The organism is Niallia sp. FSL W8-0177 (assembly GCF_038006285.1).
Lineage (GTDB): Bacteria > Bacillota > Bacilli > Bacillales > Cytobacillaceae > Niallia > Niallia circulans_A.
In genome coordinates, this window is record NZ_JBBOUX010000001.1 from 2,479,870 (window position 1) to 2,535,942 (window position 56,073).

The 56,073-nt window shown below is 33.9% G+C and carries 70 protein-coding genes and 3 pseudogenes (2 of these 73 cut by a window edge); 21 read left to right on the forward strand and 52 right to left on the reverse strand.

Annotated features, from left to right (window positions below; all coding sequences use genetic code 11):
- Window positions 1-80, reverse strand: the beginning of a protein-coding gene (locus tag NST77_RS12275) for a helix-hairpin-helix domain-containing protein (protein ID WP_123257995.1). Its footprint begins 556 nt before the window's first position; only the first 80 of its 636 coding nucleotides appear in the window; its start codon is at window positions 78-80; the stop codon falls past the left edge of the window.
- Between the two features lie 88 nt (window positions 81-168).
- Between NST77_RS12275 and comER the strand changes: the two genes are divergently transcribed.
- Entirely contained in the window at window positions 169-1,002 is an 834-nt protein-coding gene (comER, locus tag NST77_RS12280; protein WP_123257996.1) for a late competence protein ComER, read from the forward strand.
- Between the two features lie 235 nt (window positions 1,003-1,237).
- Here comER and NST77_RS12285 read toward each other — a convergent pair whose 3' ends face one another.
- From NST77_RS12285 to NST77_RS12320, 8 genes are read right to left on the reverse strand one after another with little or no spacing between them, the layout of a single operon-like run.
- On the reverse strand, window positions 1,238-1,984 hold the full coding sequence (locus NST77_RS12285; RefSeq protein ID WP_123260839.1) for a class I SAM-dependent DNA methyltransferase: 747 nt from the start codon (window positions 1,982-1,984) through the stop codon (window positions 1,238-1,240).
- On the reverse strand, window positions 1,981-2,337 hold the full coding sequence (rsfS, locus tag NST77_RS12290; protein WP_095334273.1) for a ribosome silencing factor: 357 nt from the start codon (window positions 2,335-2,337) through the stop codon (window positions 1,981-1,983). Before rsfS ends, NST77_RS12285 begins: the two co-directional genes overlap by 4 nt.
- Window positions 2,338-2,907, reverse strand: a complete 570-nt coding sequence (gene yqeK / locus NST77_RS12295) for a bis(5'-nucleosyl)-tetraphosphatase (symmetrical) YqeK (RefSeq protein ID WP_095334274.1) — start codon at window positions 2,905-2,907, stop codon at window positions 2,338-2,340. It lies immediately after the preceding gene.
- Window positions 2,897-3,466 (reverse strand): nicotinate-nucleotide adenylyltransferase, encoded by a 570-nt coding sequence (locus NST77_RS12300; protein ID WP_095334276.1) that lies wholly within the window; start codon window positions 3,464-3,466, stop codon window positions 2,897-2,899. The genes yqeK and NST77_RS12300 overlap by 11 nt, the downstream gene beginning before the upstream one ends.
- Before the next feature lie 22 nt (window positions 3,467-3,488).
- The gene (yhbY, locus tag NST77_RS12305) at window positions 3,489-3,782 is read right to left on the reverse strand and encodes a ribosome assembly RNA-binding protein YhbY (RefSeq protein ID WP_016202941.1); all 294 of its coding nucleotides are present in this window, start codon (window positions 3,780-3,782) and stop codon (window positions 3,489-3,491) included.
- Window positions 3,776-4,612 carry a shikimate dehydrogenase gene (aroE, locus tag NST77_RS12310; protein ID WP_095334278.1) on the reverse strand — a complete coding sequence of 279 codons (837 nt, stop codon included), beginning with the start codon at window positions 4,610-4,612 and terminating at the stop codon, window positions 3,776-3,778. The genes yhbY and aroE overlap by 7 nt, the downstream gene beginning before the upstream one ends.
- Window positions 4,613-4,655: 43 nt before the next feature.
- Window positions 4,656-5,759: a ribosome biogenesis GTPase YqeH gene (yqeH, locus tag NST77_RS12315; protein ID WP_095334280.1), complete on the reverse strand. Its 1,104-nt coding sequence runs from the start codon at window positions 5,757-5,759 to the stop codon at window positions 4,656-4,658.
- Window positions 5,760-5,762: 3 nt separating this feature from the next.
- Window positions 5,763-6,296 carry a YqeG family HAD IIIA-type phosphatase gene (locus tag NST77_RS12320; RefSeq protein WP_328588029.1) on the reverse strand — a complete coding sequence of 178 codons (534 nt, stop codon included), beginning with the start codon at window positions 6,294-6,296 and terminating at the stop codon, window positions 5,763-5,765.
- A 569-nt stretch (window positions 6,297-6,865) separates the two neighbouring features.
- On the opposite strand from NST77_RS12320, the gene NST77_RS12325 reads away from it, so the two are divergent.
- Window positions 6,866-7,006: a sporulation histidine kinase inhibitor Sda gene (locus tag NST77_RS12325; protein WP_016202937.1), complete on the forward strand. Its 141-nt coding sequence runs from the start codon at window positions 6,866-6,868 to the stop codon at window positions 7,004-7,006.
- Between the two features lie 68 nt (window positions 7,007-7,074).
- On the opposite strand, the gene NST77_RS12330 is transcribed toward NST77_RS12325, so the two are convergent.
- Window positions 7,075-7,881 (reverse strand): phosphatidylserine decarboxylase, encoded by an 807-nt coding sequence (locus NST77_RS12330; RefSeq protein WP_095334283.1) that lies wholly within the window; start codon window positions 7,879-7,881, stop codon window positions 7,075-7,077.
- Window positions 7,882-8,008: 127 nt separating this feature from the next.
- On the opposite strand from NST77_RS12330, the gene pssA reads away from it, so the two are divergent.
- Window positions 8,009-8,548: a CDP-diacylglycerol--serine O-phosphatidyltransferase gene (gene pssA / locus NST77_RS12335; RefSeq protein ID WP_095334284.1), complete on the forward strand. Its 540-nt coding sequence runs from the start codon at window positions 8,009-8,011 to the stop codon at window positions 8,546-8,548.
- A gap of 143 nt (window positions 8,549-8,691) precedes the next feature.
- Here the strand turns inward: pssA and NST77_RS12340 are convergent, their stop codons facing one another.
- From NST77_RS12340 to NST77_RS12355, 4 genes are all read right to left on the reverse strand, one after another.
- Window positions 8,692-10,473 carry a M3 family oligoendopeptidase gene (locus tag NST77_RS12340; RefSeq protein ID WP_095334285.1) on the reverse strand — a complete coding sequence of 594 codons (1,782 nt, stop codon included), beginning with the start codon at window positions 10,471-10,473 and terminating at the stop codon, window positions 8,692-8,694.
- A 221-nt stretch (window positions 10,474-10,694) separates the two neighbouring features.
- Window positions 10,695-10,907, reverse strand: coding sequence for a sporulation protein YjcZ (locus tag NST77_RS12345; protein ID WP_095334286.1), 213 nt, complete (start codon window positions 10,905-10,907; stop codon window positions 10,695-10,697).
- 106 nt (window positions 10,908-11,013) lie between these two features.
- Window positions 11,014-11,781, reverse strand: coding sequence for an N-acetylmuramoyl-L-alanine amidase (locus NST77_RS12350; RefSeq protein WP_171509811.1), 768 nt, complete (start codon window positions 11,779-11,781; stop codon window positions 11,014-11,016).
- A gap of 161 nt (window positions 11,782-11,942) precedes the next feature.
- A complete protein-coding gene (locus NST77_RS12355; protein WP_341123018.1) occupies window positions 11,943-12,398 on the reverse strand; it encodes a hypothetical protein in 456 nt (151 codons plus the stop codon).
- A 310-nt stretch (window positions 12,399-12,708) separates the two neighbouring features.
- Here NST77_RS12355 and NST77_RS12360 point away from each other — a divergent pair, with 310 nt between their 5' ends.
- On the forward strand, window positions 12,709-13,029 hold the full coding sequence (locus NST77_RS12360) for a hypothetical protein (RefSeq protein WP_095334289.1): 321 nt from the start codon (window positions 12,709-12,711) through the stop codon (window positions 13,027-13,029).
- 139 nt (window positions 13,030-13,168) lie between these two features.
- Here the strand turns inward: NST77_RS12360 and NST77_RS12365 are convergent.
- Together NST77_RS12365 and NST77_RS12370 are read right to left on the reverse strand one after the other, a co-directional pair.
- Window positions 13,169-13,561: pseudogene (locus tag NST77_RS12365) on the reverse strand (sigma-70 family RNA polymerase sigma factor); the annotation flags it as partial.
- A gap of 17 nt (window positions 13,562-13,578) precedes the next feature.
- On the reverse strand, window positions 13,579-15,078 hold the full coding sequence (locus NST77_RS12370; RefSeq protein WP_341123019.1) for a recombinase family protein: 1,500 nt from the start codon (window positions 15,076-15,078) through the stop codon (window positions 13,579-13,581).
- A gap of 392 nt (window positions 15,079-15,470) precedes the next feature.
- On the opposite strand from NST77_RS12370, the gene NST77_RS12375 reads away from it, so the two are divergent.
- Together NST77_RS12375 and NST77_RS12380 are read left to right on the forward strand one after the other, a co-directional pair.
- Window positions 15,471-15,899 (forward strand): CBO0543 family protein, encoded by a 429-nt coding sequence (locus tag NST77_RS12375; protein WP_303985480.1) that lies wholly within the window; start codon window positions 15,471-15,473, stop codon window positions 15,897-15,899.
- A gap of 286 nt (window positions 15,900-16,185) precedes the next feature.
- Entirely contained in the window at window positions 16,186-16,605 is a 420-nt protein-coding gene (locus NST77_RS12380; protein WP_341123020.1) for a hypothetical protein, read from the forward strand.
- 315 nt (window positions 16,606-16,920) lie between these two features.
- Here NST77_RS12380 and NST77_RS12385 read toward each other — a convergent pair whose 3' ends face one another.
- Complete coding sequence (locus NST77_RS12385; protein ID WP_341123021.1) at window positions 16,921-17,919, reverse strand: DUF3231 family protein; 999 nt, start codon at window positions 17,917-17,919, stop codon at window positions 16,921-16,923.
- 252 nt (window positions 17,920-18,171) lie between these two features.
- Complete coding sequence (locus NST77_RS12390; protein ID WP_341123022.1) at window positions 18,172-19,407, reverse strand: IS110 family transposase; 1,236 nt, start codon at window positions 19,405-19,407, stop codon at window positions 18,172-18,174.
- A gap of 677 nt (window positions 19,408-20,084) precedes the next feature.
- Between NST77_RS12390 and NST77_RS12395 the strand changes: the two genes are divergently transcribed.
- Window positions 20,085-20,648 (forward strand): DUF5067 domain-containing protein, encoded by a 564-nt coding sequence (locus tag NST77_RS12395; protein ID WP_341123023.1) that lies wholly within the window; start codon window positions 20,085-20,087, stop codon window positions 20,646-20,648.
- A 46-nt stretch (window positions 20,649-20,694) separates the two neighbouring features.
- On the opposite strand, the gene NST77_RS12400 is transcribed toward NST77_RS12395, so the two are convergent.
- The 3 genes from NST77_RS12400 to istA all read right to left on the reverse strand — a co-directional run bounded on the left by NST77_RS12400 (window position 20,695) and on the right by istA (window position 23,400).
- Window positions 20,695-20,955: a YolD-like family protein gene (locus NST77_RS12400; protein ID WP_341123024.1), complete on the reverse strand. Its 261-nt coding sequence runs from the start codon at window positions 20,953-20,955 to the stop codon at window positions 20,695-20,697.
- Window positions 20,956-21,178: 223 nt separating this feature from the next.
- Entirely contained in the window at window positions 21,179-21,898 is a 720-nt protein-coding gene (istB, locus tag NST77_RS12405) for an IS21-like element helper ATPase IstB (RefSeq protein WP_341122867.1), read from the reverse strand.
- Window positions 21,895-23,400, reverse strand: coding sequence for an IS21 family transposase (istA, locus tag NST77_RS12410; protein WP_171509407.1), 1,506 nt, complete (start codon window positions 23,398-23,400; stop codon window positions 21,895-21,897). Before istA ends, istB begins: the two co-directional genes overlap by 4 nt.
- Window positions 23,401-23,732: 332 nt before the next feature.
- Between istA and NST77_RS12415 the strand changes: the two genes are divergently transcribed.
- From NST77_RS12415 to NST77_RS12425, 3 genes are read left to right on the forward strand one after another with little or no spacing between them, the layout of a single operon-like run.
- On the forward strand, window positions 23,733-23,858 hold the full coding sequence (locus NST77_RS12415) for a hypothetical protein (protein ID WP_341123025.1): 126 nt from the start codon (window positions 23,733-23,735) through the stop codon (window positions 23,856-23,858).
- Window positions 23,830-24,033, forward strand: a complete 204-nt coding sequence (locus tag NST77_RS12420; protein ID WP_235973410.1) for a YolD-like family protein — start codon at window positions 23,830-23,832, stop codon at window positions 24,031-24,033. The genes NST77_RS12415 and NST77_RS12420 overlap by 29 nt, the downstream gene beginning before the upstream one ends.
- Before the next feature lie 34 nt (window positions 24,034-24,067).
- Window positions 24,068-24,430, forward strand: a complete 363-nt coding sequence (locus NST77_RS12425) for a hypothetical protein (RefSeq protein WP_172860251.1) — start codon at window positions 24,068-24,070, stop codon at window positions 24,428-24,430.
- 475 nt (window positions 24,431-24,905) lie between these two features.
- Here the strand turns inward: NST77_RS12425 and NST77_RS12430 are convergent, their stop codons facing one another.
- Together NST77_RS12430 and NST77_RS12435 are read right to left on the reverse strand one after the other, a co-directional pair.
- Window positions 24,906-25,037 carry a hypothetical protein gene (locus NST77_RS12430; protein WP_341123027.1) on the reverse strand — a complete coding sequence of 44 codons (132 nt, stop codon included), beginning with the start codon at window positions 25,035-25,037 and terminating at the stop codon, window positions 24,906-24,908.
- A 6-nt stretch (window positions 25,038-25,043) separates the two neighbouring features.
- Complete coding sequence (locus NST77_RS12435; protein WP_172859970.1) at window positions 25,044-25,847, reverse strand: SMI1/KNR4 family protein; 804 nt, start codon at window positions 25,845-25,847, stop codon at window positions 25,044-25,046.
- 104 nt (window positions 25,848-25,951) lie between these two features.
- On the opposite strand from NST77_RS12435, the gene NST77_RS12440 reads away from it, so the two are divergent.
- Complete coding sequence (locus NST77_RS12440; RefSeq protein WP_123260829.1) at window positions 25,952-26,725, forward strand: HNH endonuclease; 774 nt, start codon at window positions 25,952-25,954, stop codon at window positions 26,723-26,725.
- A gap of 244 nt (window positions 26,726-26,969) precedes the next feature.
- On the opposite strand, the pseudogene NST77_RS12445 reads toward NST77_RS12440, so the two are convergent.
- The 11 genes and pseudogenes from NST77_RS12445 to NST77_RS12495 all read right to left on the reverse strand — a co-directional run bounded on the left by NST77_RS12445 (window position 26,970) and on the right by NST77_RS12495 (window position 32,482).
- Window positions 26,970-28,318: pseudogene (locus NST77_RS12445) on the reverse strand (IS1182 family transposase).
- Between the two features lie 128 nt (window positions 28,319-28,446).
- Entirely contained in the window at window positions 28,447-28,980 is a 534-nt protein-coding gene (locus NST77_RS12450; RefSeq protein ID WP_172859969.1) for a hypothetical protein, read from the reverse strand.
- Between the two features lie 126 nt (window positions 28,981-29,106).
- Window positions 29,107-29,907, reverse strand: a complete 801-nt coding sequence (locus tag NST77_RS12455; RefSeq protein WP_172859968.1) for a hypothetical protein — start codon at window positions 29,905-29,907, stop codon at window positions 29,107-29,109.
- A gap of 59 nt (window positions 29,908-29,966) precedes the next feature.
- Window positions 29,967-30,200, reverse strand: coding sequence for a hypothetical protein (locus tag NST77_RS12460; RefSeq protein ID WP_095334328.1), 234 nt, complete (start codon window positions 30,198-30,200; stop codon window positions 29,967-29,969).
- A 132-nt stretch (window positions 30,201-30,332) separates the two neighbouring features.
- Window positions 30,333-30,470, reverse strand: coding sequence for a hypothetical protein (locus NST77_RS12465; RefSeq protein ID WP_341123029.1), 138 nt, complete (start codon window positions 30,468-30,470; stop codon window positions 30,333-30,335).
- A gap of 103 nt (window positions 30,471-30,573) precedes the next feature.
- A complete protein-coding gene (locus NST77_RS12470) occupies window positions 30,574-30,783 on the reverse strand; it encodes a hypothetical protein (protein WP_235973334.1) in 210 nt (69 codons plus the stop codon).
- 6 nt (window positions 30,784-30,789) lie between these two features.
- A complete protein-coding gene (locus NST77_RS12475) occupies window positions 30,790-30,975 on the reverse strand; it encodes a hypothetical protein (RefSeq protein WP_172859971.1) in 186 nt (61 codons plus the stop codon).
- A gap of 92 nt (window positions 30,976-31,067) precedes the next feature.
- A complete protein-coding gene (locus tag NST77_RS12480; protein ID WP_341123030.1) occupies window positions 31,068-31,430 on the reverse strand; it encodes a hypothetical protein in 363 nt (120 codons plus the stop codon).
- 123 nt (window positions 31,431-31,553) lie between these two features.
- On the reverse strand, window positions 31,554-31,754 hold the full coding sequence (locus NST77_RS12485; RefSeq protein WP_123258020.1) for an XtrA/YqaO family protein: 201 nt from the start codon (window positions 31,752-31,754) through the stop codon (window positions 31,554-31,556).
- 83 nt (window positions 31,755-31,837) lie between these two features.
- Complete coding sequence (locus NST77_RS12490; protein ID WP_341123031.1) at window positions 31,838-32,038, reverse strand: hypothetical protein; 201 nt, start codon at window positions 32,036-32,038, stop codon at window positions 31,838-31,840.
- Window positions 32,039-32,299: 261 nt separating this feature from the next.
- Window positions 32,300-32,482 carry a hypothetical protein gene (locus tag NST77_RS12495; protein WP_141231373.1) on the reverse strand — a complete coding sequence of 61 codons (183 nt, stop codon included), beginning with the start codon at window positions 32,480-32,482 and terminating at the stop codon, window positions 32,300-32,302.
- 272 nt (window positions 32,483-32,754) lie between these two features.
- On the opposite strand from NST77_RS12495, the gene NST77_RS12500 reads away from it, so the two are divergent.
- Entirely contained in the window at window positions 32,755-33,294 is a 540-nt protein-coding gene (locus tag NST77_RS12500) for a hypothetical protein (RefSeq protein ID WP_341123032.1), read from the forward strand.
- Between the two features lie 537 nt (window positions 33,295-33,831).
- On the opposite strand, the gene NST77_RS12505 is transcribed toward NST77_RS12500, so the two are convergent.
- On the reverse strand, window positions 33,832-34,635 hold the full coding sequence (locus tag NST77_RS12505; RefSeq protein WP_341123033.1) for a helix-turn-helix transcriptional regulator: 804 nt from the start codon (window positions 34,633-34,635) through the stop codon (window positions 33,832-33,834).
- Between the two features lie 133 nt (window positions 34,636-34,768).
- Between NST77_RS12505 and NST77_RS12510 the strand changes: the two genes are divergently transcribed.
- The 3 genes from NST77_RS12510 to NST77_RS12520 are packed head-to-tail and all read left to right on the forward strand — an operon-like array spanning window position 34,769 to window position 37,847.
- Window positions 34,769-35,929 (forward strand): Gfo/Idh/MocA family protein, encoded by a 1,161-nt coding sequence (locus NST77_RS12510; RefSeq protein ID WP_095334335.1) that lies wholly within the window; start codon window positions 34,769-34,771, stop codon window positions 35,927-35,929.
- A gap of 25 nt (window positions 35,930-35,954) precedes the next feature.
- Window positions 35,955-36,692: a ThuA domain-containing protein gene (locus NST77_RS12515; RefSeq protein WP_163188141.1), complete on the forward strand. Its 738-nt coding sequence runs from the start codon at window positions 35,955-35,957 to the stop codon at window positions 36,690-36,692.
- A 51-nt stretch (window positions 36,693-36,743) separates the two neighbouring features.
- A complete protein-coding gene (locus NST77_RS12520; RefSeq protein ID WP_123258023.1) occupies window positions 36,744-37,847 on the forward strand; it encodes a Gfo/Idh/MocA family protein in 1,104 nt (367 codons plus the stop codon).
- A gap of 126 nt (window positions 37,848-37,973) precedes the next feature.
- Here the strand turns inward: NST77_RS12520 and NST77_RS12525 are convergent, their stop codons facing one another.
- Window positions 37,974-38,171, reverse strand: a complete 198-nt coding sequence (locus NST77_RS12525) for a hypothetical protein (protein WP_095334337.1) — start codon at window positions 38,169-38,171, stop codon at window positions 37,974-37,976.
- 60 nt (window positions 38,172-38,231) lie between these two features.
- The gene (locus tag NST77_RS12530; RefSeq protein WP_341123035.1) at window positions 38,232-38,762 is read right to left on the reverse strand and encodes a MerR family transcriptional regulator; all 531 of its coding nucleotides are present in this window, start codon (window positions 38,760-38,762) and stop codon (window positions 38,232-38,234) included.
- 470 nt (window positions 38,763-39,232) lie between these two features.
- Here NST77_RS12530 and NST77_RS12535 point away from each other — a divergent pair, with 470 nt between their 5' ends.
- Window positions 39,233-39,487 carry a hypothetical protein gene (locus tag NST77_RS12535; RefSeq protein ID WP_095322344.1) on the forward strand — a complete coding sequence of 85 codons (255 nt, stop codon included), beginning with the start codon at window positions 39,233-39,235 and terminating at the stop codon, window positions 39,485-39,487.
- A gap of 217 nt (window positions 39,488-39,704) precedes the next feature.
- On the opposite strand, the gene NST77_RS12540 is transcribed toward NST77_RS12535, so the two are convergent.
- Both NST77_RS12540 and NST77_RS12545 read right to left on the reverse strand, forming a co-directional pair.
- Window positions 39,705-39,872 carry a hypothetical protein gene (locus NST77_RS12540; protein WP_164464127.1) on the reverse strand — a complete coding sequence of 56 codons (168 nt, stop codon included), beginning with the start codon at window positions 39,870-39,872 and terminating at the stop codon, window positions 39,705-39,707.
- A gap of 585 nt (window positions 39,873-40,457) precedes the next feature.
- On the reverse strand, window positions 40,458-40,646 hold the full coding sequence (locus tag NST77_RS12545) for a hypothetical protein (protein WP_123258024.1): 189 nt from the start codon (window positions 40,644-40,646) through the stop codon (window positions 40,458-40,460).
- A 483-nt stretch (window positions 40,647-41,129) separates the two neighbouring features.
- On the opposite strand from NST77_RS12545, the gene NST77_RS12550 reads away from it, so the two are divergent.
- From NST77_RS12550 to NST77_RS12560, 3 genes are read left to right on the forward strand one after another with little or no spacing between them, the layout of a single operon-like run.
- A complete protein-coding gene (locus NST77_RS12550; protein ID WP_095258117.1) occupies window positions 41,130-41,270 on the forward strand; it encodes a YrzI family small protein in 141 nt (46 codons plus the stop codon).
- 26 nt (window positions 41,271-41,296) lie between these two features.
- Window positions 41,297-41,449 carry a YrzI family small protein gene (locus NST77_RS12555; RefSeq protein WP_095258116.1) on the forward strand — a complete coding sequence of 51 codons (153 nt, stop codon included), beginning with the start codon at window positions 41,297-41,299 and terminating at the stop codon, window positions 41,447-41,449.
- 22 nt (window positions 41,450-41,471) lie between these two features.
- Window positions 41,472-41,609 (forward strand): YrzI family small protein, encoded by a 138-nt coding sequence (locus tag NST77_RS12560; protein ID WP_082138421.1) that lies wholly within the window; start codon window positions 41,472-41,474, stop codon window positions 41,607-41,609.
- A 202-nt stretch (window positions 41,610-41,811) separates the two neighbouring features.
- On the opposite strand, the gene NST77_RS12565 is transcribed toward NST77_RS12560, so the two are convergent.
- Window positions 41,812-43,743 carry a fructose-1,6-bisphosphatase gene (locus tag NST77_RS12565; protein ID WP_095334342.1) on the reverse strand — a complete coding sequence of 644 codons (1,932 nt, stop codon included), beginning with the start codon at window positions 43,741-43,743 and terminating at the stop codon, window positions 41,812-41,814.
- 348 nt (window positions 43,744-44,091) lie between these two features.
- On the opposite strand from NST77_RS12565, the pseudogene NST77_RS12570 reads away from it, so the two are divergent.
- A pseudogene (locus tag NST77_RS12570) lies at window positions 44,092-44,439 on the forward strand (sigma-70 family RNA polymerase sigma factor); the annotation flags it as partial.
- 248 nt (window positions 44,440-44,687) lie between these two features.
- Here NST77_RS12570 and NST77_RS12575 read toward each other — a convergent pair.
- From NST77_RS12575 to NST77_RS12595, 5 genes are all read right to left on the reverse strand, one after another.
- A complete protein-coding gene (locus tag NST77_RS12575) occupies window positions 44,688-44,927 on the reverse strand; it encodes a YrhC family protein (RefSeq protein ID WP_095331731.1) in 240 nt (79 codons plus the stop codon).
- A gap of 186 nt (window positions 44,928-45,113) precedes the next feature.
- Entirely contained in the window at window positions 45,114-46,247 is a 1,134-nt protein-coding gene (locus NST77_RS12580; RefSeq protein WP_341123037.1) for a bifunctional cystathionine gamma-lyase/homocysteine desulfhydrase, read from the reverse strand.
- Window positions 46,248-47,171, reverse strand: a complete 924-nt coding sequence (gene cysK / locus NST77_RS12585) for a cysteine synthase A (protein ID WP_341123038.1) — start codon at window positions 47,169-47,171, stop codon at window positions 46,248-46,250.
- Between the two features lie 137 nt (window positions 47,172-47,308).
- On the reverse strand, window positions 47,309-48,001 hold the full coding sequence (mtnN, locus tag NST77_RS12590) for a 5'-methylthioadenosine/S-adenosylhomocysteine nucleosidase (RefSeq protein WP_095331727.1): 693 nt from the start codon (window positions 47,999-48,001) through the stop codon (window positions 47,309-47,311).
- Window position 48,002: 1 nt separating this feature from the next.
- A complete protein-coding gene (locus NST77_RS12595) occupies window positions 48,003-48,653 on the reverse strand; it encodes a class I SAM-dependent DNA methyltransferase (protein WP_123258027.1) in 651 nt (216 codons plus the stop codon).
- A gap of 231 nt (window positions 48,654-48,884) precedes the next feature.
- On the opposite strand from NST77_RS12595, the gene NST77_RS12600 reads away from it, so the two are divergent.
- Window positions 48,885-49,097, forward strand: a complete 213-nt coding sequence (locus tag NST77_RS12600) for a YrzA family protein (protein WP_095331723.1) — start codon at window positions 48,885-48,887, stop codon at window positions 49,095-49,097.
- Between the two features lie 43 nt (window positions 49,098-49,140).
- Here the strand turns inward: NST77_RS12600 and NST77_RS12605 are convergent, their stop codons facing one another.
- From NST77_RS12605 to NST77_RS12635, 7 genes are all read right to left on the reverse strand, one after another.
- Entirely contained in the window at window positions 49,141-49,779 is a 639-nt protein-coding gene (locus NST77_RS12605; RefSeq protein WP_095331721.1) for a DUF1510 family protein, read from the reverse strand.
- Between the two features lie 130 nt (window positions 49,780-49,909).
- Complete coding sequence (locus NST77_RS12610; RefSeq protein WP_341123039.1) at window positions 49,910-51,673, reverse strand: peptidoglycan D,D-transpeptidase FtsI family protein; 1,764 nt, start codon at window positions 51,671-51,673, stop codon at window positions 49,910-49,912.
- A 95-nt stretch (window positions 51,674-51,768) separates the two neighbouring features.
- On the reverse strand, window positions 51,769-52,245 hold the full coding sequence (gene greA / locus NST77_RS12615) for a transcription elongation factor GreA (protein ID WP_047944032.1): 477 nt from the start codon (window positions 52,243-52,245) through the stop codon (window positions 51,769-51,771).
- Between the two features lie 408 nt (window positions 52,246-52,653).
- Window positions 52,654-53,289: a uridine kinase gene (gene udk / locus NST77_RS12620; RefSeq protein ID WP_095331717.1), complete on the reverse strand. Its 636-nt coding sequence runs from the start codon at window positions 53,287-53,289 to the stop codon at window positions 52,654-52,656.
- A 5-nt stretch (window positions 53,290-53,294) separates the two neighbouring features.
- Complete coding sequence (locus NST77_RS12625; protein ID WP_163188147.1) at window positions 53,295-54,563, reverse strand: peptidase U32 family protein; 1,269 nt, start codon at window positions 54,561-54,563, stop codon at window positions 53,295-53,297.
- 21 nt (window positions 54,564-54,584) lie between these two features.
- A complete protein-coding gene (locus tag NST77_RS12630) occupies window positions 54,585-55,514 on the reverse strand; it encodes a peptidase U32 family protein (protein WP_341123040.1) in 930 nt (309 codons plus the stop codon).
- A 2-nt stretch (window positions 55,515-55,516) separates the two neighbouring features.
- Window positions 55,517-56,073 carry the 3' portion of an O-methyltransferase gene (locus tag NST77_RS12635; RefSeq protein WP_235850302.1) on the reverse strand. Its footprint extends 85 nt past the window's final position, so only the last 557 of its 642 coding nucleotides appear in the window; its start codon lies beyond the right edge, outside the window — the gene reads right to left on this strand; it ends in the stop codon at window positions 55,517-55,519.

Below are 56,073 nucleotides of genomic sequence, written 5' to 3' on the forward strand. Positions count from 1 at the left end.
TAAAAACGATATAGCAATAAAAGTACGATGCCACCTAAACCAAAGAAAATTATTTTCTTATTTTTACGAAGCCAGTCCATGATAACTAATCATCCTTTCAGGTATATTTTGAAATGTTGCTACATATCGTTATATGAGAAAACGCTCAATTTAAGGGGGGAAGGAAAATTGAAAATTGGAATGATTGGTACAGGAAATATGGGGAAAATACTAATAGAATCAATGATTGATGGAAAAGCGGTTTCCCCCGAAGACTTATTTATTTTCAATCGAACAAGAAACAAAGCTTTAGAAATTAAGGAAGAGTATCCTACCATAAATATATGCGATAGCGACATCGAAATAGCAAAAAAAGCAGAGCTTATCTTTTTATGTGTAAAGCCACATGATATGTATGAGGTAGCCCATACTATTTCTCCCGTTTTAACAGAAGAAAAATGCGTTATTTCGATTACTAGTCCAATAAGCCCTGACCAGCTTGATTCTTTATTTAGGTGCTCTGTTGCTCGCATTATACCAAGCATTACCAATAGAGCATTGGCAGGCGTTTCTTTGTTTTCCTTTGGAAGCAATTGTACGGAAGAGTGGAAAAAACAATTAGAAAGTTTGTATGAAAAATTTTCGACACCATTAGAAATTGAAGATGACATTACGAGGGTTGCCTCTGATATAGTAAGTTGCGGACCAGCTTTTTTCAGCTATCTTACCCAAAGATTTATAGAAGGCGCTGTAGATGAAACAGAAATTGATACAGAAACAGCAACAAAATTAGCTAGCGAAATGCTTATTGGCTTAGGAGAATTATTAAAGAAGGGCTATTACACTTTACCTACATTACAGGAAAAGGTATGTGTAAAGGGCGGGATTACAGGCGAAGGAATAAATGTTTTGGAACGTCAAATAGGAGATACTTTTAATCAACTATTTCAAGCAACACAGGCAAAATATGAGGATGATAAGCAATCCCTTAAAAATCTTGTCACATGGCATAAAAATATATAATGCTCCTATTACTTTCTACTTTACCCATTCGAATTCCTTCTCCCTTTTCAAATTTTTCAAAAAAAATTACAAATGGCTGTTTTTAGAATAGGAAAAAGGGAAATGATCCATCCAAGGACCATTTCCCCCTTTCACATTTTCGCCATAAAAAACAATATGTAGGAAGGATGTTTCCAAGTTTTCTCCTAGAAGCATTTATCTTGCAACTGCAAAACTGCTTTACTGAGGAAACATCTCATTTTTTCTTACAATAAAAGAAAATTCGCTCTGCCTTTTCATCTAATATATCTTGAGAAAAATCGGCTTCAACTTTCAATAAAGTAAACCCAGTTTGTTCGAGCCATTCCGAATATTGGTCAACGGAATAAGTTCGTTGAAAATGGAGTTCATCATATCGACGATACATTCCTGAGGCTGCATCTAATTCAAAAAAACTTAAATCATGTTCAACACTATTGGGATATTCTCCTTCATAGCATTGCCATATAAGGCTTAAATCCTCATCATTGACTGTATAGGTTTGATTGATAAATAATTGATTCATTTTATACAAGGAATGCACATCAAATATAAATAAGCCTTTTTCATCTAAATGGGCATAAACACTTTCAAAAGTATTTATGACTTCTTCTTCGGTTCTTAAATAGTTGATGGAATCACAGCAAATACAAATAAGATCGAAAACGGGTAAGCCCTCTAGCTGAGACATATCTTGTTCTATATAAAATACAGATTCTCCTGCTTCCATTGTCTTCGCTTGAGCAACACTTAGCATATCCTCCGATAAATCAATCCCAGTTACATTATAACCAGTCTGTGCCAGCCTAATCGATAACTCTCCTGTTCCACAGGCTAGGTCTAAAAGGTTTGCTCCTTTAACTTTATAATCGGCTGCTGCCTTTTTGATAAGCTGTATCCACTTCTCATAAGGTACATCATTCATTAAGCGATCATAAAGATAGGCAAACTGCTCATAACTCATTGACTGATCACACTTTCCACATTTTCCACTGGTGCATCTCCCCAAAGACGCTCTAAATTGTAATAAGTTCTTTCATCGCGGTGAAAGACATGGACAATAATATCTCCTAAATCAACTAAGATCCATTTTGCCTCATTATAACCTTCAAAACGTTTAACCGTAATTCCAAGTTCACCAGACTTTTCTTTAATTTCATTCGCAATAGCCTGTACTTGCTTGTCAGAATTACCATGACAGATTACGAAATAATCAGCAACAAGAGAAATACCTTTCATATTTAGGGCAACAATATTCTCTGCTCTTTTGTCATCAGCTGCCTTTACAGCAGTCCATAATAAAGTACGTTCATCCATTCAATCAACCTCCATTTTTATACAATAACTGTTATATGTTTCAAAGCTTAAAGGAAATACAGCTCGATTATTCCGAATAAGAAACATAATCGTGTTTTTCACCGCTTGCAAAAAAGCTCTTTCTAAACTCACTTCTGCCAATTCTCTTACTTCATCTACCCCTGGAAAAGCTCGGCCAGGTTCAATATAATCGGCTAAATAGACTATTTTTTCTAGCATACTCATTTCAGGTCTTCCTGATGTATGGTATCTAATAGCATCTAATATTTCTCTATCTTTTATTCCGACTTCTTTCTCAACTAAAAAAGCACCAACTGGAGCGTGCCAAAGTTCTGAATGAAATAATAAAAGATTAGGATCCATATTTTGCTGTATGATAATCTTTTTCATTTCATCCTTTGGGCGAAATTTTGCGTAATCGTGAAAAATCGCTGCTATTTCTGCCTTTCTAGCATCTCCACCGTACTTATTCGCTAACTTAATTGCTGTTTCCATTACACCGATTGTATGAATATAACGCTTTTCCGTTATTTGTTCTTTTACTATTTGTAATGCTTCTTCACGATTCATATAGACGATTCTCCTCAATATATCTCTTTACTTCATCTCTGACTAAAAAGGAAATGGTTTCCCCTTCCTTAACCCTTTCACGAATTAAGCTCGAAGAAATATTTATATCAGGAACCTTTACATACTGCACTGGGTAAGCCGTTTCTAGTTGATATTTAGGGCGGTTCACACTTATGAATTGTACAATTTCCATAAGTTCTTGAATTTTATACCATTTTGGCAAATATTCTACCATATCGGCTCCAATTATAAAATAAAAATCATTGTCTGGGTAAGCCTCATTTAAAAGCTTCATCGTATCATACGTATAGGATTTCCCCTCTCTGTCTAATTCCATCGTTTCGATGCGAAAAGAGGAAGTGGATTCTATTGATAATTGTAACATTTCTACTCGTTGAGTATTTGTTACCGTCCCTGTTTTTATTTTATGTGGAGGTTCTTGATTTGGCATAAACCATATTTCATCTAATTTTTTTGCGTGCAGTACTTCATTTGCTATAATTAGATGTCCTATATGAGGAGGATCAAACGTCCCTCCCAATATTCCAACTTTTTTCAAAAAAATCGCCTCTTCTACCGACTTATGATGGTAAATTTATCGTTTTATTTTCTTTTGATTCTTTATATAATACAATTGTATTTCCTATAATTTGAACTAGCTCACTTTTTGTTCCATTTACTAATTCACTTGCTACCGTATCTTTATCCTCATCACAGTTTTGCAAAATACTTATCTTTAATAGTTCTCTAACCTCTAATGCCTCACTAATTTGTTTAATCATATTGTCATTAACGCCACCTTTTCCTACTTGGAATATAGGGCTCAAATGGTGTGCTTTTGCTCGTAAAAACCTTTTTTGTTTACCTCTTAACATGATGATCCTCCTAATTGTGTTAAAACATTTTGTCTCATTCTAGCTGTATCTGGGAAAATTCCTTGCCATTTCTCAAACGCTAAAGCTCCTTGATATACAAACATATCAATTCCATTTTGCGTTACAGCGCCTTTGGCTTTTGCATCTTTTAATATTTTTGTTTCTAATGGATTATAGATGATATCACTAACGAATGTGCCCTGCTTCAAATTGCTTACTTGAATAGGCGAAACATCTATCTTTGGTGACATTCCAATGGAAGTTGTTTGGATGATAAGATCATATTCCTCAAGATTTTTGTCCACTGAAGCAACTTCCAGTATATTTGTTACAACTGAAAAAGGACACGCTTCTTTCAGCCTTTCTGCATTTGAAAGCGTACGATTACAAATATCTATATGGTGTACTCCATAATTAGCTAGTGAAAAATAGATTGCTCTTGCGGCACCGCCACTACCAATAATCAATGTTTTTTTCTGCTTCAAGTTAGATAGCTGGTCTAATAGACTTCTTAAATACCCTTCCCCATCCGTATTATACCCAACCCACTTTCCATTTTTACAAACCACCGTATTAACTGCGCCAATCGCTTCACTCAATGGGTCTAGTTCATCCAAAAAGGGAATGATTGCTTGTTTATGGGGGACGGTAACATTAAAGCCATCTATATTACTATCCCTCAAACTTTTTAGTCCCATTTCGAGCCTCTCTGTTTTAATATGCATTTTTTTCATTTCAGCATCCAAACCATAGAAATGAAAAAGATCATTATGCATAACAGGTGACATCGAATGCTGAATTGGATCACCAATTACTGCATAGTTCTTCATAAATAGCTGCTCTCCTTTTCCCCTTGCTTTATTGCAAAACAGATTATATCAACGATTTACGCAACAAGGCATGTACCCCTTTAGGCACATAAACAGAAACTTGAATATTCGGTTCATTAATCGTTATCCAGCCTAAGCCTGAAAACACAATATCTGTTTTTGGTTCTTTTATAGAAAAATCATGCCTTACCAACTCTGGAAAAGCCTCCAAATGCTCTCTGTTGGGAGGTGTCAATAATTCACCTGCATGTTTTTCATACAGCTCATCTGCCTTTTCCAACTTCGTCCGATGGATCGTTATTTCATTAGAGAAATAGCATACAAAGCTACTGCGCTCGCCTTTTACAAAATCAAATCGAGCTAGCCCGCCAAAGAATAATGTTTGTTGATCGTTTAATTGAAAAATTCTCGATTTTATTTCTTTTTTTGGCGTGATAATTTTCAAATCTTTTTTATCAACAAAATGAGCCATTTGATGGTGATTAATAATTCCAGGGGTATCCACTAGGTATTTACCATCCGACAATGGAATTTCAATGATATCTAGCGTTGTACCAGGAAAATGTGATGTTGTAATTACATTTTCTTCTCCAGATACCTCTTTAAGAATTCGATTAATAAAAGTAGATTTCCCTACATTTGTACAGCCCACTACATAAACATCTTTTCCGTTACGATGATATTCAATTGCATCCAGTACTTCTTTAATATTCTTTCCTTTTTCTGCACTGACAAGGTATACATCTTCTGGTCTCAATCCTAAATCCTTTGCTTCTTTTTTCATCCAATTGATAACCTTCTGGTGTTTCACCGATTTTGGTAAAAGATCTACTTTATTTCCTATTAGTATTACTTTATTGTTCCCAGTAAAACGATGAAGGCCAGGTAACCAGCTTCCATTGAAATCAAAAATATCTACTAATTTTACTATTAGGCTGTCACTTTTCCCTATTTCATTTAGAATCTTTAAAAAATCATCGTCTGTTAAAGAAACATCTTGTACTTCGTTATAATGCTTTAAACGGAAACATCTTTGACAAATAACCTCTTCCTTTTCTAACGAAGAAGAAGGTGCATAACCTAATTCATTCTTATTCTCCGTCTGAATAACTACTCCACAGCCGATACAATGTATTCTTTCTGTCACGTATTAATCCTCCCAAGTTAATTTTCCGTTTCTACGAAACCAATTCAAAATTCTTCTTTCGATTCTACGATTAATTCTAGTCATAAACCCATCTGTTTGCGCAACAGGCACGACTAAAATAGTATGAAATCCACTACGATTCCCACCAAGAACATCTGTTAATAATTGGTCACCAATTACAACTGTTTCTTCTTTTTTTGTATTCATTTGCATGATAGCTTTTTTAAAAGCACGACCAAGCGGCTTTCTAGCAGCAAAAATAAAAGGAATATGCAACGGGTCAGAAAATGATTTTACTCTTGCTTCTTTATTATTAGAAACAATTGTGACTTTAATGTCATTTCTCTTCATTTCTGCAAACCATTCAATAATTTGAGGAGTCGCAAGCGGGCGATCCCATTCTACTAACGTATTATCTAAGTCTGTTATGATGCCTTTTATTCCTTTTTTCTTTAAATCATCTGGGGAAATTTCAAATATATTTTTAACAAACTGATTTGGCAAAAATTGATTTAACACTAAAAAACACCTCTTAATTCTTTCATTTCTATAGTTTAACCAGTTTAACCAGTATGTCTTCCTATTGTTATGGTAACCATTTTTACGATAGAAGAAAATAATATTATACCGTTTTTCTTCTTAAAGAAGATACCATATTCATTCTTTTTTTAATAATAGCAAAATAATTTTCGACAAAATACGCATTTTTCAACATATGTGGATAACATTATACACATAATACCCATTGATTTACATATAGTCCACATAGTTCTCAACAAAATAATCACAGGTTATCCACTGAACGCTGTGGATAAACGAACAGTTGTTCTCTATGTTTATTTTTGTTAAAGTAAGGATACAATATACTATCCAAAAAACTTCCAAGATTAATCCACTAAAAAAAGAAGATTAAAAGTGTTCTCTACATAGCAATTTTTTTACATAGACAAGCTAGTTTTCTGATAAACATTGTCGAATGATACATCTAGTATGCACTTTTTAATCAGCGAATTAAAAAAATCTTATTTCAACACTGAAAACAACTACATTTATATATGTTTTCTATGAAAATCTTCTCATTATATTTGAATGGAGGTGTTTCTGGCATGCGAAAACTGTCAGATGAATTATTGATTGAGTCCTATCATAAAGCAAGGGAATTAAACTTAAGCCCTGAATTTATTCGTCTCATCGAAACAGAGATTCACCGACGTTCTTTAAGCAACAAGATAAAAGTCTCCTCTTAACCCAATAAAAGTAATAATATATTCCATTTGAAAACAGCCTTGTACAAGGCTGTTTTTCTTTTAAACTATTAATTTTTGTATTCATTGCGCTTTTCGAAGCTCTCTCCAATAACCTCTCCTATTTTAACCGGATATGGAATGGAATGAAAGCCTTTCTGTTTAAATGTATTTTTTTCAAATAGTAACACAACAGTTGAGCCAAATGAAAAATAAGCAATTTCCTCTCCCTGAACTACGCGGTCTTTCTTATGGTTTAGGACGATAGAGTTAATAAACATGGCACCAACCTTCACAATACATATCCCGTTTCCTTCCTCTGTCTTTAATTCCGTTATAGACCGATAATTTTTGGAGAGGGTAGATTTCCCCCACTTTAAACCATATTTATTAACAGGATACGATTTATTTCCAAGTGTCCAACGATTTGTTACAGTACCTGTGACAGGACAGTGAATGCGATGATAATGACTTGGGCTTAAATAAAATATTAAATAAGTTCCACCAATATATTTATCCACTGTTTTTTCATCCCCAAGCATTTCATGAATAGAATACGTTTTTCCTTTAACTAAAATAGAGCTATCTTCTCTTACTTCTCCAATATCCTCAATCACTGCATCAACAGGACTAATTATTTCTCTATGATCAGCATGAATATTTCGGCAGTTGGCTTTTAATTTTCTAACAAAAAATTCATGTAAGGATCCGTATTCCTTTAGTTGTTTGTCCATTTCCTCTATATTTATTTTATAAACTTTTGCAAAGGAAGGAATTAAATATCGGCTCCATCTAGAATAAGCAAATTTCTTAATCATATAGGAACTCCATCTTCCATTTGTCAGTTCAATACAAAGTCGATAAATTGTTTCTTTCAATGAAGCAATCCTCCAATAAATAAAAATTTTTCTTTACGAATGATCATATACTAATTAGAATTATATATGATTATATAAAAAAATGGTTGTATGAAATGCAAAACATTTCATACTAGGAGTGAATCTAATGTTTTTACATGGAGTTTTAGAACAAACTATCAAGAAAATTAAAACTCAACTCGCTAATGTGTTAACTTTAACAAATATTTCATTAGGTGCTTTTGCAATTATCTATAGTTTAAAGGGACATCTCCAATTAAGTCTATTACTTATTTTTATCGCTGCATTAGCAGATAGACTGGATGGAATGACTGCCAGAAAATTTAATATCGAATCAGAGCTTGGCAAACAGCTTGATTCTATGAGTGATATCATTTCATTTGGGGTAGCACCGGCATTATTAGTGTATCAAGGGATTTTATTTGAGTTGGGAGCACCAGGATCTTTCTTTACAGTCCTTTATATTGTGTGTGGCGCTTTTCGATTAGCTCGATTTAATATTACGGAAAGTCATGGCTTTTTTACAGGCCTGCCGATAACAGCAGCTGGCTGTATTTTAACCTTTAGCTGTCTATTTTTTACTTTTATACCGAGCCATATTTATTTATTTCTTATGCTTATTCTTTCCATCTTGATGATTGGCAGTTTCAAATGGAAAAAAATATAAGCATTTACTAAAGCTATTCATCAAAAAATGAAGACCTCCTACACACCAGCAGCTTTTGGTATGTAGGAGGTCTTTTATCTATATTCCTTTTAAACGAATGCTGTGGTTCTAGTCATTTCTATATAATCCTATAAAAAGACCTTTCATTCATTCGTTAATGCTAAAAATTCTTCTACATCCTTAATACAAAGATCTATAGCACTATTCCAGAAATCCTCTTTTGTTAAATCAATTTGAAGATGCTTAAATGCCAATTCTTCTACTGTCATGCTTGCTGTATCTCTTAATAGGGCAATGTATTTCTCTTCATAGCCCTTTCCTTCCTCTAATGCTTTTGCATAGATTCCAAGTGAAAATAGAAACCCAAATGTATAAGGGAAATTATAAAAAGGTACACCTGTAATATAAAAATGCAATTTTGAGCCCCAGAAAGAAGGATGGTATTCCTCTAAAGCATCCCCATATGCTTCTTTTTGGGCATTAAGCATTAACGTATTTAATTGCTCCTTTGAAATTAATCCATTCTGACGTTCTTCATAAAATCTTGTTTCAAAAAGAAAACGAGCATGAATATTCATTAACAAAGCTATAGATCGCTGAATTTTATCTTCCAATAATACTAGCTTTTCATCCTCTGATTTAGCAGCCTTTAAAGCTGCATCGGATACAATCATTTCCGCAAATGTAGACGCTGTTTCTGCGACATTCATTGCATAATTTCTATTTAATGTGTGCATATCGCGCATAGCGTATGTATGAAAGCCGTGCCCTAATTCATGGGCTAAAGTTGAAACATTTGATGGCGTGCCAGAATACGTCATAAAAATACGTGACTGAGCACTTTCAGGGAAATAGGTGTGAAAGCCTCCTGGTCTTTTCCCTTTTCTATCTTCTGCTTCAATCCATCTCTCTTCAAATGCTTTCTTTGCGAATCCTGACATTTTCGTACCAAATTGCTCGAAATGCTTAATAATAAATTCGGCACCTTCTTGGTAAGACATTTTTGTTTCTATTTTACCAAGAGGAGCATCCAAATCATACCAGCTTAATTTTTCTAAACCTAACAATTTAGCTTTTCTATTTAAAAATTGTACAAATGGCTGTTTTTTCTTCGAAATTGCATTCCACATCGCCTGCAATGTTTCTTCTTGCATCCGATTAATCGCTAAAGGTTCTTTTAAGAAACTAGTCCAGCCTCTCATCCCATAAACATTTAATCGGAAACCAGCTAAATGGTTTAATGTTTTTGCCAGAATTTCCCCATTTGCATCCCATGCTTTTTCCCATTCTTTAAACACCTTTTTTCTAACCGCGCGTTCAGGGTTTGAAAATTTATTAGCAGCTTGTCCAACGGAGAGATATTCTTCATCAAAAGGAATCTGAATTTTTCCAACGATGGTATCATACATTTGGCCCCAGCCATAATAGCCATCGACACTTAACTTATTTATCAGTGTTTCTTCTTCTTCGGATAATTTTTCTTTAGCAGCCGCTCTTCTTTCTGACAGGACAAAATAAAGTTCTTCTAGATTACTGCCTTTGAACAAGGAATCCCATTCCATATCACTATATAAGGATAATTTCCCATCTAGAACCGTTAATACATTTTGAAACGCAGCACTTAATTCAGTTACTCTACCTCTTAAAGCGCTTGCTCCTTTATCTTCCATATTCTGTGCCTCTAAACAACTGACAAAAGCACCTGCTTGTCTTACTTTCTTTACGACTACTTCAAACTGATTCACAATTTGCTGCAATGAATCTTTGTCCGTCTCCTGTAATGGCTCATACTTATGTACATATGCTGATAATTTGTCAATTTCATCCATAGACAAAGCTAAATGCTCTCTAAACTCTTGAGAATTACTTCCTCCAGGAAATAATCCTTCTAAATCCCATGTAGCTTGATATTCTTCTATCTTCACTTTTCTCCATCTCCTTCCACTGTTACTACTATGTCATTATAGTTTGACTATCGAAATATTTCCATTCTTTCTGTTAAAATAGTTAAATATTTCTGATAACAAAAGAAAAAGCATCGTTATCTAAAACAGATACATGATGCTAGAATCTATATGAATTAACCTGTTTGTATAGGAATTACTATATTTACTATTAGAACATCTAACTTTTTCGTCTTTTTCTCTTAGCGATAAAAGCCACCGAATGCCCAAAAACCCCAAAATAGAATGATAACAATAAAAAGAATGATTAAAAATGCGTACCAGAAACCACCAGCACCACCATATACACCGCCATAAGCAGGATAAGGGGCACCACCATAGCCAAAAGGTGCAGGTCCAAATCCACCAAGCGGAACAGCTGCTGGTACTTGATTTGGGTATCCATAACCAGCCATTCATTTTCCTCCTCTCTTTCTATAAAATATTCTTAATTTGTTGTGAATGTTTTAGGCAATTGTCCCATTTCTAACTTTTTCCTATATATCCGCAAATAAATGTTGTTTACTTACGAGATATAAACGCATGAAACCCAGCTTCCTTCGCTTTTTCTGCTAAACGCTCTGCGTTCTTTCTATTACTAAATGCCCCGATTTGTACTTTAAACAGATTGTTTCGAAATAAAATAGCTGTATCAAATCCCTTTTCAGCTGCTTCCATTGCCTTTTTTTCTGCATTTTCCTTTTCCTTATATGCTCCAATTTGTACACGATAGATCGGTGGTTGATTTTTCTTCTTCTGCAAAGAAAAAGCCCTTTCTAATCCTTGGACATGCCCTTTAGCAATTTTTGTAATAAAATTACTATCTTTTAACTGATTCACATCTGCTACTGTATCAATGAAGCCATTTTCTGTTAACAAAGCGGGCATGGTTGTTTCTCTTAATACATGGAAATTTGCATTTTTCTTTCCTCTATCATTAAATCCTGTCTCATCTATTACTTCCTTATGAATGTCATTCTGATAAGTCGTCGTAGGTGCACCAACTCCCGGATAAATATAACTTTCGAAGCCATTACCCCCACCTGCATTTACATGAATAGAAAGATAAAAATCAGCATTCCAGTTATTAGCAGCATTCACTCTTGCGGACAAACTTACGGCTGAATCATTATTGCGACTCATCCGAATTTCTACATCTTCATATTCATTCAGAAGAAACCTTCTAATCTGTTGAGCAATACTTAAGGTAATATTTTTTTCTTGCAGTCCATTTCCTACTGCACCTGAATCTGAACCACCATGACCAGGATCGATAAAAATTTTAACCATGCTTTTCACCACCTTTCTAATAGTATAGATAGATGGTGAAAATTCGCTTGTTTAAAAGCCCATATACCGAATGTTAGATTCTAGCCCTATTATCTGCGGGAAAATGCCGGCATAATAGGCAGAGTTGAAAAAATAACAATTTTCTCTCTTGATTTACTTTTTTATGAAAAGATAATACTCTCTCTTTCTGTATTCTCGATAAATTTCACCTCATGAATGGAATCATTTTCATCACAATAATAGATGGACTTACTTATAATGGAATTCTCATTTTCTCCAAAACTAAAAAACACGATAAACTTAACCAATCCTTTTTGCAAACCTGCTATGTCAATGCTGTCATTTTCAGCAGTAAATTGATATGGTGTGTTTAAACCCAAATCAAATCTCCAAACTTCATTGTTATATAATTCCCCACTTACTACTGCATGCTTCATCGTGAAATAGGAGTTGATATCAGCTTTCTTTTGCATACTTCTTACCGCATCTTTTAGCTCAGAAATGGAAATTTCGTCCCCCTCTTGATATGTAACATCCTGTAAATCATCTATATTAGGAATGGGCCAGAAATTGTTAATCAAGGATATCAATAATGTAATGAATAGTATATGTCTCATAAACATAGGTCTTCAACCCCTTCGATGAACTTTAATCTTTTCTGCTTTTAGCAGCTTTATATTTCATGTATATTACAAATGTTATAAAACATTTACAAGAAGTGAAAAATTTTTTTGAGACATTTTTTGCATTCTAAGTTTGTACCTGTTCCCTTTTTTTATAAAAAAAGAAGGCCTGTACCTTTCTAACGATATGATTAACCCACTTTAAAAATGATTAAATTTTCCAATTACGCAATCGTTCTTCCTTTTCTTATTCGCATACTTCTAAAGGACATGCATACAATGTATGGAAGGAGGAGAGCACAAAATGAAAAAAATCTCTTTAATATCCATAATCATTCTATTGGGTTTTATTGCTTACATAGAAACACCAACCGCAAAAATTAACAAAAATAATGTTCTCTTTTACGGAGCTATAAAGGAAGAGCAAGAAGTTAGCAGTAATGGAGATGAAATATTTGGAGCTCCTGATCTTGAATATAAATTAGAAGAAACAAAAGAAGAGGATGGGTTTATAGTGGAAGTTTACCGTGAATATGAAATTTATAAAAATCGGCAAGGCGAAGTTGTAAAAACGGTAGCAACCGACAATACAGAATCCCTTCATTATGCAAAAAATAAAAGATAGAATAAGCCGCTTAGTCAAATGTTAAAAAACGAAGCGACTAAGCTGCTCTTCTATCCCTTAAAATACCATTATTGATGTGTCTATATAAACGATTTCTTCATAAGAATGCAAATCTATAGAACATCCTTATGTAAAGTTTTTATTCATTTTTTCGCTTTTTTTCCTTTTCTGCTCGATAAAATTCATGGAACATTTTCATCAATGCTCTTTTCTCTATTCTTGAAACATAGCTTCTTGAAATTCCTAATTCTTTTGCAATTTCTCGTTGTGTTTTTTCCTTCTTTAAATCTAGACCAAACCTGCCGATGATTACTTCTTTTTCTCTTTCATCTAAAACATCAATATATTCCTTTACTTTCTCCAGCTCCATATTCAACTGAATCGTATTCACAACATCTTCCGATTCTGATTTCAGAACATCAATAAGACTGATTTCATTCCCCTCTTTATCTTGACCAATTGGATCATGCAAGGAAACATCTTTTTTGGTTTTTTTCAAAGCTCTTAGATGCATAAGGATTTCGTTCTTGATTACAATAGGGTACTACATTAAAAGATTTGTATATTTATAGTCTCACTATCTACAACCATTACTTCTTTAATTACCCTTCTCAATATTTCTTGTTTGTGTTCAAAAGAAAATTCGTTTTTCTTATTCTTCATAAACATATTGATCGCAGATTCCAAGGCAACCACACTTGGTTCTTTACCTGCAGCTACTTCATTTTCATTTAACATTTCGTTATACTTATCTTGTAACTTCTTTTCTTTTAGTTGAAGATTTCTTATTTGTTCTTTGATTTCTTCCAGATCCATATCATCATCTTCACTTAGGCTGACAAGTTGGAATAAACGCTTGCGGCCCTTCTTAGCTTTTTCTATTTCTGCTAAGACATATTCCATTTCTTCTTTTAAATAGGTCTTTTCATCTTGTTCTCTAAATTCAGCAATTTTCTTTGGATCGCTGAGTAAATCCACTATAGTGTCCCATACATACTTATTTAATTTGTTTTCGCTTATCTGTTTACCGCATCCCTTTGATTTTGAACCAGCATAGTTTTTGCGACATGTGTAAATAAAAAAATCTTTACCATGCGATTTCGTTTTTTTACCTGTCATTGTTCCTCCGCAACGATCACATCTTACTAAACCAGATAATAAATAATGATGAAAGCTAACTTTTGTTTGGCGTCTTCTCCCCTGCTCTAATAGGGACTGGGCATATTCAAATTGTTCTAGTGAAATAATTGCAGGTATCTCCGTTTTTAACCATTCTTCTTCCGGCCTGATTTTTCCATATTCCACTTTTTCCCCTGCTTGTTTTTTTACATAATTACCAACCGTATCATATTTGTTCTGATAATAATTACCTGTGTATGCTTCATTCATCAATATTTGACGAACTACTTGCCGATGCCAGACCTTTGCACCACGTTTTGTTGGAATACTTATATCTGTCAGGTGAAGAGCAATACCATTTATACCCTGAAATTTACTGTTAGGATTGGTGTAATAGTCAAAGATCATCCTGACTACTTTTGCTTCCTCTTCATTTATTTCGTATGTTTCTTTCTCTTTATTATAATGGTAGCCATATAAATGATTGTTCTTAACAACCTTGCCAGACTTGGCTTTTCGATATCTTCCTGTCATAGTATTATGTTTAATCTTAGCTTTATCAAATTCAGAAAAGGCACCCCTAACTTGGAAATACAATTGTCCTTCAGCGTCGTTTTTGTAATCACTTCTGACAAACTGTAACTCTACGTTATTCTTCTGCAGTGTCTCCGTAATCATTAGCTGTACTAATAACTTTCTAGATAACCTGTCAGGATCATAACATATCACTTTATGAATAAGTCCCTTTTCAATATCGTCTTGTAATCTAGTCAACGCAGGCCTATTCATTATTTCGCCAGTTATTCCTTCATCAACGTATTTTAGGTATTCTTCATTTCCAGCTAATTGAATACACTCTTCAATCTGGCCGTTTATGCTGAATCCCTTTAATTGTTCCTCTGTCGACACCCTTGCGTAAATTCCTATCAAGTTTATTTTGCTCCTCTCTATATTTCTTTACAATATAATGATAGCAATCTTGGATAACTTTGTCAGTATTAGGACCTTTGATAATGTTGACCTTCATGTTGTCATCACCTCATTAATCTATATGAAGTGATGGCTCGTACTTATTAGTCCAAAAAAATTCCTATAAATGATCTTCAGCTTTGCTTACTTTGACTATCTAGTACTCCGCGTTATATTTAGAAGTCTTTTTCCGTATATTCTGTTGAGATTATTTTATTATACAACCGGGAAAGATAGGGAAATGGTTTAAGTGAAAATATTTACCAATAATTGCGCTCTTGAAATAAATAAAATTCAGTTCTGAGGAAAAGATAAAAATAAAAAGGAAAAATAATATGATTTTTAATGTCATGATGGTCTTTATATTGCCTTGGATTGTAGGGTGCTTTCATCTTTACAAAAAGGATAGATTGATAATCCCGCTCATTGGCTCATTTTTTTCAGTAATAGCATTTACTGTAAATGAATTAGGTTTTTATTTGAACTTTTGGAAGGTAAATTCCTCTAATAGTACATTTTCCTTTCTGCCCTTTAATTTAGGTATATATCCAATATTAGCAAGTTACTTAATATTCTTTATTAAAAGAAGGAAGAGTCCTTTTCTTTATATCTTTTTAATATCATTATTTACAACTTTACTTGAAGTGGTATATGTCTTAACTGGAAAGATTATATACGGAAATGATTGGAATTTTATATTTACCTTTTTTTCCTATCTGTTTCCTTATTATCTCGTTTATAAATATTATGTTTTTCTTAAAAGGAAGAACGTTTTAAATTAGAAAATTAAAAGACCGTATATTTATTTTAGAACTAAAGAGCTGTATTCCTCTAACTACTTATTTGATTTCTTCTGGTAATACCGAAGCAGGTTTATTGAATAGGAAACCTAGGTAAGTGAGCTATTTAGTTCTAATTTATTTGGTTATTTAATTAAAACAATTATGTATTATTAGACTCATTCAGAAAATCTACTATTAAAAAGGAAGAAAACAATTTATGGTCTTGCTTACTATTTCGATTATCTTATTTAATTTCATTGCATATAAGAAAAATAAAATACCTACAATGAACAGAAAAGTAAGTCTATGGACTTTTACTATTGCCTTTCAGATCAGTTTTGATGTGATTATTGAATTTAAGTACGGAGGGTATTGGTATTTTGATAAAGGTGTAGATTGGTTTGGAGTTTTTGCACACACGATTTTAATTCCTCCAATCAATATACTATTTATAAGCTACTTTCCATTTAACCACAGTATTATTAAAAAGGTATTATATATTACATACTGGACAGTAGGGATTACAATGTATGAAGCACTGACTTTACTCCCTGAACCTTTGGGCTATTTTCATTTAGGCTGGTGGAAATTGTGGTTTGAATTTATTATTGTACCTATTCTTCTACTTATGATATTGGGTTATTATAAATGGATTAGTAAGTTAGAAATGATAGCATTGGATATTAACAAAAGGAGCAATAAATAATATATTCTTTAGATTCTTAAAAATATTCCTCAGATTCAAACAAGGATTATTTTTTGCGTCTGTTTTAGTGAATATAGCTTAGCTTAGTTCTTTTTATTCCAAAAAACTCCTATTTAAGGAATATTTAGACTACATCGTAAGCTTTGCTTACTTTAACTATCTAGTACTCCCGATATATAACTCCGCTTATTTAATAATTGATGTAATTCTCTATAAAAAGTGTTGAGTTTGTCTTATATAACAAACGGGGCAGTTTAGTGAAAGTTTAATTTACAAATAAATTAAAGGCCCGACCGAGTGGTAGGGCGATGTTGGTTATATCTTTTTTGCAATTTCTTTTCTATTAGGTGCCAGTGGTGGTTGTTCTAACCATTTATTTTCTACCATAAGATCAAACCAATTTTTTGTAACTATAAGATTCTGTAATATAGTCTTCTCATAAGTGGCTACAAGATCTGTTCTCATGGCTGATGCTAATCCAGCACCATGATAATTTTGAGCCGCTTGAAACAGGAGACCCATATGGAAAAGGATTAACTTATCAGAAAATGGTGAATCAGTTGAGGTGGTTACTTCTGTTTCCAGAGATTTTGGCACTGGTAAGTTATCTGCTTGAAGTATTTTTGCTAATGCTTTTATTTGACCATCTGCTGTTTTCTCTGATTCAGTTAGAAACTTTCTAATTTCTTTAGATCCTGCTATCTGTGAGAATGCAATAGATAGAGTTTTAGCCATTATACTTTTCTTAAGATTCAACGAAAGACTTATAATTTCTGTTGCAGCAAGCGTTCTACCTTTTCCAAAAAAACCATCTTTAAAATCTTTACTGGTGACATAACTTGGATGTTCGTATGCATAGTATTGTGGATCTCTTTGAAATAGACCTTTTTCAAGTAATAACTCAATAGTTTTATGATACATCTTATTTCCAGCTGTACTACATGAATCGTAAAAGTTTCTCAAATCTTTTCTGACTGAAATGCTTAGGGCAGTGGTATGCCCTAAGATTCCATGTATAGTCATGATATGTAAATAATTTAGGCAGAATGCATCTGAAAACAATCTCTGTTTTCCTAGATATAGGTCAGATTCATTAAATCCAATAGGAATAGGAAATCCTTCTTCCTTGAAGAATTTACCAATTGTGTTCTTTTGTTGGTCAAATGTCTTAATTGCAGTATGAAATATTTCCTTTATTGCTTTATCTTCTATTATTGAATACATATATTTATTAATAATGTCTGTCGCTGTTCCATTTATATACTCTGCCCATAAGGAACCTATTTCAGAAGATGTTAGCATTGATTTTTTCATAATTGATTCACCTCTATAATAATATTTCCAAATGCATACAGGATATGCTGTATAATATAAATTGGGAATTTCTAGTTTACTGCGCTAAAGAAGATTGTGAATAATTACACTTAAACAAAACCAGCTAATAGTTTGTCAATATCTTTCAATAAAATCTTTAAATCTTTCATGTTATACTAAATTTATGCATACCAAATAACCTTCCAATTTCACTATTTGGAAAGTTTTGGTCACATTGGTTTTACTTTTTAATTACGCTATATCTTGGAAAGTAGATTTGTTTTTCAAAAGTGCATATATCCAGTGTAAAAGTTTATTTGCACAAGCAATTATAGTGACTTTATAGGGTTTACCTTCCTCCCGTTTTTTATCGTAATATTCTCTTAATCTCTTGTTTCGAGGAAGGAGTTGTTCATCTGTCCGTGCTTTACGCTTGTCTCTTATGGCTGCTCCGACTGCCATATATAAAGCATGACGCAGCCTACTTGAACCGCGTTTAGTAATACGGTTTTGTGTAGCTCTAAATTTACCTGATTCAAAGACACTAGGGTCAATGCCCGCAAAGGCGACAAGTTTTTTGGGACTTGTAAATCGATCTATTTCACCGACCTCGGAAATAATCGTTGCCGCGATTTTTTCACCGATTCCTGGAATAGATTTAATGATATTATATTCTTCAATTTCTTTTGCTAGGGCATCTATTTCAGCTTCCAACTTGGATAGGTGCCCTTTGTATTGAAGAAGCATATCAATATACATGTTTAGGCTTAATAAATGACTTTGATAAATTGTTTTTTCAAATGGATTGCGTGCGGCTGAAGCCTTAAGCATGCTTGCCTTATCCTTTGCCCATTGTAGAGAACGGCTTTTACATAAATCATTGATTGTAGTAGCTAACTGTTCCTCACTAGCCATTAATATATCCTCAGACGATGGATATTCTAAAAGTGTCTTCAAAGAAACAATCGAATGCAAATCTCCAAAAACTCCTCTATATTCAGGGAAAACTTGATCCAAAATAGATTGAAACAGAAGCTTAGTTTGTACATAGATACCTGTGACATTTTCGTGTTGTCGTGTCAAATTTCGCAGGTTTAAGAGTTGAATGCCACGTTTTTTATAAGGCTCTAGGTCCTCTTTGTAATACAGCTCGCAGAGATGTCTGGCATCAATTGGATCAGTTTTCACTTTTCTTAAACTTGAACTTTTTGCTCGATACGAGACTAATGGATTTACAATTATTAATAAATAATGTCGATTCTCTAAATAGTACACAACAGGGGAATGATAGTGTCCTGTTGACTCTAATACTACAGGTGGCTGAATACCAGTTTTACCTTTAACTTCTTCCAGGAAATCGAAGAGTTCCTTCAGCCCCTCAAGAGTATGAGAAACTTTAAATCCCTTACGATATGGCTTCCCTTTATCCAAATATGCTTGAACCTGACTTTCACCTTTTGACACATCCAGACCCACTACTGGATTCATTCTAAAATCTCCTCCTTTGAATTCTTTGCCAGTAACCCCTATATCCCTAATGCAGTATCACAGCTTCGCTTGTTATACGAGATCAAGTCTCAACCAGCCTCAAACATGTTTCTACAAGTAGGGGGTGAACGGTTTAGTTGACGGGATCTAGTCCCACGGGGGCGGACGTTCTACCCTGGCTACGATTATCATATATCGATATAAAAAAAGGTCAACCAGAAATATTTTCTGGCTGACCTTATAATACGAAAGGGGGCGTTTGTTAATTAATATGAAAAATGCCCCCTCTAGAGAATAGGCTTTCTTATGTGTGCATCTTACGGTGTTTAGTAATGAAGGAGGCAGCTATATAGAATACATTAATCTCCTTATTATACCGGTCTATAAATCCCTTTATTCTTAAGTATGAAAAGTGGTCAGAATTCAGAAAACAAACAAGAAATTGATACAGCAAGTGAAATTTGCAAATTTATAGAAGTACTAGTTGATGGTATATTACTGTAGAAGAATTTGAGAATAAAAAAGTAACTATTAATTTTACATAAAGCAGCCCTCCCCATATATATGGGATCTTTTTAATTATTTCTCATTGTCTACTTTTGTCGAAAGTGTAGTAATATTTCCTCTTAAAATGTAAAATGTTGTTGCTTAGCAGACAAATATTAGGGGGAAATTCAATGAAAAAAATTTTAATATTAATTTCTGCGTTGACACTATCTTTAATAGTAGGTTGCGGAAATCAAGAAGAAGGAACGAAAAACAGTTCTGAATCTGGAAATAAAAAGGAAACTACAGTAAATACAAGTGAAGAAAAAGAGACGAATAATAAAGTCTATTTTAAAGATAATGAAGCAAAATTAGTTGATTTAAAAATCAAAATCACAGAAACTAAAGTTATCCAACCGGGTGAAAAAGGAAATGAATATGGAGAAAAACCTGTATTTGCAATTTGGTATGAAACAACTAATTTAAGTGATAAAGATATTGATCCAACTACTGGATGGATGGCAGTATTCGAAGCAGTACAAGATAATAATCCTAATTCAGTTAATACTCTTGAAGTTGGCGGGCTTCCAGATGATCAATTCCTTGATTCTCAACTAGAAACAATTAAAAAAAATGGAACAGTTAAAAACGCGGTAGCTTATGAATTAGATGATTTAGAAACTCCTGTAACATTAATAGCTACACAAGGATTGGGTGGCGATAAATTAGGCGAACAAAATTTTAATATTAAATAATTTTTTTATATATTAAAAAAAGCCCTTCTACAAACGAGTTGGGCTTTTAAACTCTTTTCACTTGTAAAATATCCATAAATGGAACTTTAATTGTTTCAGAAAAATTCTCTATATGAATGAGTTTTGTATTCCCATCCATTTTAACTACTTTCCCTCTGACCGAATCTTCTCTCTTCCACACAGTTAATCTAAGTTCAGTCTTATCCTCTAATGCTTCTGTTAAAGTACTGGCGATTTCCTCTAGTTCAAATTCATCTCTGCTTGGTCTTGATGGTTTTTTAACCTTCTTAGGTTTTGTTAACGTCATAATTATGCACCTCTCCTTACTTTTCGTACTGGTCCAACTGATAGAATATTGCTTATCTTAAAAGTGCGTTGCTGCTTACGAGAAAAGCAATAAGCACTACATGATTCTTCATAAAGTTTGATGACCTTAATCTTACGTTGACTAATTTCTCCTTTTGTATGTATTTGGCAAGCAAAAAATGCATAAAACGGCAATCAAAAATGTAACCACTTGCCAACGAAATTTAATTCTGAATAATTGACTCCTTATAACGATAACTATCGCCTTTAAATACAATCAAATGCGAATGATGGATGAGTCGATCAATTACTGCCTCCGTTAATATTGGATCCCCAAAAACGTGATTCCATTGACCGAATTGAAGGTTTGTCGTGATTATGATGCTTTTGGTTTCATAACACATCGAAATAACCTGAAACAATAATTCAGCCCCTTGTTTGTGAAGAGGAATGTAACCTAACTCATCCAAAATCAAAAGATCCAATTTCTCTATTTGCTTAAAAAGCTTATTGAGATTACCTTTTTCATTTGCTTCTAATAATCGATTAACTAATGATGCCGCTGTATAGAATTTAACAGCTTTGCCATACCTTTGTATGGCATTCAATCCAATTAACGTAGCTAAATAGGTTTTACCTGCACCTACACCCCCATAGAAAATTAGATTTTCTTGCTGCTTCATGAATACTCCATTTAATAGGTCTTCACTACTTAGTCCTGCTGTTAGGACAATGTCCTTCCAATCAAAAGGTTTCCCATTGACTTTAGGTAAGCTTGCTTGTGTAAGTAAAAGATTTGTTTTTCGTTCTTCTCGTTGCTCAATTTCTTTTTCAAAAAGCTTCAGTAAATACTCTTCATTTGATGTGGCTTCTATCTCTTGATAATGTTCTCTAATCCAACTTAATTTCAATCGTTTAGCGAATTCTTGAATCTGCGTACTCAATTTATTTCAGCTCCTTTTAGAAGCTGATTATAATGCTGTAGACCTCTAGTAGCCTCCGGCATAATAGGCAATGACTTTTGGAGATGTACTTCTTCGCGTATCCCTCGACCATTAATTAGTTGGTAGAATACTTGTTTAATTGATTCAACCGAAGGATGACCATGCTCTGATGCAATCTTCAGCGCTTCAGTAATTTTACTAAAATCATAATCTTTCATCACTGTACCTAATAACTTCAGGGCTTCTGATTTTTCAGAGGAAGTACATGAATTAAAATATGTTTGCCATTCTTGTGGTAACTGCTCATAGAAACTAGTATATTTAAGTGCCATAGGACGTTTGGCCATTAGATTTAAGTATGGCTGCCAATTAATCGATTTTCTATATTGACCATAGAGTCGAGGATGGCTAACGACTAGTTGATAATCATCTGTAAGAATATCAATTGAATTATATGAAATACGAATTAGAACCTTATTTAAAGCGTATCTTGGTGAAGTAGAATATAGATTTTTTTCTACTTTAATATAACCGTACTTATCGGCTTTCACTGTTTCGTATCTGATGCATTGGTATTCCTTACTTGGTAAAACCAAAAAGGCTTTCCGATCCTCTTCAAACAGCTGGGATATGAAAGATTCCTTTTCATAATGTTTTCTCTCACGATCTTTCTCAGCTTTTTCCCACAACGTCTTATTAAGTTCGTCTAAATTCAGTACGTGGAGACCAGGCAATAAATAATTGTTTCTCACATATTTCACCATTGCTTCCACATGACCCTTTTCATTCCCACTATTAGGATTACAAAATTCACTTTCGAACCCATAGTGTAGAACGAAGTTCTGAAATTCCTCTGTTAACTGCCGTTCGCCATTTGGCAATACCTTCTTTACGGCAGCTGAAAGATTATCGAATCTAATTGTTCTTGGAACACCACCCATATGGTGAAAAATACGCTTTAATCCTTCTAAAAAACACTCTTTGTTTTGAGCGGGGAATACCTGAAAATAAAATGAATTACTATATGGATAAGAAAGAACCAGATAGGGTAGAGTTATCTGTTCCCCTTGATATTTAAACGGAGCTTCTCCAAAATCCACTTGAGCTGACCCAGGTTTGCTCTCTAGTGATAACGCTGCTTGATTCGCTTCATTTAATAGTTCTTTTTTTCGATGGGATATGTAGTTTCTTACTGTTCGATCAGAACCCTTAAAATCAAACTCCTCTTTTAATTGCTCCCAAATTCTCTTTGCAGTTCTACGGAATTTTCTCTTTTGTTTAAAATCTTCTATTAACCATTCATCTACTATATGTTTAATAGGATCCATCACTGGAGATGGTCTGTCTTGTTTGATATTTTCTACAGGACTAAAATCATCCTGTTCTGCATACTTCTTAACAGTTCTACGATCTCTTCCTATTCTTTGTGCAATCTCCGAATAGTTACTGTCTTTTATGTTTACCTCATGTCTGATATAATTAATTTCGGCCACTGCCAACATCTCCTTAATACCTCCTGCGCTTGTTTGTCCCAACAGGAAGTGTATGTGTATTTTGGAATGTTGACAAGTGGTTTTTTAATTTGTGCAGGGCCTACGGCCCTATTGCACAAATTTAATGCCATACCCTACATTTTTATGATGCCATAAACACTTTTGTATTTAGATAAATCATTTCTAAAACTTCACCATTCATAACAGCTCTTTTAAGTAAACCTTTCATCAGTTAGCCCCCCTTTTTGGATATATTATATACGAACATTCGTTCGAAAACAATATTGAAAACGAACAATTGTTCTTATATAATTATCCTATCAAAAAGGGAGAAGTGGGATATGTTAAAAGACCGTGGGACTAAGAAGAAGTGGGTTGCAATTATGTTACCAGAGCATGTTGCAGGTGTAAAAGAAGTTATTGTGAGAAATAATAAGATTGAGAAGCCTGGAACTAGACGAAGATAAGTTGAATGATATAGACGTTTTGATCCATGAAGCAATGGAATATAATCAGCTTCTTAAATACAGTCTATATAATAATGGATACATAAACACTTTGATTGGCCGTACTGTTTATATTGACTATCTTAATAACCAGTTACGTATTCAAGATGAAAAAATATTATATACATTACATTAGTTGATGTAGAAAGAGCATAAACGGAGCAGAAATAATGAGTAGATTATCTGAAGACGATAGAAACATATTTGAAAATGCTATATACTTACCGATGCTTCTTACAGTACTTGATCGTGATTTAAAAGTTGCTAATGCAGCTCCCTTTAAGCTTAGGCAAGTCTATATAAACTTAATCGAACACACGATGAAACAGGTACAAAGAGATATGCGTGAAAACAATAATAAGATGTATAAACGTAGATGGAAGTTAGTAAAAGGTGAGAATGATGGTTATTTTACCGAGTATAATTTCTATTTCAATGGTTTTCACGAAGTGCATAGATATTTTAATGACAACTTACGGAATAACACAGTAAAGCTACTTAATTATTATTTTTTGCATCGTCATTTAGATTGATCTTTTACAGGAAATTGTTCTAAGAAGGGCCTCGTTATAAAGGGACACGTATAGGGGAAATTAACCGCCGGTTCTACCGGCGGTTGCTTACTTTCTCTATCTTTTAATCTTCTTTTTGTTTCTAATGCTAGTGAAAATTAGTGAACCAACACTGAATATAACCCCTAACAACAAATTATAGAGGAATTCTAAATTATTTGTATTAGAGACACCAAATAAAATAGAAATCAATATTCCAAATAAAAATCCAGCGAACATCACATACAATTTACTATGATTTTTAAAAATTATAATTTGTTCTAAAATCATGCTAAGTATAATAACAATTACACTTAAATAAATAACCTGATAAAAAATTATTGTTATTATATATTCTGTACCAAATTGGTAAATAAAAACAAGAGAAAAAACGATTATATAATATACAATACTAATCAGATACGCCTTAATAAAATTCATATTATCAACTTTCTCTTTAAAATTGGAGATGACTTGTTAAACGCTCATCTAGTGTTGCTATCCAAGCAAGGCGCTTTAACTTTCCAATTTTTCCCTTCAAACAATAAACAGTCATCGTAAAAGATGATGTTTTTGCTTTACTTATCATCTCAAATTACTTTTTATCCTCAATATATTCTAATATCTCATCTCTGAATAGTTTAAATACTGGATTTGTACTTTCCCCAAATATTTTTACTATTTCATTTATGAATTGTTTATCATCTGTTAACTCATAGGTTATTAAATACCATGCAGATCTCCCTGCTTCATTTGAAATAATTTCATTTTCACTTTTTATTAAAACTAATAAATTCTGAAGTTGTTCATTAAGAACTTTTCCATCTTCACCATATAATTTTTCATATGCACTGATACCATTTAAAACATCCGTAGTATCACTACTTTTTATTAGTTCTCTGGCTTCTTCTAAGGTGAAAACAATAGCACCATCTACTTCTTCCTCCTCTTCCTCATATATGTACAAATTATCTAACATTTCATCAAATGAATCGAATAAGCGGATAAATTCATTTTCCTCTGAAAATATGTAAATTACACTTGGATTAGAAGAAGACTCATTATAATCTAATGCTAGCCACTCATGACCATCTCCACTAAGTATTATTATATTTTCTCGTTCAATTTTCCATTCTTCCACAAAGTAATTCGTTTGAAATATTCCCTCACCCTGCTTAATTCCAAATAAATACTCTATTATAATATAATTGTCATCTTCCTCCTGATTCTGTTTGAATGGCAGCGCATTATATTGTAATGTTCCACCATTTTTAATTTTTAATAAGTCAATATATGATTTAGGTAATTTTACATTAAAATGTTTTTCTGCAAGTATAATATCATCTTGAACTAAGTCTTCTAATGTATAATCATCAACCTCAACATTCCAAATATTCACAATAATTCTCCTTTTTTAAAAAAATGTTTATATTTTCCTTTTATTACTATATAATCAATATTGTATTATAAATATACTAAATTTTACAAAAAAGGGGAAGGTATATGAGTAAAACTTTCATTAAGTCATCAGTTATTACATTAATTTTTTCCTTATGCATTACTATTTTTTCGCCTGGTCTTGCATTAGGAGCTGATAACAAAGTTGTATCTAAAAATTTGGAATCGGAATTTATCACTGATAGTCAAAATGAAATTTTAGAGAATACACCAATTGATCTATTGGAAACTGTCCCGCTTGATACATTGGAAGATCATATTATAGATGATCCTTATAACGAAACAGAGAGGATAGAAAATTCTAGTGATTCAGATAATAACTTTTCTATTCTAGTACAAAAACATGAAAAATTCCCAGCTGGGGGAATTTCTGGAAAGGCGCCAACAGTAAAAAGAATAAATGTTAAAACTGTGCAAGTTAAAGTTTATAAAACCTATAACACTACACTATTTAAAAATCTAGTTAATGGTCATCTGGCAGGGAAATATCACCCAGTTACGAAAATTATATTCAACTATCAAGGTTTCCCTATATTCCCAGGTCCAACGTTCAAAATATCTGCTAAATACTGGAAATCAAGCAATACGACCATTTGGAATCAAATCAAGGGTAATGTAAAAGCTGAACTTAAAACTAATACTAAATTTAAAAAGCAGTTTACTCAAAGGGAGATAAGTGACATAAATAAAGGAATTAAACCTGCAAATTTTAGAATACACCACCATCAAAATACAGGAGAAATTCAACTAGTACATAAAAATTTACATGATAAAACTGGGCATACTGGTGGAAAAACAATTTGGGGCAGCTACAAATAACTAGGATATCCAGCATTTTATACTCGGTTTGAGGACCAATAGCTATATCTAGTTTAATCATTTGGGATTGTTTTGCTTTAGTACCAGTTTTTTTAAAAAGAGTTAATGCCCTCTTTTGAGGGCATTAACTCAGCTTGTGGAGAAAGGCACTATATTTTCTTCCACAAGCTTTTTTATTTGGTTTAATATTTATTTTTTTCACTGCCTTCCATCATTTTTATGTAAAAAACAAGGATCGTCACAATTACCCTAGCTTGGCTAGGTGCGTGGCGATCTTTTTCATATTCTGACACGCTGCGGTGAGTAACACTTGCTCACTCGCGTTGTGCAAGCCCCGTAACCGGCAATAACGAAGCCCATGCAGTTCTTTTGAATCTGCGAAGCTTCGCTCGACTTTCTCTTTTCTAAGTTTATAAAGCATTTTTCCGGAAAGGGAGAGTCTGTTTAGGCGTACCTTCTCCTTGAAGTCTTCCCACACATGGCGTGTTATGACCTTTTATTTGTTCTTTGACCTTGTGCACTCCTTCAGGAGTGGGCATTCCGAACATTTTTTAGCATCCGACTTATATTCTCTATATCCTTCTCTTGTTGTAGTGCGATAAACTAACTCCTGGCCATTCGGACAAACATAGACATCCTTTTCTTTTTCATAAGTAAACTTCCACTTTGGGAAAAGTCCTTTTGTGGGCTGAAATCTTCGGTGGGCAATGACGCCAAAAATACTTCTGTCGTGAAGACCTTTACAAATGGGATTCGTTAAATAACCTGAGTCTAGTGCTACAGCTTCCACTTTAAATCTAAATCGTTCAATCTGGCGATCCAATCTAGAAAGGTAAGGGACAGAGTCATGGACATTTCCAGGAGTAACATAGGCATCAGTTATAATATTAAACTTCATATCCGTTGTTCGGTGGTCAAGGTAACAGAACATTTCCTGCTTGTTATCCCTGGACATAAAGCCACAATCCGGATCGGTTGTACTTTTTCGGATTTCTTTTGTTTCTGTCACCTCCTCTCTATCTTTTAGAGCTTTTTTCCGTGGTTTGATCGGTCTTCATCAATAGCTTTATTGAGTTCATCTATGTATTCACGAGTCTCCATTTCTACTTCTTCACGAGTGAACTTGTGCTTATTGGCATTTGCTTTAAGGTGAGTGGAGTCAGTAAATAAAACTCTTCCACCGACCATTTTATGATTGATAGCTTGAAGGACAATTTCATCAAAGATTTCTTGAAAGATGTTTGTATCCTTAAAACGAGTTCGTCGGTTCCAACTGATGGTTGAATGATCTGGAACGGGGTCATGGAGCTTTAAGCCAAGGAACCATCGGTATGCCACGTTCATCTGGACTTCGCGTTCTAATTGTCGCTCTGAGCGGATGCCATAAAAATAACCAATGAACATCATCTTAAATAGCATAATTGGATCCGAAGGACGCCCGTTTTTCTCTGAATAGAAGGGACGGACTTTCTCCCCAATAAAAGAAAAATCAATGTACTTATCAACCTTTCTTAGAAGATGATCCTCCGGGACCAAGTCCTCAATAAAAACAAATTCAGCTTCATTTTGTGATTCTTTTTTCGGTTTGAACATACCATCCACCATCCTAGTAATATTAACTATATTATATCATATTAACGCGGTGAATTAGTGAAGCGAAAGCATAAAATAAAGACTGTCGAGAGTTTCTCGACAGCCTGAGCTTCTACGAATGTAGATACTTATTCTTTGTCAACAAAAATATTATTTTTAAGCTTCTTAAGTCGGTGCTCTAGCAAACTCCTAAAATAAACAACTCTCTTTCTTCCTTTTCTATTCAATTTTGATAAATTCCCTATAATGTTCACTATCGCAAGTACAGCAAACATTATTGCTATAGCAATTAGTATAGATTTTGCTATTTGATTAAATGCCACAAAACTTGTTACAAAAGAAGCAACAATTGCAACTATTGGTGATACATGAATTGAACTATTTGTCTCTTCTTCCATTCCTTTTAATCGTGCAATACTTCCTACAAGTGTATACTCATCTAACTTATCTAATACTTTATGCATATCATAATATGAATTAAGTCTACTATGATTCAATTCTGAGAATTTATCAACTAATGCTAATATCTCTTCATCTTCCCCTATTAAGAGTATCCTCTGAATTTCCTGTTCAAAAAAGTCGTTTTTTTCAACTTTTGCACGAATACTGTTCATTTCTCTTTCTATTCCATCCAATTTACGTTTTAAGCCAAACCATAACATCTCTATCCCCTCCTTAACTCTTTATCGGAAGGGCTAATGCTTTTTAAAGTTTTGTTATTTCTAAACCATATACTAATGATTTAATATCTGGTTTACAGATAACAAAAAAACATCCGAATCGGATGTTTAGTCACTAGTATTTTTAAAGATTTTCTTTTCTCTTTTTCGTGAATCTTGATATATCAGTTCGTTGACACTATCTCTAATCATATCCCTAGGTATATGAATATTTCTATTAATCAGCTCTTTTTCTAAATTGTCCAAATTAAAAGAACCTTGCCTATTGATTAAATCATTAATTACTTCTCTAACAACAGATTTTTCTTGTTCATTCATTTGATATTTAACAAAATACTTCTGTTCTGCGAATGTTTTTAATCCTCTCATTACCGTTCTTTCTAACTCATTGAAACGTTCTAATATGTACTTCTCAGGTTGGCTTACTTCTGGGTTCTTTAATATTGAGATACTTTCCAATGTACTATAAATTGGATTTTCAGGTTTTTCTTCTATTAAAGCTTCATGAATCATTGCTTCAAGATTTTCTTTTAATTCAACGACCCCCTTCATATCATTTGTATAAAAGATTGTTCTAAGCTGATTAATATCAAATGGTAAATCCGTTGTTTTTTCACAAATTTGCACTAGTGGCTTTCTTACAGCATGTCTTACTGCTAGTTCATACATTACATTAGGATTTAGTCCAGTTAAGTTCGCTATTACCAAATCAGATTCTATAATATTTTCAATAACTTGGCGTGTTATATTTCCACCTTTACTAATTTTATGCGCTACTACGATTTCAAAATTTAAATCATTAAGTAATGGGCTAATAACTGCATCGATGACTCCATCTGCATGTCTTCTAATAGTAGATTCGTCTCCTCCTATTGGTGTAATTATAAAACAAGTTTTGCTATCACTCATTAACATTCCCCTTCCGTCTTTTCTTTGTTAATTCGACAAAAGGAGATATTTTCCTGCTATTATCCAACCAAACTTTGGACCCATGATAAATAATTTGTCGTAAAAGAATAATATAAAGCAGCCAACAATGCTACAGTCGCAAGAAAATTAGCTAATTGTTTTGGAAATCTTAATGCTCTTAATAAAATAAAAACTACTATAAATGCTATTGCTCCAGTAATCATGACTATTCCAAATTGGATAGCCATTCCATTTACTGTATTCCCAACAGGACTAAAATCGATTTTTTCCATAAAACACCTCCAAATAATATATCGGGTAAATATGGAAAAATGGTAGTTCTATTTTGCTTTACCGAAGACAATGCTCTCTAACGAAATTAGAGGAAGCAGCCTATTAACCGACTCCCCGTCCTGCCTTCCATTTTACACTACCGATTTTTCACCATGCAAAAGTTTGGAAAAAGTCGTATTTGTGCCGATTTGCGCCTTTATGTCAGCTCTTAATTTATCAATAGAATCTCTAGAAATCTCTAAATGTATCGCTATTTGCTGCCGAGTCATTCCGCTTAGCATACAATCATAACAATTTTCAATATTTCTTTGTCTAAGAAATCTCCAGCGCTTTCAATGGCGAATACTTTTCGTTGATATTCTCGCAATCTCATTATTTGTTTCTTTCTCGAATATCCATGTCCCTCAATTCTGCTTGTCTTTTGCCAAAACTCCCATGAGGTAATGTTGCTTCAATCCCATATTGAGCAACTCCCCAGGATCGCATGGGTACAGATTTCCCATAAATAATTCTTTGTAGCCTTTCAATTTCTCTTTTCATCATTCGGTAATCTCTAATTAATTCTGCAATATTTATCTCCATTCACCATTACCCTCTTTGTCTTAATGCCCCATTATGTCTTCTATATGTAGGCTTTCTCATGCCCATTAGCTCTTCTAAGTCTCTATGAGAAAGATTTTCTTCCTTATTTGCAACTGACTTTTTCTTAGTTGATTGAGTCTTAAGATGTTGTTTTTCCCATTCTTTAAGCTGTGTTTTTAATGGAGGATTCATCATTATCACCTCATTTGATAAATAAAAAAAGGACACCAAACGAAACGGTATAAACCGCTTGTTCAGTGTCCTCCAGTTGGCTGGTAGAACTATTATTCAAATGTTTTTAGTACAACTAAATATGCTATATTCCTTCTCGGTGTTAAAAACAACCAAAAAAAGGCCAACACACTTAATACAAAATATGATGAACCCCATATTATGGCAAAATACGTAAGAAGTGCTCCCATATTAATTGGCTGATACTCTTCTCTTAATTCGATGGATTTAATTGCTAAATCAAAGTCTACTTTCCCAATAAACAATAAGTACGAAGAAAAAAAAGTGAGAAAAACACTAATTAGTGGAATTAATAAACCTATTAAAGTCTTATTATATTCCTTACTATGTTCTAAATTTAATTCTAACTCATTTGCCATCATGAGTATTTCATCCTTTTGATGATGGGTTTCCATATACTCCTTGAATTTAAGTTTCCCTTTATTATTATATATATTTATTTTCAATAATTTTTTTCAACCTTTTTCAAGTAATTTTTAGTATCCAGTTCATCATATCTTGTTCTTTTACTCTTATTATTAAAATTCTTCTCCTTCATCAAACTTTACCCTTTTAACTTTACCTTGATGAGTAATGATTTTTGTCTCCCCATGTTCCGGTAGCCTAGTAAGCTTAGCTCCTCCATCACACACAACAATGGCAAAGATTCCTTTTTGTTCCATTATATCAACTTCTAGGCGCATTGTACTAGTATTTATCTCTAATTCTTTAAGCCTCATGAGGATCACTTCCCTTACATTATTAATCTGTTAATCTAGAATACTGGGTAATCCATAATTTCTTTCATTCCACTCCCATAGGCTTAACTGTCCTTTTTCTGAATAGGCTCTATTTGTATTACAGAAGATATCCTCCATCCATATCGCCCTTCACTAAAATCCCCAAATAGATATTCTTTCTCACTGATTTTTGCTTTTTCGGTTCTTGCAAAGTATCCATAATCACCTATAAACCTTTGACAATCTGCTAATTCACCAATAGCAATTATGAATCCAATAGGCAAATCACTGATTAGTTTTATCCCATGTTTTATTAATGTTTTTTGTATTTCTTTTATGATGCCATGCTTCCTTATCTACACTCTTACCGGCATGTATTGCCAATTTTCCAAGATACTTAGTTTGCCAAGATCTCGTTTCGAATTCTTTTCCACCAAGAGCAATCAACGTTGCCCAAGGTTGCCTAATTGTTATAGCTTTTATTTTCCTTCCCTCTTTCTTTGTGTTAATTTATGAAACATTTTTATAAATTAATCGTATAAATATTAATTATTACTTAAAAAGGCGATGCTTGTGATGTTTAAATCCGAATTAGCGAACCTAATTATCAAATAAGTATAGTATGTTGGTTTTACAACGTTTACTTCTCTTAATCCTAATGTATCGAAATGATAGCAATCTTGGATAACTTTATTCGTATTAGGACCCTCGATAATGTTGACCTTCATGTTGTCATCACCTCATCAATCTATATAATGTAATGGCTTGTACTTAGTAGTCTAAAATTTGACTAATTAAAGCTTCTATATAAAAAGTCATAGGCTTTATTTACTAACTATCAGGTAATCCCTATATAACTGCGCTTATTGAACAATTGATGCAGTTCCCCCAAGTGTTGAGCTGAATTTGTTCTTATATAATAAACGGGGGAGGTTAGCGCAAGAAGGAAAAATTTGTATTAATAAAGAATAAATATGAGATTAAGTGCATGGAGGACAATATGATAAAAGAAAAAACACCATTTGTTATTGCTATTTCTGCTGTATCTGGAGGTGGAAAAACAACAATAACCAAGCTTCTAAATCAAGAATTACATAATTCTAAGGTACTGTTCTTTGATGAATATGATTTCAATGGTCCAGATGACATTATTAACTGGGTAGATAATGGAGGAGACGCTAATGATTGGGATGTAAATCCTTTAATAAAGGACTTGCAAGTTTTATTAACGGAATCGCTTGATTATATAATCTTAGACTTCCCATTTTCTTATAAACATGGTCAAGTAAGTAAATTCATTGATTTTTCCATATTTATTGATACTCCATTAGACATTGCTTTGGCAAGGAGAGTAACTAGAGATTTTTGCAATAGCTCAACGGAGGATATTTTATCTGATATGAAAAATTACACATCTAGAGGTAGGCGTGGTTATCTTAATATGCTTGAAACAATTAAACCTGATGCAGACTTTGTTGTTGATGGTACATTACAAGCAGCAGAAGTAATAAATGTTATACTGGATAATATTAAAAATTAATCTTCTAATCTTATCAGTAAAATTATTTGCAACATTACATGTAAAGTAACCAGGTTCGTTTATCCAAGATGGATTAACGCTTTTTGAAATATAAGTCTACAGGGGAAGAATAGCCCAATATAGTTAATGGTTATTTATTTGAAATTTAGAATTATATAGGAGATGTTTAAATGAAAGACAACAAGGGGACAGCTATACTTATTCTCTCTGTTATAATTATCGTTGTAATTGTTTCGAGTTTTTTAAAGTAATAGATTAAATAACAGAAGAACCATGCTGTCATAATTTCTATGCAAAGGAAATAAACTTAGTGGATGCTGCGAGCTTCTTTTTTATTGTCCTTTATTCCCTTCTATTTAGCCGAATGGAAAGACTATTCTTCCTCTTCATCAACCATTTAAAAGAAAGACTGTCCGCCAAGTGGACAGTCCTATTCCAAGTCCATTTACTTAAGCAAATCAAAACTCCTTGTGGTGGATGCTAAAATTCGATGCATACAAATTAAGAAGTCCCATTCCCTAAACTTCGATTTAAAAATCAAATAGTAAGAAAAGGATCCAGATCACTAAACGGCCGAGGGTGCCTTTCTCGATACTCCTTTGGTGTACATTGTTTTATCTTTAGAAAGTTTCGATTAAATGAACGTATACTTTCATAACCACATAAAAAAGCTATCTCTGAGATATTTTTCTCTGAATAGATTAAAAGATAGGATGCATGATTCACTCTTGTTCCGTTTAAAAAATCAACAAAAGACATATTAACATTATTATTAAAATATTTCGATAAGTAATTATAATTGTACCCTAAGTTACTAGCGATACTTTTTAAAGAAATTGCTTCGGTAAAATGATTCTGGATATAAGTTAATAATTTATGTAATAATTCTTGATCTTGCTTTTCTCCTTGAATTAAGCTTGTTTGTTCCATTAGCTCAGATAATAACAGATAAAGAGATGCTTTTTGTTCAAGAAGATTTGCATTATCGTTAAAAAGCGCCTTAGTGAACAGGGTATTGGCTGCCAATGATAGGTTAAAAATCGGATTTTTCAGGGAACTATTTTCTATCATCTTATAAAAAGTGGGGACATATTCAGGCGAAAAGACACAAATATTAGCACGAGAATGAGATTTTGTAACAAATGAATGAATTTCATAAGGCAATATTAATAAAAATTGTCCAGCCCTCACATGATAATTTTTTTGACTAATAATAACTTCCATTTCTCCCTCAAGGAGGAATAATACTTCAAAGCAACGGTGCAGATGACTTGGAAAGTTTAAATCAACCGTTTGATAGTTTGCTATTAAATTAAAATGGTGTGCTTCATATATTAACATACGAAAAAACCATCCTTTAGTGAATACTAAATTTTGTCTAGGATTATATAAGTTTTTACTTGTTGTGTCAAACCTATTGATGATAGATTTATTGGTAACATCGTTATTTTATTATATGAAAAGGAGACACGCTATGGAAAAACTTCGAATTGGAATGGTCGGCTATAAATTTATGGGTAAAGCACACAGTCATGCTTATCGGGATCTTCCACTCTTTTTCCCAAATACTGTTCATCCTGAAATGAAGGTTATTTGTGGGCGAGATCAAAATGGTGTGACAGTTGCAGCCAAACAATTTGGCTGGGAGGAATATACAACCGACTGGAAGAGCCTCCTAGAACGAGATGACATTGATTTAATCGATATAAACGCACCTAGTAATGTACATAAAGAAATTACTATTGCCGCTGCTAAGGCCGGCAAGCATGTTTTTTGCGAAAAACCGTTAGCGCTTACATTGGAAGACTCACGTGAAATGCTTGATTTAGTGGAAGCTGCTGGTATTAAACATATGGTTGGATTTAACTATCGCTTTGCCCCTGCTGTTATGCTCGCTAAGAAACTTATAGAAGAAGGACGTCTTGGAGAGATCTATCATTTCCGAGCTTGGTATTTACAGGATTGGCTTGTAGATCCCAATTTTCCTCTAGCCTGGAGACTTCAAAAGGAAATCGCTGGTTCCGGTTCTCATGGAGACCTTGGGGCGCATCTTATAGATCTGTCTCACTTTTTAATCGGAGATATTACAGAGGTTATTGGTATGAATGAGACCTTTATAAAAGAACGACCAATTCCTTCACAGATGATGGGCTTATCAGCAAAAGGTAGTGATAGTGATAAAAAAGGTAAAGTAACTGTTGATGACGCGACACTGTTCTTGGCTCGTTTTGCGAACGGTGCTTTAGGAAGCTTTGAAGCAACTCGCTTTGCTACAGGGCATCGCAGTACCAATTCCTTTGAAATCAATGGAAGTAAAGGTAGCGTTATCTTCGATTTTGAGCGTATGAATGAGCTACAAGTGTATTTTACAGATGATAAGGATGATGTGCAAGGATTTCGACGCGTATTAGCAACTGACCCTTCGCACGCCTTTGCTGAAAATTGGTGGCCGCCAGGGCATACAATTGGCTATGAGCATACGTTTATTCACGAGATGGTTGAACTTATGGAAGCCTTCCAGCAAGATCGACAGCCTGTTCCGAACTTTCGTGATGGTGTAAAGTGCCAGGAAGTCTTAGAAGCCGTTGATGTATCCATTAAAAATCGTCAATGGATACGAATTTCTGACGTTTAAAAAAGTTAAGGGAGCTGCTTATACTATGAAAAAAAATGCATTAATCGTTTGGGGTGGCTGGGATGGTCATCAGCCTGAACAGATAGCAGAAATTTTTAAAAGAATCCTCGAAGAAGAGAACTTCCAAGTAAAAGTATCTAATTCATTAGACTCCTACGCAGACAAAGAAAAATTAAAAAGCTTAGATCTAATTGTTCCCCACTGGACAATGGGAGAAATTGAAAAAAAGTATATCTTAAATATTTCTGAAGCAGTTGCTTCTGGTGTTGGTCTAGCTGGATGCCATGGGGGAATGTGTGATTCCTTTCGTAATAATGTTGACTGGCAATTTATGACTGGCGGTAATTGGGTTGCCCATCCTGGAAATGATGGTGTGGAGTACATGGTCAACATAAAACATACTTCTAGTCCACTATTAGAAGGGCTCTCGGATTTTAAAGTTACCAGTGAGCAATATTACCTTCATTACGATCCAGCTGTTGAAGTGCTAGCTACCACCCGCTTCCCAGTTATTCATGGACCACACTCTGCTAATAAAGCGGTAGATATGCCTGTAGTTTGGACCAAACGCTGGGGCTTTGGAAATGTGTTTTATAATTCATTAGGGCATCAAGCTAATATCGTTGCTATGCCAGAAGTTTCACTCATTATGCGCCGCGGATTTCTATGGGCAGCTGAAGGAAAAAAACGTATCGAAAATGTAGACACAGCTTCTAGTTATGAAAACGTACGTAACTATACAGGTATGGGGGACAGTCAATAAGGAAGGATACAGCAAATACTATCAGAAACATAATGAAGCGGAGGATCTCTTATGAGGAAACTTAAAATTGGCATCATTGGTTGTGGAAATATTAGTTCCGTTTATATGGAAAACTGCCCGAAGCTTCCTTATCTCGAGCTGGTGGCTTGTGCAGATTTAGATACAGGGCGTGCCCGTACTCAAGCCAAAAAATTTGGTATACCATTGGCTTATTCCGTTGCAGAATTACTCTCGGATCCAGAGATAGAACTAGTGATAAACTTAACGATTCCTAAAGCACATGCTTCCGTAACCATTCAGGCATTAGAGGCCGGTAAGCATGTCTATACAGAAAAGCCACTTGCTGTGACACGCGAGGAAGGACAACTAATTTTAGAAGCCGCTAAAAAGCATAATCTGCTCGTTGGTAGTGCGCCAGATACCTTCTTAGGTGCTGGTATTCAAACTGCTGTTAATCTGATTGAACAAGGAGAAATAGGAGTACCAATTGGTGCATCTGCCTTTATGATTGGCCGTGGTCATGAGCATTGGCACCCAGACCCTGCCTTTTATTATGATACTGGCGGGGGTCCTATGTTTGATATGGGACCTTACTACTTAACAGCATTAGTGGCTCTATTAGGACCGATTAAACGAATTTCTGGTTCCACTCGCATTAGTTACCCAGAAAGAACGATACTTAGTACACCAAAAGCGGGCACGAAATTGAAAGTATCAATACCTACGCATATTTCAGGAGTGATTGATTTCGCTTCAGGTGTAATTGGAAGCATTACGACGAGCTTCGATGCTTTCGGAGGTACATCGTTACCTCCTATTGAAGTCTATGGAAGTGAAGGTACATTACTTGTTCCTGACCCTAACACCTTCAGCGGTCCTGTGAAAATAAGAAAACGTGATGAAAAAGAATTTAAAGAAGTTCCTCTTACTTATGGATATACCCAAAACAATAGAGGTCTAGGCGTTGCTGACATGGCTAGAGCGATTATCGAAGGTGGAAAATATCGCGCAAATAGTGATTTAGCGTATCACGTTTTAGAGGCGATGTATGGCTTCCATGATTCATCAGATAATGGTCAGCATTATCTGATGAAAAGTACGTGCGACCGCCCAAAATCCTTGCCCTTAGAGGGACAGGAAAAGGAATTCGATTAGAAACACAAGCAAAATAAAAATATCTTTCCCTGTACTTCGAGCTTTTATCGAAGTGCAGGGTTAAAATTAAAGACTAAACAATAAATTGCCTTTATCCCCTTGCTGGAGAAAATTTGATGAACGTAATCAATTACTATTATCTTGCCGATTAAGATATACCTTACTGCGAATCAATTCATCCATAGCCTTTCCTATAAACATCTCTTCTTCTTTGTTAAAAGCACTAGGAAATAAGTAAGGATTTGGCTCCTCAAAAGAACCTTCATTATTTTCGAGCTGTTTTCTCGCTACATCATCTAATAGTGGTTCTACTTTAGGTTTCATAACAGATACCAACTCTTCAATGTGTGCAAGAACGTTAGTATCATTAGGTGCCTTTCCTTCTTAAATAAATCGTTTCATTTTACCAGTCCATGTGGCCATTTCCTTTTCTAATTCAAGTTGCACAGTAAGCGAGTGTAGCTTATTATGCACCGAATCGGACGAATGTTCACTAATCCAACGATTTCGAGCTTCCTCATTTTTCAAAGCATGAATGAGTACAAGCAACGAATCGTGATTGACGGGTTCGGGTCCGGAAACGATACTTTGAACGCGGGTAATGGCTTGTAAAACCGTTTCAATCTGTTTTCGCTTTTCTTCCAGCATCTGTGCATAATTGACCAGTGTCATTGCTAAATTTTGCTCCGGTTGCTTAAGATATACCGAAATTTCTCCAAGTGACAAATCCAAAAACTTTAGTAATAATATTTTTTGAAGCTGAGCGATGGAATTGTTGTTATAGATCCGATGTTCATGTTCTGTGTATCCAGAAGGTTTCAATAGCTCCATCTGATCATAGTGACGCAGTGTTCGTTCAGTGACTCCAGTTAGCTTTGCAAATTCTCCAATAGAGTAATTTTTCTCTATTGACATTTGTTATCACTCCCTTTCATATTGAACTTTAACACTTGACGTTACGTCAAAAGCAAGGACTTTTTTCAATTTTACTTTTATTATAGGAAACTTAAATTAATGATTGTCTGTTCATCACCAAATCTGATACATTAGCTGCTGGTAATTACAAAATCCAACTAGTTTTTTATAATACATTGCAACTTTCTTCGAATTTATCATTATTCTTGTTTTTTTCATTAAAAATAGTTAACATACCTTGTCATCCCCCTAACATCATTTCTTTTAACTTAGGCTTAAATTCTAATGCATGAGACACAGCATAAATTTCTGGTAATAAGACTAATCACCATGACCAACCATTGATTTCAGTTTACTTTAAAATAATAAAAAACATAATAAAAAAGATACCAAATAGTAAATCTTCTAATTGCCAAACTTCACCAAATCACTTACAATAAAAGGTATAAATGACCATATTTGGAGGTATTATGAAAACAAAACAATTTACAATAGGTTATAATTGGGTTGTAACAATCCACGAAGAATATTCCTTATTCAAAGATTTAGCCAATGAATTTAAATACTCAGTTGTTGACTCAGATAATGAAACAATTACTATCTTTACAGTTTCTAATTCTCATGTAGATTTTGAACACACATCTTATAATCTACATCCTGTAGTTGGTTTCGATGACCAACGTACCATTGAAATCAAACATAAACCTTATGAAGAAGAAGAATAAGGCATTGTGCCTTATTTTTTTTGATTAAAAAAGACCTCACCAATTAAGGTGAAGGTTTTCTACGATTTTTAATTTTAGTCAAAATAAATATTAGATATTTCTCTTTAACAGTCCAGGTAACATAATCAATCCAAATAAATGGAACTATTTACCATAATGATCACCCTGCAAAATGCTGCATCTACAACAATAATGCCAGTAAAAAGGAAAGCCTTCATTACTTTTGGATTAATTTTATTAAATGATGAGCAGAGATTGCGGATACCGGTATAACAATAAGCCCAATAATTATAATAGTAAATAAATCAGCTGTCGGACTTAATGGAATCCATCTATTGAACACATAACCTACTAATTTCACATACACTACAAAAAAAACTATCATTATAAAATAAAAAATTATACTATTTTTATATCTGTTCATTTCCAATTCTCTCCCTTTTTGTATTTTATTATCCTCATATTAACTCTAAGTATGAAATATTTCTTTAATTTTTTGATTTAATAAAGAAAAAATGCCCATTCCAAAGAACAGGGATGTGTGAGGTAATCATATTGTATAACATATCCATTCAGATCATTTTATAGCATTTTGTCTTCAGGATAGTCTAAATTCCAGTTTTTCTTAGAAGGCTTAACCTCTTTTAAACTTAGCAAGAGTAGTATTAAGTGCTTTAGCAATTTTTGTGGCTTTATCCCTCTTTTTAACGATATAAGTTTTAGAAGATTCATTCTTAATAATAATAGTTCCACATTAAAAGATTTATTTATAGTCTCACTGTCTACAATAACTAATTCTTCAATTACCCTTTTCACAATTTAACGTTTGTGATTAAAAGTCATTCTAACTAAAAATTTTTGAGGTATTATTTTTTTGAATTATCTTTTACTATTTTTAACCATAGTTAAAAACATAATGATGATAAAAATAATTGTAAATACAAATTATGTTAAACAATTTATTATCCCTCTAACTATATTCAATCGCTATTTTGAATGAATATCTAAAAGAACCAAAGGTTTGTTGACTTTTATAATTTTCTGTATCAAATTGGATTCGAAAGGGAAAAGCAACGAATTGAAAATTACTTTCCTTTTCCATGTTTGGCAGTTTTAAATCAAGTAACTTCCTTGATTTTGGAGAAATACTGCTTGGCAATCGGATACCTCTTCAAGTTTTGCACACTAAGATTTTCCCCTGGTGCATGTATATGTGTACATCAATGAAATAACATTATTCCTTCCATTTGAACAGCAGACTGGAATAACAAAAACCCTAAAAAACCGTGTGGAATATCCATTTTTTCAAAAAAAGGTTTACAAGATTGGCATTCGAGGATATAATTACCAATGTGAGAACAAAAAAAATCGAAGGAGGTTGAATAAAATGATCAGAATTTTACCAGAATTAAACAATGTAGTACTAATTGAATATTTAACGTACACGAATTCAACCGCTTCGGAATGGGATTATTTATCTTAGTTTTCATTTAACTAAAATTATCCAACCGCAGGGTAGTCGTGTCCTGCGGTTTTATTATGCCCTTTTTAAGCCGCAGATCAGTCTATTTGCGGTTTTTTTGTGCACTCACGAGAAAAAAATTCCATTTATGGAAAAATTTAAACTAGGAGTGAAAGAAAAATGACATTAAATCTAATTTTTTTAACAGTTACGTTTAAGAAAAAGCAATATACAAATGCTGAATTTTTACAAGAAATTGAAATGGAAAAGAGAATAGAAGAAAATCGCAGAAAACTCCATGAAATGGGCTATAGGTTGTAAAACATTCACATATAGGAGGTGAAGACATGACCTTAAATATTTTCTTTATTACCATAACTATAAATAGGAAAAGACCGACGGAAGAAGAACAGAATCATTTACAGGAGATCGAGCAAATATTCGAAGAAACGAAAACAAAGCAAATTCGTTCTGGATATTTTTCAAATTTCCATTACTAATAATAAATAGGAGGTATTAACTATGATAATAAATATGCTGTTTTTTACCATTACCGTTCATCCCAAAAAGATGACAGCCGAAGAAATTACTCATCAGCAAATGATTGAAGAAATCATGGAAGAAAATAGAAGAAAACAATATTCAATCATACGTTTCTAAAAAAATAGAAAAAAATAAAAATTAAGGAGAGGTGGATAAAAATGTTTTTAATTATTTTACAGAGTCGACAATCAATCTTATGGGCGGATAAAGACACAGACTAACGTAGGGAAAGAGATATAATGTAGCAAGCCACCAAGCATGAAGAAATAAGAAAAGAACAAACAGTGGGAAACAGTAAGCCACACTGCTTGTTCTTTTCTTATTTTTTTAGATAGCGATATTCTAATAATCGATTTAAATCATTCATTTGCTCAAGTAACTTTTGCCCTACATTTGTTTCAAGTACCTTTTTCCGTTTTAATTCTCTGTCTACTACTCTTTTTACCGATAAGACATCGGTGCCATTTTCTAACACATCTTCTTTTGAAGTAAAGCGCTTATGGGCAACCAATTGCATGCCATAGGAATTATATAATAAGGTATAGCCGGCAATTCCTGTTTTAGATTGATAGGCTTTGGAAAATCCGCCATCTATCACAATCATTTTTCCATTCGCTTTAATTGGATTTTCTCCATTAATTTCTGCAACAGGTGTATGACCATTTATAATATGCCCCTGATCAGGGTTTAAATTAAATTCCTCCAAAATATGGCGGCAGACCTCTTCGTTTTCCCGTAAGGAGTAGTAAGGATTCTTTTTTTCTTTATGTGTTTCCTTTTCTTTAATAAAATAACGTTCAAATGTAGTCATATCTTTTTTGCCAAATAACGAGGAATTTTCCCCAGTCCATAAATACCAAACTAAATCTGTTGCAAAGTCATCAGTTATTTCAGGATGATTAAAGCTATAACGTAAATAATATTCAAATAGATCAAATAATTCTTTTCCTCGATAATCTTTTCCGTCTATACGCATCGATTTCATTGATCCATCTTCATTTAATGGAATACAACCATGGATTAATAAATTGCTATTATATCTTAAATATAAACTCCCCTTATTTATAAGAAAATGAATATGTTTTGCTAGTTTCTCAGAATGTTGAATCGAAAAAAGCAGTTTATTAATAACTTGCTCTTCTTCTTCTAAAAGGAGAGATGGATCTTTCGGATCAATTGTATTAAAACAGGTATTTTCAAGCGAATAAATTTTACCGTTTAAATCTATGGTATTATGCTCATAATCAATTTTTTCTAGAAGCAGGCGGTGGTGCATTTGAAAATCAGGTCGCCTTTTAATAATAGGTATTTCAAGTTTAAATTGAATAATAGAAATAGCTTGGTGAATTTTTGTGATTTGTAAAATATTTTCGTCTGTATTTTCTTTGGCATTCATTTTTGGACGAAAAGCTTTGTTATCTTTATAATATTTATTTGCTAAGTTTAAGAGTGGACGTAAATTTATCCCATAAGCATCCTCAATAATATCTAAATTATCATATCTTGCACATATCCGAATAATATTAGCAAGACAGACTTTAGATCCTGCATATGCACCAATCCATAGAACATCGTGATTACCCCACTGGATATCCACGGAATGATAATCCATTAATGTATCGATAATTTTATCAGGATAAGGCCCCCGGTCGTATATATCGCCAACAACATGCAAATGGTCGACAACCAGTCTTTGAATAGTATAGGAAAGTCCGATAATTAGTTTATTAGCTTGTCCTAGTGAAATTATTCTGTTAATGATGCTTGAATAATAATCTGTTTTATTATTTAATTCATTTTTTTCATATAATAATTCTTCAATAATATAAACAAACTGTTGTGGTAATGCTTTACGAACTTTGGAATTGGTATACTTGGAGGATGCATAAGAAACTAAGCGAATCATTCTTTCAATGGTATCTGCATACCATTTATCTAGTTCTTTCGTATGTATAAATGAATTCACTATTCTTTTCAATTTCTCTTCTGGATAATAAACCAAAGTGGCGAATTCATCGATTTCAGCACTTAAAAGCTCATCTTTAAATAAATCGCGAATTTTTTCTTTCACATTTCCTGAACCATTTCTTAATACATGTTGAAAAGCATGAAACTCACCATGCAAATCGCTGACAAAATGCTCCGTTCCCTTAGGAAGATTTAATATTGCGTCCAGATTGATGATTTCTGTTACTACTTTTTCTTCCGAATCATACTTTTCTGTAAGCAAATCTAAATATTTCGTATCCATTTGGTCCACCTCCGAGTAATAGAAAAAAGTTATTAATATATGTATTATACAAGGTAATAAAAAGAATTTAATAAGATTTTAATAATAAATGGAAAATAAAACGTAGCCTCGTAGCAAACTGGGAGATTCTTCTATGTTCAGCCTGTGAACTACTAGCAGCAAATCGAACCTTTACAGCTCTTTTTTATCGTAGAAAGGTATTTCCTGACACTACCCACAATATGCAGACAATAAACCAAAATAAAATATATTTTCCAAAGTTTATTGTCGGTTGGACATGCAAAACCTACTCTCTTTTCACATAGTAATGAAGTATAGGCAAATGTCCTTGAATGTGGAGGTGGAAAAATGTCTGGAATCTTATTGTCAATTGGAGCTTTACTCAAAGAATTAGTTTTTCTTGTGTCCTATGTAAAGAATAATGCATTTCCCCAACCATTATCAGCGAGTGATGAAAAAAAATATTTACGATTGATGGCTGAAGGAGATTCGCATGCAAGAAATATGTTAATAGAGCATAATTTACGCTTAGTTGCTCATATTGTAAAAAAATTCGAAAATACAGGTGAAGATTCAGAGGATCTAATTTCGATTGGAACCATTGGACTAATAAAAGGGATAGAAAGCTTTTCTGAAGGAAAAGGAACAAAATTAGCTACTTATGCTGCCCGATGTATTGAGAATGAAATCCTTATTACAATAGGGTAGAGCGGCTCGTAATTAAATAAAAAAGAGTAATCCCAAGTCTCTTTTCTTTGATCAGCAATCACTCTGTTACCTTCTCCCTCTTCCTTTCAAGCGCAGATCGTGATAACAACAAACATCATAAAGCAATCTTTAAACAAATAAAAAACCCAAACAATTATACGAAGTTTCCACACTTCCTATAAGTTCGGGTGTTGCTTTAGCTGGCATCTCATTGTCTAACATCCTATTCCTCTCCATCACGATTCTTTCCATTCATCCAAAAGTTTTTTTAATTTCTTCGCTTTGGCAAAGAATAAAATCGAAACACTTAAGAAGACAATCGAAGTAATAAGCATGCCCTCATTATAACCTGTTACCTTATCCATTTTAGGAATAATTACTCCTATATAAAAAAATGCTCCAACAGCTAGCAAAACGGTGCCAAATTGCTGATAATCAGATATCTTATCTGTTAAAATTTTTATCTTTTTCTCCATTTCTTCCCCTACTTTCTACTAAACTATATAATTACCATAACATAGGAATAGTAGATTAAGCTTTATGAAATCAATAGCTAAATTGCGATATTATGGAAAAAAAAATTATTGCGCTTCATCACGATTCATCCATAAAAAAAAGAGATTTACAAATAGGTTTCCTATCCGTAAATCTCTTGTCGATCATTATTGTAATGCCTGTTTTAGATCTTCCACTAAATCTTCTATATCTTCTAATCCAACAGAAATTCTTACAAGACCATCTGTTATCCCTAGCTCTGCTCTTCTTTCAGGCGGAATGGAGGCATGTGTCATTCTTGCTGGAACAGAGATTAGACTTTCTACAGCTCCTAAACTTTCTGCAAGTGTAAAATATTTCACTTTATTTAAAAGCTTATCAGCATTCTCTGCACTTCCCACATCAAAACTTACCATTCCTCCAAAGCCATGTGCTTGTTTCTTGCTAATTTCATGGTTTGGATGTGTAGGCAGTCCTGGATAATATATTTTTGCAATGGCTGGATGTTTTTCTAGAAAACTAACGATTTGCCTTGTGTTGCTTTCATGCTCTTCCATTCGAATTCCTAGTGTTTTCATCCCTCTTATTAATAGCCAAGAACCATGTGGTCCTAACACTCCACCAGTTGAATTTTGCACAAAATGAAGCTCTTCTCCTAATTTTTCGTCCTTTACAACAACAAGCCCGGATACCACATCACTATGACCACCAAGATACTTTGTGGCACTATGAAGGACAATATCTGCTCCCAATGTTAATGGCGTTTGCCAATAAGGAGTAGAAAAAGTATTATCAACAATCGTTAATAATCCCTTTTCTTTTGCAATCCGTGAAACGGCTTCAATATCTGTGATTTTTAATAATGGATTTGTTGGTGTTTCAATATACAAAGCTACTGTATTTTCTTTTATAGCCTCTTGGATATTGTTAATATCACTTGTATCGATAAAGGTTGCCTCTATTCCAAACTTATTCAGAACCTTTGTCATCACACGGAAGGTTCCCCCATATACATCGTCTGTTAAGAGGATATGGTCCCCCTTCTTAAATAGCATCATAACCGCAGTGATTGCTGCCATACCAGAACTAAATGCAAAGCCTCTTTTCCCTTCTTCTAAATCCTTGATAAGCTCTTCTAATGCATGGCGAGTAGGGTTTCCAGTTCTAGAGTATTCAAAGCCTTTATGATTGCCAATACCGTCTTGTTTATAAGTGCTTACTTGATAAATCGGAACGTTCACTGCTCCTGTATGCAGGTCTCCAGGAATTCCACCATGTATTAATTTTGTTTTTCTTTTCATTTAAATCCCTCCATCAAATATTTTTTTGCTCATATAACGATCACTAGAGTCTGGAAAAACCACAACGATATTACTGCCACTTTCTGCTTTCTGCGCTTCCTGTACAGCGGCATATAAAGCGGCTCCAGAGGAACTTCCTACAAGCAAACCTTCTTTTTGAGCTGCAAGCTTCACATACTCAAATGCATCTGCATCAGAAACGGTAGAAATTTGATCAAAATAGCTGGTATCCATATAGGCTGGGATGAACTCCATCCCAATTCCTTCCGTTTTATGTGGTCCACTTTTCCCACCATTTAAAATAGAGCCTTCTGGTTCTACTACTACCGCTTTGACAGCTGGATTTTGTTCTTTTAAATAGCGGGCTGTTCCCATAAAAGTACCACCTGTTCCAGCACCAGCAACAAATACGTCAACCTGATAATTTAATTGCTCCCATATTTCTGGCCCCAGTGTTTTATAATAAGTATTTGGATTTGCTTCATTTTCAAATTGTCCTGGTACATAAGCATTAGGAATGTTCCGCTGCAATTCTTTCGCTTTTTCAATTGCCCCTTGCATGCCTAAGGAAGTAGGCGTATGAATTATCTCCGCCCCTAATGCCTTCATAATTTCCTGCTTTTCGATACTAAATTTTTCCGGCACACAAACTATTACCTTTATTCCTGTATTTAATGCGGCAAGAGCTAACCCAATACCTGTATTACCTGCCGTAGGCTCAATAATGGTTCCACCTTTAGTAAGCTTTCCACTTTTTAACGCTTCTTGAATTAATTCATAACCCAGTCTATCTTTTATGCTTCCACCTGGATTACAATATTCTAATTTCGCATATAAATGAACATTTTTAGGTAATGAAAAATGAGTCAATTCAAGCATTGGTGTATGACCTATTAACTCATGCACATTTCGATAAACATTCAAACTCCACACCACCCACTTATTTTCCCCCTATATAACAAGTTTCTTCCTAGACAAAAATTTCTCTATAACTTATTATTCTTAGTTGTTTACTTGTATTTAGAAGAAAAGAAAGGAAGGGTTTCCCCTTCTGCTCTTCTTTATATTCTCTCAACGATTCCTAACACTAGATTTGCTGAATGGACAGCCGCTTTTTCTAAATACTGATCAAAAGATAAATGGGATTCCTTCCCAGCAATATCAGATAAAGAGCGAATAATAACAAATGGAATATTATGTTGATAAGCAACCTGAGCGATTGCAGCTGCTTCCATTTCAACAGCTTGCAGATTCTCGAATTTTGATTTTATAAAGGCTGCCTTTTCTGGTTGATTGATAAAAGAGTCACCAGTTGTAATTAAACCTGTCACTACAGAATGATTGCCAATTTCCTTTGCACTTTGTTCTGCTGCAGCAATTAATCTTTCAGTCGCCTTAAAGCTTGCTGGCATTTGTGGAACTTGGCCGTATTCATAACCAAAAATAGTGGCGTCTACGTCATGATGACGTACTTCACTCGAAATAACAACGTCTCCTACTTCAAGAGTTGGATTTAATCCTCCTGCTGAACCTGTATTGATTAGATAGTCTGGTTTAAATGTTTGCATTAGAATCGTTGTACTCATTGCGGCATTCACTTTTCCTATGCCAGAACGAAGTAAAACAACCTCTTTCCCAAATAATTCACCTTCAATAAACTGAAATCCAACGATTGTCTGTTCTTTCTTATTTGCTATTTTTTCACGTAGTAAAGTTACTTCTTCTTCCATTGCACCGATTATTGCGATTTTCAATTCACTTACCTCTTTCGCTTATTTTTTCCCCTTCCATCATCCATACAAAGTCATTCAACTTCTTAAAATATGCGGAAAAACCGTACTTCTCTAAAATTTCCGTTAGAAAGGGGATTGTTGTATAATACTCTCTTTGCAAGTCTTCTGCTAAATGGTGATGCTCCTTTTCCTTGGCATTCTTAATTGCCTCATCGTACGCATCTTTAGTGACATACATGGTATCTGCAAACACTATTTTACCACCTAAAGGGAGGAGATTACTATACTGTTTAATCGCTTCTTCTTTTTCTTGGTCGGTTAAGTGATGAAAAGCATAAGTACTTACAAAGGTATCTGGTTGCTGATCTAGCTTAAAGTGAAGAAAATCCCCATCTATTATGGTTGCTTTTGCATTAATTTTCTCCTTCGCCAACTTCCTCATTGCAGGCGATGGTTCTATGGCGGTAACCGTTAAACCCTTTTCAATCAGTTTAACAGTTAAATTTCCTGTACCAGGCCCAAATTCAACAACATGCCCTGTGGCACGTTCTGCTACCATTTTTAATATATAATCATACTTGTGAAAAACAGCTTCGTATTCTTTATTGTTAGTGAGACTGTCATCGTAAGAATCCGCCCATTGTTCAAAAATCTCAAGAAACTCTTTTCCCATAGCATTGCACCCCTGTTTTCTTAAATATATAATTCCTATAAGTATACTATGGTTTTAAATATTTCTTGTTCTTAATTTATCATATCTTTCTTTTTGTTATCAAGATGCAAAAAATAGTAAGTTTATTCCCTATTTTCAATCTTTATCAGACTGTTTTTATGTATTAATATTAATCCATTGTCTCCTTATGTTATGATATTTTTACTGTTAGGAAGAAAGGAAGATTTAAGCATGAATATCCAATTAGAAATGATAGAAGATAAGGTAGAGTTTTTTGAAGGAGAAAGTCTAAAAGCAATCGAGAAAAAAATCAATGAACAAGTAGAAGTCAATAAAGCTATATTGCTTTCTGTTCATTCTGTCTCCCATCAAGTTACTTTACTAGAGAATGGTCGGCCTTATTACACCGCCGTTGTCCATTTTAAAATGAAAAAGCAGTTTTAAAAAACAATAAAAAAGAACTGGAGCTTGATTCTCCAGTTCGAGTTTAACGAATATTTAAGTCTTTTATTTCTTCTACCTTCGTTGGTTTCCATCCACTTCCATCTACCCATTCTATATATACTCTATATTTTTCAGATTTATCTTTAGATGATACTGTTCCAATAGACTTCTGAGGATCATGATTATTATTACCAAGGAACCAAACAGTCATATTCCCGCTATCTAAGCCGGTTGCATAAGATAATGCTTTAATTTGTTCGTTCCAGTCTGCCCCTTCTGAATAAGTAGCTACATGCTCCCCTGTTTGGGATGTTCCAACAGGCTTCCAGGAAGGATTCTCAATCGTTTTAATAACATTCGAGTCACTGCCACCTTCTGTGACAATTTCCTCCCCATCAGATTCTTTTTCTTCTTCTGAAGTAGTGTTCTCCTCTTTATTATCTGATTTAGTCGTCGAAGCAGCTGTTTTATTCTCATCCGATACTTCTTGACCTGATTTCGGTTCGTTTTCTTTATTTTTAGCTGTATTTTTTTCATCATTTGTATGAAAAATAGAATATGATACAAATACAATTAGTAAAATCACAGCAACGATTAATCCATTTAAAATAAGATTCGTTTTCTTTCTTTTAGAACGTTGTGCATATCTCGTTTTACCTTCATTATTTATTTCATTACTCAAGGTGTTTCTCCTCCTATTTTCTTTCCATTTCCTCTTTATATAAGTTGATTTAACTCTCACTTTTCTTCTTTCACTGTACATATTTTAACATGGCAGTACACTTTTAGAAAAGCAAGAACCTATTGGCGTACTAGCGAGCAGCATTTTGCTGCTTTTTATCGATTCCTTTAACTACCTCTGCAAATAGTTGGTTGACCCCGCCTTCGTCTGAATAAACATCTAAATTCACTGTTACTAAGGCATATTTAGGCTTCTCATAAGGAAAATAACCTGCAAACCATTTATTATGTAACTGCTTCTCCTCTTTATATACGCCTGTTTCTGCCGTTCCTGATTTTCCAGCAATTTCATAGGGAAGATCTTGAAACCACCTGCCAGTTCCTTTATTGTTTGTAACAACTTCTCTTAAAAGTTTTTGGAGCCTTGAAGCGGTATAAGGAGATATTTTTCCTCCATCTAACTCTTGCTTATCAAAGGAATAAAAGGTTGTGCCATTTTTGTATTGAATATCTGAAACAACTCTGACACTTTCCTTTTCTCCTCCTCTAGCAATAGTCGCCATCATATTTGCCACTTCTAATGGTGTAACCCGTACCTCATGCTGTCCGATTCCCGTTAATGCAACATAGTTCTTATCCTTTTTCGCCTCCTCATTCAAAAACACTCTTCCCATTTCTTCGCCACTAAATTGTTTGAAATCAGGAGAATGAAAAACACTGCCTCGCCACCCCACCAGGCTAGTCAATGATAATTTAGCTGCATATTCCTCGATTAAATTTTCATCTATATCACTTAACGTCTTCGCTATTGTCCCAAAGGTATTGTTGCAACTAACTGCAAAGCTATCTGTAAAATTTAACATTCCATGCTGATATGTTAAGTCCTCTTCGCCATTGATCTTCTTGCTGCAATCATATTGCTTATTGTTATCATCCAATTTATTGTCGATCGCAGCTGCTGCAATGACTGTTTTGAAGACAGAGCCGACAATCTGCTGTTTTAGCATATAGTTATTAACTCCATCTGTCTGATAAGGATCTTCTGCATTTATCTTCGGCCTAGAAACCATTGCAGCAATCGAATTATCGTCTAGATCTAACAGAACTAGTCCACCTTTCTTTATGCCTTGTTCATCTACTAAGTCTTCTGCCATCTGCTGTAAATCTGTGTCTATGGTTGTGCGGACATTTACAGGATAAAACGGATTTGCAGGTTCTACATATTTAACATTTAAGCCAAAGAGTGGTCCTCCTTTTGCATCTACATGATAGACAAGCTTCGATTCGCCATCAGGCAAAAGAAATTCATCAAAGCTTCTTTCTAAGCCTGTTAAACCAATTAATGTAGAACCTCCTAGCTTTCTATCAGGATATCGCTTTCCTAATTGCTCTTCATTTTGACCAGTAATCCCTAGCAGTTGTTCGGCGATACTATTATTGATATGAAACTTTTTCTCTGCGGCAAAAACACCTGGAATCTTCAGCTGATTGATAGCAGACATTTGCCTGCTTGTTAATTCCAATGGTTTCTTTCCTCCAAAAACAACCGGATCTTTTGCATCGATAATACTATTCTTTACATTGTATTCACTTGTCCCAATAATATCCGCTACTTTTTTGCTATCCCAATCCATTTTTTTTAAAAAAGGAAATAATATTAAAACTGCTTTTGTCTGATGTGTTAGCGAATTTCCATTTTTATCAAGAAAGGTTCCTCGACCATTGTCCAAAAGCATTTCTTGTGATCTTTGTTTTACACTTGCTTCCACCAAATTAATATTATGCTTAGTGAAATGATTTGTCTCTATTAACTGCACTTGTATTAGCCTTCCTAGCAATATACATAAAGCAAATAAAAAAAGGATACCGATGCCAACTATTCTTTTTCTCCACATAAATAAAACACCTCATCAAAAGTGTTGACGAGGTGTCCCATTTATAAACAAGTCCATGATAACTTTTTATTCCGTTATCCATTCCATTAAATTACTTATTTAATTGTAACGATTTGTACATTCATTTCTCCGCCTGGAGTCTGTACAATTACTTTATCGCCAACTTTTTTGCCAATTAAGCTTTTAGCGATTGGAGAATCGTTTGAAATCTTCCCTTCGAATGGATCTGCTTCCGCACTACCAACGATTGTATATGTTTCTTCTTCACCGTCTGGAAGCTCGACGAATGTAACAGAACTACCAAGTGAAACAGTGTCGCGATCTAACTCATCTTCCGAGATAATTTTTGCATTTCGAATCATATTTTCGATCGTAGTGATACGACCCTCTACAAAAGCTTGTTCTTCTTTCGCAGAATCATACTCTGAGTTTTCGGATAAGTCACCGAAACTACGTGCAATTTTAATACGTTCTACAACTTCTTTACGTTTAACTGTTTTTAACTGTTCTAGTTCCTGTTCTAATTTTTCTTTACCTGCTAATGTCATTGGAAATTCTTTTTCGATTGCCAAAATCTTCACTCCTTCAAGTATGGGATTAATGAATAGCCATGAAACTATTTGTAAAATCCCTAATAATTATGTATTTAAAGATAATAGCACGACATCTTAGAAATGGACGCGCTTTTTTTCTAATAGAATGAGTTTAATACGGATTGAAGAAAAAAGAAAGCATTTTCTATTAGATTGCCTGTAATGATTTAACATTTTTTCACTAATTAGCGATTTTTGTTAAAAGAATGATTATTTTTATGAAATTAACAATAGGAAAAATTATCAAATATCATTACAGAGAGCTCTTTTATTTATCCCATTATTTTAACCCATTGGTTTCTTGCATAATCCATATTTGGAAAAATAGGCTGTCTATAATGGAACAGCCTATTTCCCAGAAATTTTTCATGAATACTTTCTATTGTTTCATAAAAGTGATTTTTGTTCAAGAATTGTTTGAATTTTTGTAACCATAAGATCAATGGCTACGTGATTATGACCGCCCTCAGGAATTATAATATCTGCATATCTTTTTGTTGGTTCAATAAATTGATTATGCATGGGACGAACTACATTAACATATTGTTCAATTACAGAGTCAATCGTTCTTCCTCTTTCTTTGATATCCCTCATTAATCTTCTGATAATACGTAAATCCGCATCTGTGTCAACAAATAACTTCATATCCATTAAATCACGAAGACTTTCATCCTCCAATATTAAGATACCTTCCACAATGATTACATCCTTAGGTTCAACTAGGATAGTTTCATCGGAGCGGGTATGCATGGCATAATTATATACTGGCTTTTCCACTGCTTCATAATTTAATAATTTTTGAATATGATCAATTAATAATTCTGTATCAAATGCTAACGGATGGTCATAATTCGTTTTTAATCTTTCCTCAAATGGTAAATGAGATTGATCTTTATAGTAATAATCTTGTTCGATCATTAAAATCGAATGTCCTTTAAAATGGTCAAATATAGCTTTGGTCACACTTGTTTTTCCAGATCCGGAGCCACCTGCGACACCAATAACTACTGGTTTCGGCTGCATGCTTATTAAAGCTCCTTTCGCATCATATTATTTGGATAAACAGGGTGGTCCACTTTGAATTTAACAATTTGTAAAGGATGTCTTGCAGCATCGATTTCTTTTCCGTCTGCATCCCAAATTTTATCAACAACCATTGTAAAATTATCAATTTCCGGACCAAAAAATTCCACTTCCTGCCCCTGTTTGAAGAAGTTTCTTTGTTGTAATGTTACTATTTTTGTCTCTTCATTATAATCGAGCACTAAACCAGCAAAGTCAAAAGTGGTCTTTTTGCTATGATTTCCAAACATTTGCTCTTTATACCCTGGCTGACCTTCAAAGAAAGCAGGTGCTGTATCTCGATTTGCACATTTATCTAGTTCTTTAAGCCATTCCTCTTGAATGACAAAATGATCTGGATCTGCACAATAGGCATCAATCACTTTTCGGTAAACACTAACAACTGTAGCAATATAATGAATGGATTTCATTCTACCTTCAATTTTTAAACTGTCTATGCCTAGTTCAATCATACGTGGAATAGATTCGATAAGCTTTAAATCTTTTGGACTCATCGCAAAAGGAGCATCACCTTCAGAGAATAAAGGCTTTTCCTCCACACCATCTAGCTTGTACAAATCATAATCCCAGCGACATGATTGACAACAGCCGCCGCGGTTAGAATCTCGAGCCGTCATATGATTACTCAATGTACAACGACCAGAATATGCGATACACATTGCGCCATGAATGAATGTTTCGATTTCGATATCTACTTTTTCTTTCATTTCTTTTATCTCTTCTGCACTTGTTTCACGGGCAAGCACAACCCGTTCTAAACCTTCTTCCTTCCAATACTGAACTGCCTTCCAGTTAGAAAGAGATTGCTGTGTACTTAAATGCACTTCTATTTCGGGTGCTACTCTACGGCATGTCTCGATAATTAATGGGTCTGCCACAATAATTCCATGTACACCTGCTGACTTTAAGCCCAGTAAGTATTCTTCTAAACCGTCAATATTTTCATTATGTGCAAATATATTGGTAGTAACATATATTTTTGCTTGATATTTCTTAGCAAACTCCACTCCCTCTTTCATTTCTTCAAAAGTGAAGTTTCCAGCATTCGAACGAAGCCCATATTCTTGTCCACCAATAAAGACAGCATCTGCACCGTATGTAACAGCAATTTTTAATTTCTCTAAATTACCAGCAGGTGCTAGCAGTTCCGGTTTCTTTACAATTACTCTTTTTCCATCTCTTATTTCAGAAATAGGATCTTTAACTAATGTCATTTTCCCTTCTCCTCCACTTGTTTAGTAAACCGTTTCTTTAAAGAAAAATCCTGTGTCCAATGGTCTATTAGGTGGTTGAATTTTTTCTATCTCAGCAAGTAAATGGTCTTTTTCTTCTTCATATCGATCTGGATCATTTAAATACAAAGTTATTGCTTGATAATATAGTCCAGTAACGGCAATAATATAGCTTGGTTCTTTCAAAAGACCGTCGATTTTGAAAGAATCAATGCCAGCATCCAATAGATCTGCAAGCTCATCAATGATACAAATGTCATTTGGACTCATAATATGTGTCCCATTTGCATCCTGAAAAATTGGATATTTATTTTCTCTTTCTTTATCATGCAGAAAGAAGTTCTTATCTGATTTACTTGCTTCCAATTCCACTTCTTTCCCTTGATATTGAAAGTAATGTTCTAGTAAAGTACGTTTTGATTGAAACATCGTCGTCATTCCATGAACTTGGATTTCAATCTCCACTTCTGCATTTTCTTTTGTTTCAATGATGGCGTCCATGCTAATTTCTCTTGCTAGGACCGCTCTTTTTGCACCTTTGCGTCCCCAATAATTACATGTGTACCAGTTTGTCCCTGTTGTTTCTGTACTCCAATGCAATTTCATATTTGCCGCAACTTCTCTGGCAATCATTAAAACAGCTGGATCGCCATAATATATTGCATCCGCATTTACAGCCACTAAAAACCGCAGATATTCTGTTACATCCTCGATTTTATCATTATGAAAAATTGCATTTACAGCCACATATACTTTTTTCCCTCTTTGGTGTGCGATTTCAATCGCCTTTTTTACATCGTCCCGATTAAATTCACCGGCTAATCTCAAACCAAATTTTTGTTCTCCGATAACAAAAGCATCTGCTCCATTATCAATAAGCGGCTCTATATCGTTTATACTGGTTGGCGTTACTAGTAATTCCGGTTTTTTCATTCTTATCCCCTCTTTTTACTAATTGCAATACCGTCTCCCACAGGCAAGATTGCTGTGTGATAATCCTGATTTCCCATAAGCCATTGATTATAATTTCTTATTTTCCGTACTAATTGACGAAGGTTTCTACTATCTATCTCTTCTGCTGCCACTAAACCATGAAATAATATATTATCTGTATACACGATTCCGTCATTCGATAACAAAGGGCTGTAAAGATCGAAAAACTTTTGATATTGTCCCTTTGCCGCATCGATAAAGATAGCATCAAACGGTCCATATTGCTCAACTATGGAACCTAATTCAAGGGCATCACCTTGTAAAAGGACAATTTGTGCTTCAAGCTTAAACTTTTCGACATTTTCCTTCGCTACTAAATACCTTTGTTCATCTCTTTCCAACGTAACTATTTGAGAAGATGGTAATGCTTCCGCCATTCTTATGGCAGAATATCCTATCGCTGTGCCAACTTCTAATATTTTTTTAGGCTGCTGAATTCGTAGTAATTGTAATAATGTTTCAATCCCTATTAACTCCATAATGGGAACTTCATTTTGTT

Bases quoted from the DNA above. Each gene is read 5' to 3' on its own strand.
- NST77_RS12380 (WP_341123020.1), top strand. From the start codon at position 16,186: ATGAACAGAAAAGTAAGTCTATGGACTTTTACTATTGCCTTTCAGATC.
- rsfS (WP_095334273.1), bottom strand. From the start codon at position 2,337: ATGGATGAACGTACTTTATTATGGACTGCTGTAAAGGCAGCTGATGAC.
- NST77_RS12535 (WP_095322344.1), top strand. From the start codon at position 39,233: ATGAAAACAAAACAATTTACAATAGGTTATAATTGGGTTGTAACAATC.
- NST77_RS12390 (WP_341123022.1), bottom strand. From the start codon at position 19,407: ATGAATCCAGTAGTGGGTCTGGATGTGTCAAAAGGTGAAAGTCAGGTT.
- NST77_RS12415 (WP_341123025.1), top strand. From the start codon at position 23,733: ATGTTAAAAGACCGTGGGACTAAGAAGAAGTGGGTTGCAATTATGTTA.
- NST77_RS12470 (WP_235973334.1), bottom strand. From the start codon at position 30,783: ATGGAGATAAATATTGCAGAATTAATTAGAGATTACCGAATGATGAAA.
- NST77_RS12475 (WP_172859971.1), bottom strand. From the start codon at position 30,975: ATGAATCCTCCATTAAAAACACAGCTTAAAGAATGGGAAAAACAACAT.
- NST77_RS12575 (WP_095331731.1), bottom strand. From the start codon at position 44,927: ATGGAGAAAAAGATAAAAATTTTAACAGATAAGATATCTGATTATCAG.
- NST77_RS12485 (WP_123258020.1), bottom strand. From the start codon at position 31,754: ATGAGGCTTAAAGAATTAGAGATAAATACTAGTACAATGCGCCTAGAA.
- pssA (WP_095334284.1), top strand. From the start codon at position 8,009: ATGTTTTTACATGGAGTTTTAGAACAAACTATCAAGAAAATTAAAACT.
- NST77_RS12625 (WP_163188147.1), bottom strand. From the start codon at position 54,563: ATGACATTAGTTAAAGATCCTATTTCTGAAATAAGAGATGGAAAAAGA.
- NST77_RS12375 (WP_303985480.1), top strand. From the start codon at position 15,471: ATGGTCTTTATATTGCCTTGGATTGTAGGGTGCTTTCATCTTTACAAA.
- NST77_RS12560 (WP_082138421.1), top strand. From the start codon at position 41,472: ATGATAATAAATATGCTGTTTTTTACCATTACCGTTCATCCCAAAAAG.
- NST77_RS12630 (WP_341123040.1), bottom strand. From the start codon at position 55,514: ATGAAAAAACCGGAATTACTAGTAACGCCAACCAGTATAAACGATATA.
- aroE (WP_095334278.1), bottom strand. From the start codon at position 4,612: ATGAAGAACTATGCAGTAATTGGTGATCCAATTCAGCATTCGATGTCA.
- NST77_RS12325 (WP_016202937.1), top strand. From the start codon at position 6,866: ATGCGAAAACTGTCAGATGAATTATTGATTGAGTCCTATCATAAAGCA.
- istA (WP_171509407.1), bottom strand. From the start codon at position 23,400: ATGTTGGCAGTGGCCGAAATTAATTATATCAGACATGAGGTAAACATA.
- NST77_RS12360 (WP_095334289.1), top strand. From the start codon at position 12,709: ATGAAAAAAATCTCTTTAATATCCATAATCATTCTATTGGGTTTTATT.
- NST77_RS12350 (WP_171509811.1), bottom strand. From the start codon at position 11,781: ATGGTTAAAATTTTTATCGATCCTGGTCATGGTGGTTCAGATTCAGGT.
- NST77_RS12530 (WP_341123035.1), bottom strand. From the start codon at position 38,762: ATGTCAATAGAGAAAAATTACTCTATTGGAGAATTTGCAAAGCTAACT.
- yqeK (WP_095334274.1), bottom strand. From the start codon at position 2,907: ATGAATCGTGAAGAAGCATTACAAATAGTAAAAGAACAAATAACGGAA.
- NST77_RS12500 (WP_341123032.1), top strand. From the start codon at position 32,755: ATGATAAAAGAAAAAACACCATTTGTTATTGCTATTTCTGCTGTATCT.
- NST77_RS12425 (WP_172860251.1), top strand. From the start codon at position 24,068: ATGAGTAGATTATCTGAAGACGATAGAAACATATTTGAAAATGCTATA.
- NST77_RS12565 (WP_095334342.1), bottom strand. From the start codon at position 43,743: ATGGATACGAAATATTTAGATTTGCTTACAGAAAAGTATGATTCGGAA.
- NST77_RS12550 (WP_095258117.1), top strand. From the start codon at position 41,130: ATGACATTAAATCTAATTTTTTTAACAGTTACGTTTAAGAAAAAGCAA.
- NST77_RS12595 (WP_123258027.1), bottom strand. From the start codon at position 48,653: ATGGGAAAAGAGTTTCTTGAGATTTTTGAACAATGGGCGGATTCTTAC.
- NST77_RS12480 (WP_341123030.1), bottom strand. From the start codon at position 31,430: ATGGAAACCCATCATCAAAAGGATGAAATACTCATGATGGCAAATGAG.
- NST77_RS12455 (WP_172859968.1), bottom strand. From the start codon at position 29,907: ATGAGTGATAGCAAAACTTGTTTTATAATTACACCAATAGGAGGAGAC.
- NST77_RS12610 (WP_341123039.1), bottom strand. From the start codon at position 51,673: ATGTGGAGAAAAAGAATAGTTGGCATCGGTATCCTTTTTTTATTTGCT.
- NST77_RS12495 (WP_141231373.1), bottom strand. From the start codon at position 32,482: ATGAAGGTCAACATTATCGAGGGTCCTAATACGAATAAAGTTATCCAA.
- NST77_RS12520 (WP_123258023.1), top strand. From the start codon at position 36,744: ATGAGGAAACTTAAAATTGGCATCATTGGTTGTGGAAATATTAGTTCC.
- NST77_RS12385 (WP_341123021.1), bottom strand. From the start codon at position 17,919: ATGAAAAAATCAATGCTAACATCTTCTGAAATAGGTTCCTTATGGGCA.
- NST77_RS12600 (WP_095331723.1), top strand. From the start codon at position 48,885: ATGAATATCCAATTAGAAATGATAGAAGATAAGGTAGAGTTTTTTGAA.
- NST77_RS12525 (WP_095334337.1), bottom strand. From the start codon at position 38,171: ATGAAACCTAAAGTAGAACCACTATTAGATGATGTAGCGAGAAAACAG.
- NST77_RS12345 (WP_095334286.1), bottom strand. From the start codon at position 10,907: ATGGCTGGTTATGGATACCCAAATCAAGTACCAGCAGCTGTTCCGCTT.
- NST77_RS12460 (WP_095334328.1), bottom strand. From the start codon at position 30,200: ATGGAAAAAATCGATTTTAGTCCTGTTGGGAATACAGTAAATGGAATG.
- NST77_RS12395 (WP_341123023.1), top strand. From the start codon at position 20,085: ATGAAAAAAATTTTAATATTAATTTCTGCGTTGACACTATCTTTAATA.
- yhbY (WP_016202941.1), bottom strand. From the start codon at position 3,782: ATGTTAAGAGGTAAACAAAAAAGGTTTTTACGAGCAAAAGCACACCAT.
- udk (WP_095331717.1), bottom strand. From the start codon at position 53,289: ATGCAGCCGAAACCAGTAGTTATTGGTGTCGCAGGTGGCTCCGGATCT.
- NST77_RS12515 (WP_163188141.1), top strand. From the start codon at position 35,955: ATGAAAAAAAATGCATTAATCGTTTGGGGTGGCTGGGATGGTCATCAG.
- NST77_RS12440 (WP_123260829.1), top strand. From the start codon at position 25,952: ATGAGTAAAACTTTCATTAAGTCATCAGTTATTACATTAATTTTTTCC.
- NST77_RS12285 (WP_123260839.1), bottom strand. From the start codon at position 1,984: ATGAGTTATGAGCAGTTTGCCTATCTTTATGATCGCTTAATGAATGAT.
- NST77_RS12400 (WP_341123024.1), bottom strand. From the start codon at position 20,955: ATGACGTTAACAAAACCTAAGAAGGTTAAAAAACCATCAAGACCAAGC.
- NST77_RS12430 (WP_341123027.1), bottom strand. From the start codon at position 25,037: ATGATAAGTAAAGCAAAAACATCATCTTTTACGATGACTGTTTATTGT.
- NST77_RS12355 (WP_341123018.1), bottom strand. From the start codon at position 12,398: ATGAGACATATACTATTCATTACATTATTGATATCCTTGATTAACAAT.
- NST77_RS12465 (WP_341123029.1), bottom strand. From the start codon at position 30,470: ATGACTCGGCAGCAAATAGCGATACATTTAGAGATTTCTAGAGATTCT.
- NST77_RS12505 (WP_341123033.1), bottom strand. From the start codon at position 34,635: ATGTTAATATATGAAGCACACCATTTTAATTTAATAGCAAACTATCAA.
- NST77_RS12555 (WP_095258116.1), top strand. From the start codon at position 41,297: ATGACCTTAAATATTTTCTTTATTACCATAACTATAAATAGGAAAAGA.
- NST77_RS12510 (WP_095334335.1), top strand. From the start codon at position 34,769: ATGGAAAAACTTCGAATTGGAATGGTCGGCTATAAATTTATGGGTAAA.
- NST77_RS12540 (WP_164464127.1), bottom strand. From the start codon at position 39,872: ATGATAGTTTTTTTTGTAGTGTATGTGAAATTAGTAGGTTATGTGTTC.
- NST77_RS12450 (WP_172859969.1), bottom strand. From the start codon at position 28,980: ATGTTATGGTTTGGCTTAAAACGTAAATTGGATGGAATAGAAAGAGAA.
- NST77_RS12580 (WP_341123037.1), bottom strand. From the start codon at position 46,247: ATGAAAAGAAAAACAAAATTAATACATGGTGGAATTCCTGGAGACCTG.